The organism is Nocardia uniformis NBRC 13702 (assembly GCF_001613345.1).
Taxonomy (GTDB): Bacteria; Actinomycetota; Actinomycetes; order Mycobacteriales; family Mycobacteriaceae; genus Nocardia; species Nocardia uniformis.
This window is the reverse complement of record NZ_BDCE01000047.1, coordinates 1-55782: the sequence shown is the minus strand read 5'-3', so window position 1 is coordinate 55782 and position 55782 is coordinate 1. Positions and strand designations below refer to the sequence as shown.

51 protein-coding genes and 2 tRNA genes are annotated in these 55782 nt (G+C 65.2%); 31 read left to right on the top strand and 22 right to left on the bottom strand.

Annotated elements, in window-relative coordinates; all coding sequences use genetic code 11:
- A partial coding sequence (locus NU1_RS16115) for an oxygenase MpaB family protein (RefSeq protein ID WP_157552374.1) occupies nucleotides 1-413 on the top strand: 413 nt, incomplete at its 5' end.
- Nucleotides 414-941: 528 nt separating this feature from the next.
- On the opposite strand, the gene ectB is transcribed toward NU1_RS16115, so the two are convergent.
- Nucleotides 942-2204, bottom strand: coding sequence for a diaminobutyrate--2-oxoglutarate transaminase (gene ectB, locus NU1_RS16110; protein WP_067522243.1), 1263 nt, complete (start codon nucleotides 2202-2204; stop codon nucleotides 942-944).
- Between the two features lie 168 nt (nucleotides 2205-2372).
- On the opposite strand from ectB, the gene NU1_RS16105 reads away from it, so the two are divergent.
- The 7 genes from NU1_RS16105 (at nucleotide 2373) to NU1_RS16075 (ending at nucleotide 9387) form a co-directional block, all read left to right on the top strand.
- Complete coding sequence (locus NU1_RS16105) at nucleotides 2373-3176, top strand: ABC transporter permease (protein ID WP_067522241.1); 804 nt, start codon at nucleotides 2373-2375, stop codon at nucleotides 3174-3176.
- On the top strand, nucleotides 3169-3981 hold the full coding sequence (locus NU1_RS16100; protein ID WP_067522238.1) for an ABC transporter permease: 813 nt from the start codon (nucleotides 3169-3171) through the stop codon (nucleotides 3979-3981). Before NU1_RS16105 ends, NU1_RS16100 begins: the two co-directional genes overlap by 8 nt.
- A 104-nt stretch (nucleotides 3982-4085) precedes the next feature.
- A complete protein-coding gene (locus NU1_RS16095) occupies nucleotides 4086-4961 on the top strand; it encodes an ABC transporter ATP-binding protein (RefSeq protein WP_245720144.1) in 876 nt (291 codons plus the stop codon).
- A 374-nt stretch (nucleotides 4962-5335) separates the two neighbouring features.
- The gene (locus NU1_RS16090; protein WP_067522234.1) at nucleotides 5336-7936 is read left to right on the top strand and encodes a sensor histidine kinase; all 2601 of its coding nucleotides are present in this window, start codon (nucleotides 5336-5338) and stop codon (nucleotides 7934-7936) included.
- The gene (locus NU1_RS16085; protein WP_067522232.1) at nucleotides 7933-8361 is read left to right on the top strand and encodes a roadblock/LC7 domain-containing protein; all 429 of its coding nucleotides are present in this window, start codon (nucleotides 7933-7935) and stop codon (nucleotides 8359-8361) included. Before NU1_RS16090 ends, NU1_RS16085 begins: the two co-directional genes overlap by 4 nt.
- Before the next feature lie 29 nt (nucleotides 8362-8390).
- Nucleotides 8391-8789, top strand: coding sequence for a DUF742 domain-containing protein (locus NU1_RS16080; RefSeq protein ID WP_212761959.1), 399 nt, complete (start codon nucleotides 8391-8393; stop codon nucleotides 8787-8789).
- Nucleotides 8773-9387, top strand: coding sequence for a GTP-binding protein (locus NU1_RS16075; protein WP_212761960.1), 615 nt, complete (start codon nucleotides 8773-8775; stop codon nucleotides 9385-9387). Before NU1_RS16080 ends, NU1_RS16075 begins: the two co-directional genes overlap by 17 nt.
- 379 nt (nucleotides 9388-9766) lie before the next feature.
- On the opposite strand, the gene NU1_RS16070 is transcribed toward NU1_RS16075, so the two are convergent.
- Nucleotides 9767-10087: a hypothetical protein gene (locus tag NU1_RS16070; protein WP_067522251.1), complete on the bottom strand. Its 321-nt coding sequence runs from the start codon at nucleotides 10085-10087 to the stop codon at nucleotides 9767-9769.
- A gap of 464 nt (nucleotides 10088-10551) precedes the next feature.
- On the opposite strand from NU1_RS16070, the gene NU1_RS43250 reads away from it, so the two are divergent.
- Nucleotides 10552-11265 (top strand): DUF4254 domain-containing protein, encoded by a 714-nt coding sequence (locus tag NU1_RS43250; protein ID WP_067522228.1) that lies wholly within the window; start codon nucleotides 10552-10554, stop codon nucleotides 11263-11265.
- 145 nt (nucleotides 11266-11410) lie between these two features.
- On the opposite strand, the gene NU1_RS16060 is transcribed toward NU1_RS43250, so the two are convergent.
- From NU1_RS16060 to NU1_RS16050, 3 genes are read right to left on the bottom strand one after another with little or no spacing between them, the layout of a single operon-like run.
- Entirely contained in the window at nucleotides 11411-11749 is a 339-nt protein-coding gene (locus NU1_RS16060; protein ID WP_067522226.1) for a hypothetical protein, read from the bottom strand.
- A complete protein-coding gene (locus tag NU1_RS16055) occupies nucleotides 11750-12898 on the bottom strand; it encodes a fatty acid desaturase family protein (protein ID WP_067522224.1) in 1149 nt (382 codons plus the stop codon).
- A 15-nt stretch (nucleotides 12899-12913) separates the two neighbouring features.
- Nucleotides 12914-13990 (bottom strand): ferredoxin reductase, encoded by a 1077-nt coding sequence (locus tag NU1_RS16050; protein ID WP_084521476.1) that lies wholly within the window; start codon nucleotides 13988-13990, stop codon nucleotides 12914-12916.
- A 211-nt stretch (nucleotides 13991-14201) separates the two neighbouring features.
- On the opposite strand from NU1_RS16050, the gene NU1_RS16045 reads away from it, so the two are divergent.
- A complete protein-coding gene (locus NU1_RS16045; RefSeq protein ID WP_307644022.1) occupies nucleotides 14202-14810 on the top strand; it encodes a TetR family transcriptional regulator in 609 nt (202 codons plus the stop codon).
- A 10-nt stretch (nucleotides 14811-14820) separates the two neighbouring features.
- On the opposite strand, the gene NU1_RS16040 is transcribed toward NU1_RS16045, so the two are convergent.
- A complete protein-coding gene (locus tag NU1_RS16040) occupies nucleotides 14821-16194 on the bottom strand; it encodes an MFS transporter (protein WP_067522219.1) in 1374 nt (457 codons plus the stop codon).
- A 309-nt stretch (nucleotides 16195-16503) separates the two neighbouring features.
- Here NU1_RS16040 and NU1_RS16035 point away from each other — a divergent pair, with 309 nt between their 5' ends.
- The 4 genes from NU1_RS16035 to NU1_RS42555 are packed head-to-tail and all read left to right on the top strand — an operon-like array spanning nucleotide 16504 to nucleotide 20046.
- Nucleotides 16504-17115, top strand: a complete 612-nt coding sequence (locus NU1_RS16035) for a PadR family transcriptional regulator (RefSeq protein ID WP_084521475.1) — start codon at nucleotides 16504-16506, stop codon at nucleotides 17113-17115.
- Complete coding sequence (locus NU1_RS16030; RefSeq protein ID WP_067522217.1) at nucleotides 17112-19139, top strand: NADPH-dependent 2,4-dienoyl-CoA reductase; 2028 nt, start codon at nucleotides 17112-17114, stop codon at nucleotides 19137-19139. The genes NU1_RS16035 and NU1_RS16030 overlap by 4 nt, the downstream gene beginning before the upstream one ends.
- Nucleotides 19139-19723: a VOC family protein gene (locus NU1_RS16025; RefSeq protein WP_067522216.1), complete on the top strand. Its 585-nt coding sequence runs from the start codon at nucleotides 19139-19141 to the stop codon at nucleotides 19721-19723. The genes NU1_RS16030 and NU1_RS16025 overlap by 1 nt, the downstream gene beginning before the upstream one ends.
- Nucleotides 19687-20046, top strand: coding sequence for a hypothetical protein (locus tag NU1_RS42555; RefSeq protein WP_067522214.1), 360 nt, complete (start codon nucleotides 19687-19689; stop codon nucleotides 20044-20046). Before NU1_RS16025 ends, NU1_RS42555 begins: the two co-directional genes overlap by 37 nt.
- Nucleotides 20047-20134: 88 nt before the next feature.
- On the opposite strand, the gene NU1_RS16015 is transcribed toward NU1_RS42555, so the two are convergent.
- From NU1_RS16015 to NU1_RS16005, 3 genes are all read right to left on the bottom strand, one after another.
- Nucleotides 20135-20686, bottom strand: coding sequence for a dihydrofolate reductase family protein (locus NU1_RS16015; protein ID WP_067522212.1), 552 nt, complete (start codon nucleotides 20684-20686; stop codon nucleotides 20135-20137).
- Between the two features lie 125 nt (nucleotides 20687-20811).
- Nucleotides 20812-21993 carry an acyl-CoA dehydrogenase family protein gene (locus tag NU1_RS16010; RefSeq protein WP_067522210.1) on the bottom strand — a complete coding sequence of 394 codons (1182 nt, stop codon included), beginning with the start codon at nucleotides 21991-21993 and terminating at the stop codon, nucleotides 20812-20814.
- A 191-nt stretch (nucleotides 21994-22184) separates the two neighbouring features.
- Nucleotides 22185-22799, bottom strand: a complete 615-nt coding sequence (locus NU1_RS16005; RefSeq protein WP_067522208.1) for a TetR/AcrR family transcriptional regulator — start codon at nucleotides 22797-22799, stop codon at nucleotides 22185-22187.
- 279 nt (nucleotides 22800-23078) lie between these two features.
- Here NU1_RS16005 and NU1_RS16000 point away from each other — a divergent pair, with 279 nt between their 5' ends.
- Both NU1_RS16000 and cmrA read left to right on the top strand, forming a co-directional pair.
- A complete protein-coding gene (locus tag NU1_RS16000) occupies nucleotides 23079-23564 on the top strand; it encodes a nuclear transport factor 2 family protein (protein WP_067522206.1) in 486 nt (161 codons plus the stop codon).
- 25 nt (nucleotides 23565-23589) lie between these two features.
- Entirely contained in the window at nucleotides 23590-24387 is a 798-nt protein-coding gene (gene cmrA / locus NU1_RS15995; protein ID WP_067522204.1) for a mycolate reductase, read from the top strand.
- 82 nt (nucleotides 24388-24469) lie between these two features.
- On the opposite strand, the gene NU1_RS15990 is transcribed toward cmrA, so the two are convergent.
- A complete protein-coding gene (locus NU1_RS15990) occupies nucleotides 24470-26263 on the bottom strand; it encodes a helicase HerA-like domain-containing protein (RefSeq protein ID WP_371859794.1) in 1794 nt (597 codons plus the stop codon).
- A gap of 289 nt (nucleotides 26264-26552) precedes the next feature.
- Here NU1_RS15990 and orn point away from each other — a divergent pair, with 289 nt between their 5' ends.
- Nucleotides 26553-27161, top strand: a complete 609-nt coding sequence (gene orn, locus NU1_RS15985) for an oligoribonuclease (RefSeq protein WP_212761977.1) — start codon at nucleotides 26553-26555, stop codon at nucleotides 27159-27161.
- Between the two features lie 67 nt (nucleotides 27162-27228).
- A tRNA-His gene (locus NU1_RS15980) sits at nucleotides 27229-27301 on the top strand.
- 56 nt (nucleotides 27302-27357) lie between these two features.
- Here the strand turns inward: NU1_RS15980 and fdxA are convergent.
- Nucleotides 27358-27687 (bottom strand): ferredoxin, encoded by a 330-nt coding sequence (gene fdxA / locus NU1_RS15975; RefSeq protein WP_067522200.1) that lies wholly within the window; start codon nucleotides 27685-27687, stop codon nucleotides 27358-27360.
- A 176-nt stretch (nucleotides 27688-27863) separates the two neighbouring features.
- On the opposite strand from fdxA, the gene NU1_RS15970 reads away from it, so the two are divergent.
- Together NU1_RS15970 and NU1_RS15965 are read left to right on the top strand one after the other, a co-directional pair.
- Complete coding sequence (locus NU1_RS15970) at nucleotides 27864-28787, top strand: LysR family transcriptional regulator (RefSeq protein WP_067522198.1); 924 nt, start codon at nucleotides 27864-27866, stop codon at nucleotides 28785-28787.
- 33 nt (nucleotides 28788-28820) lie between these two features.
- Nucleotides 28821-29300, top strand: coding sequence for an Lrp/AsnC family transcriptional regulator (locus NU1_RS15965; protein WP_067522196.1), 480 nt, complete (start codon nucleotides 28821-28823; stop codon nucleotides 29298-29300).
- On the opposite strand, the gene NU1_RS15960 is transcribed toward NU1_RS15965, so the two are convergent.
- On the bottom strand, nucleotides 29297-30931 hold the full coding sequence (locus tag NU1_RS15960; protein WP_157552372.1) for a hypothetical protein: 1635 nt from the start codon (nucleotides 30929-30931) through the stop codon (nucleotides 29297-29299). The two genes, NU1_RS15965 and NU1_RS15960, sit on opposite strands and share 4 nt — an antisense overlap.
- A 401-nt stretch (nucleotides 30932-31332) precedes the next feature.
- On the opposite strand from NU1_RS15960, the gene NU1_RS15955 reads away from it, so the two are divergent.
- The 3 genes from NU1_RS15955 (at nucleotide 31333) to NU1_RS15945 (ending at nucleotide 37533) form a co-directional block, all read left to right on the top strand.
- Complete coding sequence (locus NU1_RS15955; protein WP_067522192.1) at nucleotides 31333-34809, top strand: indolepyruvate ferredoxin oxidoreductase family protein; 3477 nt, start codon at nucleotides 31333-31335, stop codon at nucleotides 34807-34809.
- A gap of 128 nt (nucleotides 34810-34937) precedes the next feature.
- A complete protein-coding gene (locus NU1_RS15950) occupies nucleotides 34938-36008 on the top strand; it encodes a Glu/Leu/Phe/Val dehydrogenase dimerization domain-containing protein (protein ID WP_157552378.1) in 1071 nt (356 codons plus the stop codon).
- 34 nt (nucleotides 36009-36042) lie between these two features.
- Nucleotides 36043-37533, top strand: coding sequence for an APC family permease (locus tag NU1_RS15945; RefSeq protein WP_067522189.1), 1491 nt, complete (start codon nucleotides 36043-36045; stop codon nucleotides 37531-37533).
- Nucleotides 37534-37613: 80 nt separating this feature from the next.
- On the opposite strand, the gene NU1_RS15940 is transcribed toward NU1_RS15945, so the two are convergent.
- Entirely contained in the window at nucleotides 37614-38615 is a 1002-nt protein-coding gene (locus tag NU1_RS15940; RefSeq protein ID WP_067522187.1) for an alpha/beta hydrolase, read from the bottom strand.
- Nucleotides 38616-38705: 90 nt separating this feature from the next.
- Nucleotides 38706-39407, bottom strand: coding sequence for a hypothetical protein (locus NU1_RS15935; RefSeq protein ID WP_067522185.1), 702 nt, complete (start codon nucleotides 39405-39407; stop codon nucleotides 38706-38708).
- Between the two features lie 187 nt (nucleotides 39408-39594).
- On the opposite strand from NU1_RS15935, the gene NU1_RS15930 reads away from it, so the two are divergent.
- Complete coding sequence (locus NU1_RS15930; RefSeq protein ID WP_067522183.1) at nucleotides 39595-41130, top strand: glycoside hydrolase family 5 protein; 1536 nt, start codon at nucleotides 39595-39597, stop codon at nucleotides 41128-41130.
- A 119-nt stretch (nucleotides 41131-41249) separates the two neighbouring features.
- Nucleotides 41250-41639: a hypothetical protein gene (locus NU1_RS15925; RefSeq protein WP_067522181.1), complete on the top strand. Its 390-nt coding sequence runs from the start codon at nucleotides 41250-41252 to the stop codon at nucleotides 41637-41639.
- Between the two features lie 78 nt (nucleotides 41640-41717).
- On the opposite strand, the gene NU1_RS15920 is transcribed toward NU1_RS15925, so the two are convergent.
- Nucleotides 41718-42932, bottom strand: coding sequence for a L,D-transpeptidase (locus NU1_RS15920; RefSeq protein WP_067522179.1), 1215 nt, complete (start codon nucleotides 42930-42932; stop codon nucleotides 41718-41720).
- A 331-nt stretch (nucleotides 42933-43263) separates the two neighbouring features.
- Here NU1_RS15920 and NU1_RS15915 point away from each other — a divergent pair.
- Nucleotides 43264-43336: transfer RNA gene (locus tag NU1_RS15915), tRNA-Lys, on the top strand.
- Nucleotides 43337-43459: 123 nt separating this feature from the next.
- On the opposite strand, the gene NU1_RS15910 is transcribed toward NU1_RS15915, so the two are convergent.
- From NU1_RS15910 to NU1_RS15905, 3 genes are all read right to left on the bottom strand, one after another.
- Entirely contained in the window at nucleotides 43460-44581 is a 1122-nt protein-coding gene (locus tag NU1_RS15910) for a tyrosine-type recombinase/integrase (protein WP_157552370.1), read from the bottom strand.
- A gap of 255 nt (nucleotides 44582-44836) precedes the next feature.
- Nucleotides 44837-45067 (bottom strand): helix-turn-helix transcriptional regulator, encoded by a 231-nt coding sequence (locus NU1_RS40350; protein ID WP_084521474.1) that lies wholly within the window; start codon nucleotides 45065-45067, stop codon nucleotides 44837-44839.
- Nucleotides 45068-45314: 247 nt separating this feature from the next.
- Nucleotides 45315-45548, bottom strand: coding sequence for a helix-turn-helix domain-containing protein (locus NU1_RS15905; protein ID WP_067522175.1), 234 nt, complete (start codon nucleotides 45546-45548; stop codon nucleotides 45315-45317).
- A gap of 290 nt (nucleotides 45549-45838) precedes the next feature.
- On the opposite strand from NU1_RS15905, the gene NU1_RS15900 reads away from it, so the two are divergent.
- Entirely contained in the window at nucleotides 45839-46507 is a 669-nt protein-coding gene (locus NU1_RS15900; protein WP_067522173.1) for a helix-turn-helix domain-containing protein, read from the top strand.
- Nucleotides 46504-46902, top strand: a complete 399-nt coding sequence (locus NU1_RS15895) for a hypothetical protein (RefSeq protein WP_067522171.1) — start codon at nucleotides 46504-46506, stop codon at nucleotides 46900-46902. The genes NU1_RS15900 and NU1_RS15895 overlap by 4 nt, the downstream gene beginning before the upstream one ends.
- Nucleotides 46903-46928: 26 nt before the next feature.
- Here the strand turns inward: NU1_RS15895 and NU1_RS15890 are convergent, their stop codons facing one another.
- From NU1_RS15890 to NU1_RS15880, 3 genes are read right to left on the bottom strand one after another with little or no spacing between them, the layout of a single operon-like run.
- Nucleotides 46929-48299, bottom strand: coding sequence for a cytochrome P450 (locus NU1_RS15890; RefSeq protein ID WP_067522169.1), 1371 nt, complete (start codon nucleotides 48297-48299; stop codon nucleotides 46929-46931).
- Entirely contained in the window at nucleotides 48296-49456 is a 1161-nt protein-coding gene (locus NU1_RS15885; RefSeq protein ID WP_157552368.1) for a DUF6545 domain-containing protein, read from the bottom strand. The genes NU1_RS15890 and NU1_RS15885 overlap by 4 nt, the downstream gene beginning before the upstream one ends.
- Entirely contained in the window at nucleotides 49453-49965 is a 513-nt protein-coding gene (locus NU1_RS15880) for a hypothetical protein (RefSeq protein ID WP_067522165.1), read from the bottom strand. The genes NU1_RS15885 and NU1_RS15880 overlap by 4 nt, the downstream gene beginning before the upstream one ends.
- 381 nt (nucleotides 49966-50346) lie before the next feature.
- Between NU1_RS15880 and NU1_RS15875 the strand changes: the two genes are divergently transcribed.
- Entirely contained in the window at nucleotides 50347-51285 is a 939-nt protein-coding gene (locus NU1_RS15875) for a phosphotransferase (protein WP_157552366.1), read from the top strand.
- Between the two features lie 808 nt (nucleotides 51286-52093).
- On the opposite strand, the gene NU1_RS15870 is transcribed toward NU1_RS15875, so the two are convergent.
- Entirely contained in the window at nucleotides 52094-52792 is a 699-nt protein-coding gene (locus tag NU1_RS15870) for a hypothetical protein (protein ID WP_067522164.1), read from the bottom strand.
- A 499-nt stretch (nucleotides 52793-53291) separates the two neighbouring features.
- Here NU1_RS15870 and NU1_RS15865 point away from each other — a divergent pair, with 499 nt between their 5' ends.
- A complete protein-coding gene (locus tag NU1_RS15865; protein WP_084521471.1) occupies nucleotides 53292-54953 on the top strand; it encodes a cutinase family protein in 1662 nt (553 codons plus the stop codon).
- Between the two features lie 68 nt (nucleotides 54954-55021).
- A partial coding sequence (locus NU1_RS15860; RefSeq protein WP_157552364.1) for a hypothetical protein occupies nucleotides 55022-55782 on the top strand: 761 nt, incomplete at its 3' end.

Sequence of the window (55782 nt, the reverse complement as noted above, 5' to 3'; positions counted from 1 at the left end):
ACGAAAGCTACCAGCGATATTGGGCACATACACTGCGGGAGGCGCTGGGCTCCAACAGCACCACGGACTTCGCGGCGAATATCCACCGCAAGCAGGTACCCCCGCCGTCCGGAATCCCGGAGCCGGTGTGGCGGTTGGTGCGCTACCCCGTCATGGGTATCGGCGTCTGGATCTCCAATGCCACCATGCCCCCGGAGGCCCGAGAGATCCTGGGCTGGAAGTGGACCCGCCTCGACCAAGCAGCCTTCGAAATCTTCCGCCGCACCGTCCGCACCGCCTGGAACATCGCCCCCCGACGCCTCCGCTACCTCCCCGACTCCTGGGCAGGAATGCAGCGCTACCACACCAACCCATCAGCCTACGAAGTCCCGACACCAACACCCGATAAAGCCACCACCCAACACACCAGCTGATCCCACAACGTCCGGAGCAACACAACGGGTACACCAAAAGACCCAACCCCACACCCAACACTGACACCGATCGAGAACCCACGCGCCCCCAAACCACCCACTCGAGCCCCGGGGAGGTTCGAAATCGTCACCCAACGTGACAACCGATCTCGCAACGTCCGGAGTAACGCAACGGGTACACCAAAAGACCCAACCCCACACCCAACACTGACACCGATCGAGAACCCACGCGCCCCCAAACCACCCGCTCGAGCCCCGGGGAGGTTCGAAATCGTCACCCAACGTGACAACTGATCTCGCAACGTTCGGGGTAACTCACCGGGTACGCCCAAAACTCAGCCCCGCACCCAACGCAGGCACGGATCGAGAACCCACGGCGGCACCCAAGCCGCCCGCTAAAGATCCGGGGAGGCGGAACAGAGCCGGGCTCCCTCCGCAGCGGGGAGCCCGGCTCCCGACGACGCACCGGTGTGGGCGGTGCGCCGACGGCTACACCTCGGGGCGAGTTACTCAGTCCCCGAGGCAGTCTCAGTGAGCGTGGCGGACGATATCCACGGCTCGAACCAGGATGTCGAGTCCCAGGGTGAGTTCGTCATCGGTAATGGTCAGGGGCGGAAGCAATTTCACCACCTCGTCTTCGGATCCTGAGGTTTCCACCAGTAAACCGTTCTCGAAGGCGATCCGACACACTTTGGCCGCCTGTGAGGAGTCGGCGAAGACGAGGCCGTGTACGAGACCGCGCCCGCGCGTGGTTATTCCGCCGAAGTGCTCGACCATTGCCGTCAAGCTGGTCCGGAGGCGCTCCCCCTTGGCCAGGGTGGCGGCTTCCAGGCGGCCGTCGGCCCAGTAGTGGCGCAGGGCCTTGTCCGCTGTGACGAAGGCTGCGTTATTGCCGCGGAAGGTGCCATTGTGCTCACCGGGGGCCCACTGGTCGAGCTCCCGCTTCATGAGCACCAGGGCCATCGGAAGTCCGTAACCGCCAATGGATTTCGACAATGTGACGATATCGGGGGTGATTCCGGCGAACTCGAAGGAGAAGAACGATCCGGTGCGCCCACAGCCCATCTGGACATCGTCGACAATCAGCAGGATTCCGCGATCGGCGCACAGCTCGGCGAGTTGGCGCAGCCATGCGGCGCGCGCGATATTCACGCCGCCCTCACCCTGTACGGTTTCGACAATGACGGCGGCGGGCCTGTCCAGCCCCGAGGACGAGTCGTCGAGTGCGCGTCGCATCCACGAAAGATCGTCGGCCACACCCAGGTACCCGTCGTACGGCATAGGGGTGGCGTGGATCAGCGGTACCCCCGCGCCCGCGCGCTTCGCGGCATTGCCGGTGACCGAGAGCGCGCCCAGGGTCATTCCGTGGAAGGCGTTGGTGAAGTTCAGGACGGCGGTTCGTCCGGTCACCTTGCGCGCCAGCTTCAGGGCGGCTTCGACGGCATTGGCTCCGGTCGGCCCGGGGAATTGCACCTTGTAGTCGAGCCCTCGCGGCTCGAACACCAGCTCCCGCAACGTTTCCAGCAGCGTGCGCTTGGCGACGGTGGACATATCCAGGCCGTGCGTAATTCCGTCACCGACGAGGTAGTCGATGAGCGCCCGCTTGAGTACGGGGTTGTTGTGCCCGTAATTGAGCGCCCCCGCCCCGGCGAAGAAGTCGAGGTAGTCCGTGCCGTTCTCATCGGTCAGCCAGGTACCCCGAGCGGTTTCGAAGACCGTCGGCCAGGACCGACAGTAACCGCGCACATTGGATTCGAGCGTCTCGAAAACGGTCGTCTCGGCGGTGGTCATCGGCGGTCCTAGCGTCGCAGCAAAGTGAAACACTGCCGTTTCTAGCATTGAAGCCGGGCCGCCGGGAAGGTTTTCGACGAATCAGCCGACCGTCACCGGGTGGGTACCGCGCGCACCCGGCAATATTCCTTTGCCGCACCCACCTGCCCCACGTAGTGTCAATCTCTTGTGCGCGCCGACGTGGGGGTCTATTGGCAGCTGGTCCGGGCGGGTTTCCGCCGACAGTCCTACTACCGATTGGCCATGGTCGCGGGCCTGGTCACCAATGTCGTGTTCGGCTTCGTCCGCGCCGCGGTACTGATGACGGCGGTCGAGAGCACCGACGATTTCGGCGGCTACGACCAGGGCACCATCGGTGCCTATATCTGGCTGTCGCAGGGGCTGCTCGGGGCCATCGCCTTCTGGGGCATGCCGGACATCGTGGCGCGTATTCGCAGCGGCGATGTGGCCATCGACTTTCTGCGGCCCATCGATATGCAACTGGCCCATCTGTCGGAGTATCTCGGCCGCGCGGTCTTCACGCTGCTCCCGCGCGGACTACCCAGCGTGCTCGTCGGCGTCCTCACCTTCGGGCTCGCCATGCCGAATACACCGGGGCCCTATGTCCTGGGCGTGATCAGTCTGCTGCTGGCCATCGCCGTGTCGTTCCTATCCATGTTCACGGTGTGCCTGGCCGGATTCTGGATGGTGGAGACGCGCGGGCTGCGATCGCTGCACATGATCTGCGGAACCTTCCTGGCCGGGCTGTTCGCGCCGGTATCGCTGTTCCCGGATTGGTTGCGCACCCTCGCCTACTGCACACCCTTCCCCTCGATGATGCAGTGGCCGATCGACGTGCTGTCCGGCCGCACCGTCGGCTGGCATGCGGTCGGTCTCGTTGCGGCCCAGATATTCTGGTTCTTCGCCCTGTTGGCCGCCGGGCAGCTGGTGCTGCGCGCCGGGCGGCGCAAACTGGAGGTGCAGGGTGGCTGAGGCACGATCGGGGCTCGCACCCTATCGGGCGGTGCTCGGCTCCCGACTGCGCGCGCAGCGGGCCTATCCGCTGTCGTTCGCCACGGATCTGTTCAGCGCCTTCCTGATCGGGCTGGTGGAATTCGGCGAGATGTATGTGATCTTCCACAATGTGCCGCAACTCGGTGGGCTCGACCTGACCGCCATGCTTTTGCTGTTCGGACTGAGCAATACCTCGTTCGCGATCGCCGATATGCTTGTGGGACACGTCGATACGCTGCCCACCTACATTCGAATGGGTCAGCTCGACGCCTTCTATCTGCGACCGCAACCGCTACTGCTGCAATTGGCCATCAGTGATATCCAGTTGCGCCGGGTGGCGCGGATTACGGTGGCTGCCGTAGTGCTCGGCTTCGGTATAGCCCGCAATGACATCGATTGGACACCAACGCATGTCGCGCTGTTCATTTTTACGCTGCTCTCGGGTATCGCGATATTCGCCGGGTTGTTCATCTGTGCGGCGGGGGTGCAGTTCTTCCTCATCGACGGATCGGAGCTGACCAATGCCTTCACCTACGGCGGGTCCTATGCCTCGATGCAACCGACCTCGGTGTTCCCGACACCGATGAAACTGATATTCGGATTCCTGATACCCGTGGCCTTCACCTCCTATCTGCCCACCATCGCCCTGCTGGACCTGCCCGGTCCGGCGCTACTGCCGTCCTGGCTGGCCTGGGCGTCGCCGTTGGCGGCCTTGTGGGTGTGGGCGGCGGCGCTGGGGATGTGGCGCGTGGGTACCAGGCACTACCAGGGAGGCGGCGGGTGAACGGGCCCATTATCGACACCGTGGATCTGACCCGCACGTTCGTGGTGCGCCGCAAGGAGGGGCGCTGGCGACGACGGCGTGGGGTATCGACCGCGGTGGACGCCATGAGCTTTCGAGTGGAACCCGGTGCCGCGGTCGGCTATATCGGCGCGAACGGGGCCGGAAAGTCCACCACCATAAAGATGCTCACCGGAATTCTGGTACCCACCTCCGGGACGGTGCGGACCTGTGGACTCGATCCGGTCCGGCAGCGCCGGGAACTCGCGAGCCGGATCGGGGTGGTGTTCGGGCAGCGGTCGCAGCTGTGGTGGGATCTGCCGCTGCGTGAATCGTTCTCGATTCTGGCGGCCATCCACCGACTCGACGAGTCCAAGGCCGATAAACGCCTGCGTGAGCTGGTCGAACAGCTGGAAATGGGCAGCACCCTCGACACCCCGGTGCGACAGCTGTCGCTGGGTCAGCGCATGCGCGCGGAAGTGGCGGCGGCGCTGCTGCATTCACCCGAACTGGTCATTCTCGACGAGCCGACCATCGGGCTGGATGTGCTGTCCAAACAGCGGCTGCGGGAGTTTCTGCGATACGAGCGCACCCAGCGCGGCACCACCCTGCTGCTCACCACCCATGACATGGGCGATATCGAGCGGCTGTGCGACCGGGTGCTGGTGGTGGATCGCGGCAGCCTGGTCTACGACGGATCCCTGACCGGGTTGGCCGCCACCGTCGGCGCGCAACGCGTACTGACGGTCGACCTGGTCGAGCCGACACCCGAGCTCACCGATCTACCCGGTGCGAAACTCCTCGACAGCGCGGGTTCGGGCATGCGGCAACGCCTGGCGTTCGATTCCGAGAACACTACGGCCGCACAACTGCTCGCCGCGATCTCGGCGCGCGCGGAGGTGCGCGACCTCTCGCTCGAGGAACCCGATATCGAGGATGTGGTGCGCCGCATCTACGAATCCGCAACCGGACCGCAGCGATAATTCGAACGGCGGATACACCTCGGCCATCACAGCAGTCGAGCAGAACGCGATTCGCCGAGCCCACCGCCGACCTCTCCTGCGCCGAAGACACGACGGTGAGCCGATAGTCATCACATTGTTTCGCAGCGGACCCGGCGATCACATCCATCCGACGAAGATTGGGAGTGGATGTGTAATAGCAGGCCCGGCAATGAGTTCCGCACGCCACACTGTTCGGTCTCGGTTTGCGGGTGCACTGCCCCTATGACACGTTGCTGATGATTCTCACTGTGCGCGGCGCAAGTCGGCACGATGGCCGATATTGCAGGAGCTATGTAGTGAAATTCCGTCCGGCGTCATTGTTGCCGCGAGGTAACGTAAGACTCACGCCGCCAGTGGGATTCGCGCGGCCGCGCACAATTCGTGCCCGACTGACCCGAATTCTGCTGGTCTCGGTGACGCTGGTACTCGCACTATTGGCGATTATTATCGGCGGTGAGTTCGGACGGTATCGCGATACCGGGGCGACCGCGCGCGCGGTCTCGCTGGCCTTGGCGGTACAGGATCTGGTCCACGAGGTCCAACGTGAGCGCGGTCTCACCAATGGCCTACTGGGTGGGGATGATTCGCTACGGCAGACCGTCGCGAATCAACGCGACGCCACCGATACGGCACTGCACGCGCTCAACTTCGCACTGAGCGGAAACCCGACCGGTGCCGACCAGGTGCGTTCGGCGGTCGCCCAATTGTCGGGTATGAGCGCCAATCGTGCCGATGTGGACGCGCGGCGCATCGACCGGGCAGCGACCTTCCAGTTCTACAGCGGCGGCATCGCGGCGCTCAATCGGGCGCGTCCGGATCTCGACCGCGCCCGGGACACCGACCTGTGGCGGGGATTGCAGGCGCTCTACGCGCTCGGCGAGGCCAAGGAGTACACCGCGCAGGAACGCGGATTCCTCAATGGCGTCTTCACCTCGGGCGGTTTCGGACCCGGCGAGTACGTGCGATTCCTCGATATTCGTGCCGCGAAACTGGCCGCCATCACCGCCTTCGAACGCGATGCCACCGCCGAGCAAAGCATCCTGCTCACCACCGCCATGCGTTCGGAGGATTCGACGCGCGCCGCTGCCGCCGAAGCCATTGCCATCGGCTCGACAGCGGGTCCGCTGCTGGAGCCGGTGAGTGCGGCCGAGTGGTGGCGGCAGATGACCTCGGTCATCGACTCCGAACACGGCGTACAGCGCGCGGTGGGCGATGAGATTCGGGCCCGCGCCGACGAAATGCGCGACCGCGCCACCCTGGTGCTCGGTGCGTACCTGCTGGCCGCGCTACTGGCCATCGCCGCACAGGTGACCCTGGTGGTGGCGGCCGTGCGCGCGATCGTTGGACCGCTGGCGCGGCTGGCCGCCGAGGCCGACGAGGTGGCGACCCGACGACTGCCCGACCTCATTACCGCCTGGCGGCGCAATGACGGGACCGACCCCGAACCACCGGAGCCGGTCCGGCTCGGCATCCGGGCGGGCGACGAAATCATCTCGGTGGCGAAGGCTTTCGACCGTGTGCAAACCACCGCCTTCGATCTGGCGTCCGATCAGGCCCTGCTGCGCCGCAACACCACCGAATCGCTCGCCAACCTGGCCCGCCGCAATCAGAATCTGGTGCGCCGCCAACTCGGTCTGATCAGTGAATTCGAGCGCGAGGAACTCGACCCCAACGCACTGTCGAACCTGTTCGAACTCGACCACCTCGCCACTCGTATGCGCCGCAATGCCGAAAGCCTGCTGGTCCTGGTCGGCGAATCCAGCCCGCGCCGCTGGTCCGAGCCCATCCCGCTCAGCGATGTCGTTCGCGCCGGCCTGTCCGAAGTCGACGACTATCGCCGGGTCATCCTGCGCCGCGTGGACGATATCGATATCGTCGGCTCGGCGGTCAGTGAGCTCGCGCATATGCTGGCTGAACTCATCGAGAACGGATTGTCCTTCTCCCCACCGGATCTCGAGGTCGAGATCTACGGTCGCCGCCTGGGTCCCCGCTACCTCATTGCCGTGGTCGACCACGGCGTCGGTATGTCCCCGGATCAACTCGCCATCGCCAATGCCCGCCTGCGCGGCGAAGCCGACTTCCTGGTCGCCCCCACCCGCTACCTGGGTCACTATGTCGTCGGCCGACTGGCGCGACGCCTCGGCGTCGAAGTGGAACTCACCGTCTCCCCCGTCAGCGGAATCGTCGCCCGCCTACTGCTGCCCGAGACCCTCGTCGGCGCGCCAAACAGTCCGGCACTGGAGTCGAAACACGGAGCAGCGCAACCACTCGCACTCACCCAGGGCGCACCCGTCGGGCCCAACACCGGGCGACACCGGCAGGTGTGGCCGGGCGGTGCACCCCCCACTGCGGCCGCCGACACCGATCCGGCAGTGGTCGGCATCGCAAGTATCACCGAGATCGACCCAGCCGCAAAGGCATTCACCGGCGCGAGCCTGGATCCAACCAGCAGCGCCAACCTCACCGCCGTCAACGGTTTCCCGACTGCGCAATCCGGGGTCGGCAGCATCGAAACAGACGGCACGCACAGCTCCGCGACGAACGGCGCGGCGACCGGCACCGTGACGACGCATCCGCTCAACGGAACCTCGATTCCGTTGGCGGAAAAGCTCTTCCAGGTGAATCATGCGCCAGCCACTACCCCCGCAAACGAGGTGGCGGCCGTGGGAACATCTGCGGTTACCTTGGCGCCGAATGAATCTCACAGCGACGACACGGCGACCGACGCAGGGGTGCAACGCACACGAAACGGGCTTGTCAAGCGCAGCAGGAAGACTCGTGAGCACGCCGGTACGACACCCGAGAAATCGCGGTTCGCGCCGACCCGACAGCCCCCCGCACTCGTCGCCGGACGCTCCCCCGAGGAAGTGCGCGGCATGTTGGCAGGATTCCGCGCCGGACATCAGCGCGGCGAACGCGGGGACCAGCCCCATCCACAGGAGGACCGCAGGTGACGACCCACTACACCGAAACCGACCCGCATACCTTCAACTGGTTGCTGTCCGACTTCGTGCGCACCACCGACGGGGTGCGCGATACCGTCGCGGTGTCCGCCGACGGACTGCTCATGGCCATGTCGGCCGGCCTGGACCGCACCGGCGCGGACCGCCTCGCCGCCATTGTGTCCGGACTCAGCAGCCTGAGCCGAAGCGCTTCCCGCAGTTACGACTTCGATGGCCTGCGGCTCATCATGATCGAGATGGGACGTGGCTTCCTACTCGTCTCCGCGGTGACCGACGGCAGCTGTATCGGCGTTATCGCCGACAGCGCCGCCGATGTGGGCCTGGTGGGCTATCAGATGGCGATCCTGGCCGAGCGTGCCGGAAATCTGCTCACCCCGACCCTCATTACCGAGTTACGCGAATCCCTGTCGCGATGAACCATCGACATCGGCTCCCGGACCCCCGGATGATCGCGCTCGAACGGCCCGAAGAATGGGCCGGACCCGCTACGCCGCCGCGGGCCGCGACGATGCGCTCGCAGACCGAGGACCCCGTGGTGCGGCCCTTCATGATGACCGCTGGCCGCACCACCCCACTGATCGACGGTCTGCGCCTGGAAACCCTGGTACGCGCCGCCCCCGCCGCACTGTCCGCACCGCTGCGCTTCGAAACCGAGCGCGTGGTGCGGCTGTGCCAGCAACCACACTCACTCGCCGAAATCGGTGCCGCCCTGCGGGTTCCGGTCGGCGTGGCTCGTGTCCTGGTCAGCGATCTGGCGAGCGCGGGCCACGTGTCGGTGAGCGAGGCCGACGAACTATCCACCGCCGCCATCGAAAGGATCCGGGACCTTGTTCGGGCACTCTGACCACAGCGCGTCTCCCGCCACCACTGCCTCCGGCCCGCTCGCCTCCTCGGTGAAAATCGTGGTCAGCGGTGGTTTCGGTGTCGGCAAGACCACCCTCATCGGCGCCATCTCCGAAATCGAACCACTCGCCACCGAGGCGGCGATGACGGAAGTATCGGTGGGGATCGACAATCCGGGCCGCGATACCGGCAAGACCACCACGACGGTGGCCTTGGATTTCGGCCGCATCACCCTCGACTCGGCACTGGTGCTGTATCTGTTCGGCACGCCCGGTCAGGAGCGTTTCGAATTCCTTTGGGACGATCTGCTCGACGGCGCGCTGGGCGCGGTGGTGCTGGTGGATACCGATCGGGTCGAGGACTGCTATCCGGTACTCGACTACTTCGAACAGCGCGGCGTCCCATTCGTCGTGGCGGTCAACCGCTTCGACGCGGGCGCGCGCTTCGACCTCGACGAGGTGCGCGAGGCCCTGGATATCGATCCGGCGATTCATATGATGGATTGCGATGCGCGTGACCGGGAATCGGCGAAGCGAGTATTGGTCGCGCTGCTGGAGCAGGTGCTACTGCGTCGCCGGACCCCGGCGCTGGTGAGCTGAGATCGAGGTCGCCATAAAGGACGCCAAAACTGTTCCGCGACACAAAAACCGCCCCGGACGAATATGTCCGGGGCGGTGAGTCGAAATCTCTTCGGTGTCGGCGGTCAGCCGCCGAAAGAACCCGTGAACAGGGTGTTGAAGATGCCGCTCAGAGCAGCCGAACCGGTGCTGAACAGGCCGTTGAGGGCGGCGGAACCAGTGTCGATGATAACCGGAATCATGTATCAACCTCTCTGTTGTGTGACGTCTCCGGCGGGGATCTCCCGCCGACGACGTGACCCACACTGCCGATGCTCCCTGACAGACTCCTGGTCAGTAGCTGAGAGATTGCTTAGACCCGATATGTCAAGTGTCACCGTAACGAAAGTCGGCTGAACGCCTATCGCGGAGGCTGGGCGCCCGCGGAATAAAGACTCACTTCACCGTCCTCGCCGAGGAACGCGTTGACCAGCATCGTTCCGCTGGAATGCAACTCGTCCCGCTCCGGCGCCGCGGTGGTGATGGAAATCTGCGGAATGGCCGACCAATTCACGACATACCGCTCCGGCGGACCGTTGTCGTCGGACAGATGCGCCAATCGGAACACCGAGATTGTTCGGCGGACCATGAGGGTGCGCACTACTTCCGCGATTCGCTCCGGATCTTCCAGCGCGAACATGAAACCGAAGGTCAGCTCCGGTGAGGATACGTATGCGGGCACGAATATCGAGGCTATCGGACCCGTGACCGCGCCGACGCCGCCACGCCCGACCGATTGCCACCGATACGCCACTACGGACGGAGACGGCACGCGCGAGGACCGCGACACTCCGACCACGATCGTCGAGCCCACCCCGGGCGACCGATCCGCAGGTGTCGATTCGCCACGAAACGCGCCCCGCACGTGACCGTACTGTAATGGTGTATAACGATTTTCCGGCAGCTTCGCCGAATCGCGCGCCCGCCGGTTGCGCGCCACCCGGTATCGCGCCAACCTGAATATGTCCCGTATTTCGGACAGTCTCCCCATCGCATCGTCGCGGATATCCCGGTTTCTTTACCGTGTCAATGATTGGTGGGCTGTGCGTACCGACGTACGGGGCTGCGCCGGAGCCGAGGGGAGCCCCTCCCCGAAACCCCCTCGGCCCTGGCGCACCCAAATCAGCACAGTCGAGGGTAGGAAACATGGCAACCGACTACAGCGCAATGGGTTTCGGGGCCGACCTACCGATGTCCGGGGCCGAGCTACCCGCACCGGCCACTCTCCTGCGCGCCTTCCGGGAACCGGTCACCGCCGACCGTCTCGACCGCGAAGTCCTCCAGGCCGCCCATGAGCTGGCGCAATGCCATGAAGAACGGCTCTACGCCCAGCAGAACGCGCACGCTCCCGAGGCCACGCCGGGGCGCGTGGCGCAGTGCAGCCAGGTACTGGAGACCATCGACGCTCGGCGGGCGCAACTGGTGGACCGCATAGACGATTGGGTGGCCGCCCATATCGCTCACCGCAACGGCGCCTCGCTGCATACCGAGACCCTGGGCTCGGTCATCGATCGCATGGCAGCGAAATGGGTTGCGGCACAACAGGCTCTGGGTATGCCGCCGCGTACGGCACGGGCGGGCAAGAATGGCGACGGACGAGCGCGCCGACATAGCGGGACCCCGAACGGCGACGGTCCGCCCACTCGCAATGACGAGGAGGCGGCCAGACGAGGTGCGGATGTGACCGGATACGACGTCAGCGGACCCAATGGCGAGGGCCGCAATGGCGACGGGAACGCTCGTCACGGCGTGGACCGCGAGGCGCATCTGCAGTGGTATCGATTGGCCGAACTGACCGATGGCTACCGAGATCTGATCACCGAGGTAGCCCAGCACCGACGTCGACTGCCGGTGTGGTGAGCCGGTGGCACCTCTCGGAGGAGAAGTACCACCTGGCTCCTGAAACCCGAACTCGTCATCCCGGCGTGTCCCGAGCTGGGATCCAGCACTCTCATACGAGGTGCGGATTCCGGCCAAGAGCATGCCGGAATGACGGATGGAGCTCTCAGTACTGTCGCGGCTCGACGACAACCTCGGCGTCGATGAACTCCGCCGTCTGCTCGTCGACCGCATCCGACACCGGAACATCCTGCGGTACAACGGCTTCCGGCTCATCGTCGGATTCCGCCGCTACGGCGTCCGCCTCACGCTGTGCGGCGGCGTCGGCCGCCGCGGCCGCGGCGGCCTCCCGCATCTCGATGGCGTCGGTGACCCAATCCCCGATTTCGCGCGTCACCTCGGCGACAGTGCCGGTAATGATGTTCGCGATATTGCCGACGTGTCGCGCCCCGGAGGCCGTCAGCTCCTGGATCAGATCCTTATTGCTTTCGAATTTTCCGATCATCTACACGCCCACTTCGCTCGGCTTCCCCCGCCGCATGACGATAACACCTGGCTGTGGGGTTTTGCCGGCGAGGAAGGGCGGCAGGGCGAGCTTGAAGAGCTTGCCCCAGACCGAACCGATCTGCTTGCTGAAGCGACCGGTGTTGTAGGGCAGGCCGTACTTCTCACACAGCGCACGGACCTGCGGCGCGATCTCCGGGTACCGGTTGGCGGGCAGATCCGGGAACAGGTGGTGTTCGATCTGGTGCGACAGATTGCCGGACATGATGTGGAAGAGCTCACTACCGGTGATATTGGCCGAACCCAGCATCTGGCGCACGTACCACTCACCGCGGGTTTCCTCGGCGGTCTCCTCTTCGGTGAACGTCTGTACGCCGGTCGGGAAGTGTCCACAGAAGATGATCGAGAAGGTCCAGATATTGCGCACGATATTCGCGGTGAAGTTCCCCGCGAGGGTGGACACGAACAGCGGCCCGGTCAGCGCGGGGAACACCACGTAGTCCTTGAGCACCTGCCGACCGGCCTTACGCGCCTGGCCGGTGACCAGCGTCTTGATATCGGACCACGAGCGCTTACCCCGGACAATGTTCTCCACCTCCAGGTCATGGCCCATGACGCCCCATTCGAAGGCGAGCATGAGTGCGGCGGCGTAGAGCGGGTTGCCCAGTCGCAGCGGGTTCCAGGCCTGGGCCTCGTCCACGCGCAGAATGCCGTAGCCGATATCGCGGTCCTTGCCGTGGATATTGGTGAAGGTGTGGTGCATGTAGTTGTGCGAGTGCCGCCACTGATCGGACGGACAGACCGTATCCCATTCGAAGACACGGGAATTCAGGCCGGGTTCACGCATCCAGTCGTACTGGCCGTGCATGACGTTGTGGCCGATCTCCATATTGTCGAGGATCTTGGAGGCGCTCAGCGCGGCCACACCCGCCAGCCAGAATGGCGGTAGGAAGCCGAGGTAGAACAGACCACGGCCGGTGACCTCCAGGGCACGCTGGGCCCTGATGATCTTGTAGATGTATTCGCGGTCGCGGTCGCCGAGATCGGCGGTGACGCGGGCGCGCAGCTCGTCGAGTTCGCGGCCGAGTTCCTCGATCTGGTCGGCGCTGAGAACCAGCGGGCCGTCTTTGGTTTCGGTGAGTATCGCCATGATGATCGCTCCTTGTCAGATAGCGATATCGACGTCCCCGACGGGGGCGTTGATACAGAGCTGGATGGGCTGATCCGGGTCGTTGTCGAGCTCCCCGGTGCGCAGGTTGCGGGTGCAGCCACTGCGCTTGACCGCCGTGCAGGTGAAGCAGATCCCCATGCGGCAGCCGTACTCCGGCGTGAGACCGGCGGTTTCGGCCTGCTCTAGCAGAGTTTCGCCGGAGTTGGCGGCGGTGATGCCGCTACCGGAGAAGGTGATGTCGCCCTCGGCGGTCTCGGTCTCGGCCGGTGCGAGGCTGAGGGTGAATTCCTCGCTGTGCAGCCGGTCGGCCAACTGCTCGGCCTCGAAAATGGTCCGCACGGCACTCATGAGCCCGGGAGGCCCGCACATATACGTCTGCGCGGTGGCGAACCAGGGTGCGATCCGCTCCAGCTGGTCGTAGCTGAAACGCTGCTCCGGATCGAGCTCCGGGTAACACATCTCGATCCGGAAATTGGTGTGCTGCATCGCGATCGCGTCGAGCTCCGCACGGTGCGGAGTCATTTCCGGCGAACGGTTGTAGTGCAGGAACACTACTTTCCCCGCGTACCCCTCGGCGGCGAGAGTACGCAGCATGGACAGCACCGGGGTGATACCGCTGCCGCCACTAATGAGCACGATCTTGTCCGGCCGCTGGCCGGGCAGGTGGAACACACCCGCCGCCGGGGCCAGGTCCACCACCATGCCGGGCACGGCGTGGGCATTGAGGTACTGGGAGACAAGGCCGTTCGGATGGGCCTTGATGGTCAGTTCGATATGGCGATCGCGCCGACCCTGGGTATTCACCGGTGAATAGCAGCGGGTGTGGCGCACACCGTCGATAACCACGCCGATCTGCACATACTGCCCGGCGAGGTGTCCGTCCCACTGCCGGGTCGGTCGCAGGGTCAAGGTCACCGACCCCTCGGCACTGCCGGGGGCGGGATGGCGGCGGACGTGGGTGATCTCGGCGCGCATATCGCGCACGGTCAACGTCGGACGCACCAGTTCCAGATAGCGGTCCAGCGGGTGCGGGCTGGTGAGTGTCTGCACGAGGCTGAGTAGTCCAACCATGCGGGCCTCCTGTCGCGTCACCGAATATCTCGGCGCGCCCCGTCGTTGTCGGGTGCACCGTCCACGGTACCGATACCGGGGAGCTTTCAGTGCACATCTGTACACTGAGTTAGTCTGCCGGGTAGACGCCCCCAAGTTCAACCTGCAGTTCGTGTGACCCACACGACATCTTGCGAAGGGACAGAATGTGAACGCATGTATGCTCATCGACGTGAGCGAGCAGGCAGCTACCCGAGGTGAGCGCAAGGAACGCACCCGCGCCGCAGTACTGGAAGGCACCCTCGCCCTGGCCGCCGAACGCGGCTTCGCGGCCCTGAGCCTGCGGGAGATCGCGCGATCGGCGGGGATCGTCCCCACCGCCTTCTACCGGCATTTTTCCTCACTGGAGGAGCTCGGCGCGACGCTGGTCGCCCAGGGCGTACGCGAATTGCGTTTGGCGCTACGAGAATTGCGCCGCACCCCCGATGCCCGCCTGGCCGAAACCGTCCGATTCGTCTTCGAGCAGGTGGAGGGCAAACGTGACCTCTACGGCTTTCTGGTGCGCGAACGCCACGGTGGCTCGGCCGCGCTGCGCAGCGCCATCTCCGTCGAAATGCACCTGATAGTCCGAGAATTGGTCGTCGACCTCTCCCGGGTCCGCGCCCTGGACACCTGGTCGCCTGACGATCTCGAACTCGCCGCCGACCTCATTGTCTCGACGGTCGCCGAACGCATTGCCGACTACATCGCCAGCGAACCCCGCGACCGCCCGCGGGTCGTGGCCACAGCGGTGCGCCAGGTCCGCCTCGTCGGCCTGGGCATGGCCGCCTGGAAGCCCTGAAATACCTCGATCAGCGCGCCCGGCGTGCGGGCGAACGCACCGGTATCAGCGCGGCGAGGCCCAGCGCCAGCACGATCAGAATGCCGACTATGCCGAAGCGGTCATCGTCGAAGACGAAGACGAAGAGGCCGAAAAGGCTTGGGGCCAGGAATGATACGGCGCGGCCGGTGGTTGTGTAGAGACCGAACAGCTGACCTTCGCGGCCGGGCGGGGCCAGACGGGCGAGGAAAGACCGGGCCGAAGACTGTGCGGGGCCCACGAATACGGTGAGCGCGAGACCGAAGATCCAGAACATGAGCGGGCCGGAAACGGTCAGCAGGATCAAGCCACAGACAATCATGGCGATCAGCGCTCCGACAATAACGGTCTTCGGGCCGACACGGTCGTCGAAACGGCCCGCGATCAGCGCGCCCAGTGCCGCGGCCACATTCGCGGCGACACCGAACAGCAGTACGTCGGCAGCGGCGATGTCGTAGACCCGGACGGCCAGAATCGCACCGAAGGTGAAGACACCGGCCAGACCGTCCCGAAATACCGCGCTGGCCAACAGGAAATAGACGGTGTGGCGATCGGAGTGCCACAGTTCACGCAGGTCGCGCCACAACACCCGATAGGAGGTGACGAGGGCGCGGAACCAGCCGACCACCACACCGCCGCGCGGTGCCGGCACGACGGCGACCGCCGCGCCCGGATCGGCGTCGGTGCGCGGCAATTCGGGCACCGTGAACAGCACGGGCAGCGCGAAGGCCGCGAACCAGACGGCCGCCAGGACCGCCACCAGACGGATATTGAGGCCCTCGTCGGTCGGCAGTCCGAACACGCCGCGGAAATCCCCATCACCGCTGATGAATCCGAAATAGCAGATGAGCAGCAGCACGATGCCGCCGAAGTAGCCCATGGCCCAACCGAACCCGGAGACCCGCCCGACGGTCGCGGGTGTCGACACCTGGCGCAGCATCGCGTTGTAGGGCACATTCGCCAGTTCGAAGAACGCGGAGCCGAAGGCCAGCAGCACCAGGCCCAGCCAGAAGTAGTGGTAGCTGTCGTTGACGAAGAACATCCCCGCCATCGTCAGCACCGTCAGGCCGGTCAGCACGGCCAGCGACAGTTTGCGACGAGCGGCGGCGTCGAACCACTGACCGCTCACCGGCGCGGTCACCGCCACCACCAACCCCGCCGCGCCGAGGGCCCAGCCCAGCCACGCACTCGACGAAATACCGCCCGGTAGATCCTCGCCCACCTTGTCGGTGAGATACACCGAGAAGACGAAGGTCAAGATCACGGCATTGAAGGCCGCGGATCCCCAATCCCAGAAACCCCATGCGACCACCTGCCCGCGCCCGCTGGCCTGCCCGATTGTCGCCTGCCCGGATACCTCCGCCATCAGCGCAGAGTATGCGACGCGAGGGACTCGCACCCGGCGAACACACCCGTCATCCGGTTGCCCTGCGGCGATGCTTCTCGGCGTGCCGCAGTCAGGGGCAGTCACGGTCCTCGTCGGTCATGGCCAACGGCCCGTGCGGCGCCGCCCACTCCCGGGCACCGGCCGGAGTCAGCATCTACAACCACGCATCCGGGGCGGTTCATCCGAGGCGGAGTAGCGGGCGCTGAACACGTACAGGAACTGCTCTACATTCCGGACTCGCTATGCACCAAGTTGCATAGTACATCGAGTCGCAGTTATTCTCGGCGTATGGCCCTCGAACACGCGCTGCTGGTATCGCTGACCGAACGCGCCAGTTCGGGGTACGAACTGGCGCGGCGCTTCGACAAATCCATCGGCTTCTTCTGGAACGCCACCCACCAGCAGATCTATCGCGTACTCAAGCGCATGGAGGAGCAGGGCTGGCTGACCGTCGAGACAGTGGCCCAGGACGGGCGGCCGGATAAGAAGGTCTACACCGTCTCCGATGCCGGACGTGATGAACTGTCGCGCTGGATTGCCGAACCGACCGACATCACGCCCATGCGCAATGAGCTGGGCGTCAAACTGCGGGCCGCCTCGCACGGTGATATCCCGGCCCTGTGCGCGGATGTCGAACGCCACCGCGACCAGCACGCCCAACGACTCGAGATCTTTCGGGCCTTCGAGAAAAAAGACTTCTCCGCACCGGAACAGCTCTCCGGCACGGCACTGCACCAGTACCTCGTCCTGCGCGCGGGTGTCCGCGTCGAGGAGGGGTTCGTCGACTGGTGCGACGAGGTCCTGACCGCGCTGCGCCAGGACACCACCCGTCAGGACACCACCCGGCCCGGCGACACAGCCCCGTCGCCCGCGTCCCCGAAAGGCAGTGCTCAGCAATGAGTTCCTACCCGCACCTGTTCGAGCCCCTCGACCTCGGATTCACCACTTTGCGCAATCGCGTGGTGATGGGTTCCATCCATACCGGCCTGGAGGATCGGGCCTGGAACACCAACAAGCTGGCCGCCTACTTCGCCGAGCGCGCGAAAGGTGGTGTGGCCCTGATTATTACCGGCGGCTACGCGCCGAACCGCACCGGCTGGCTGCTGCCCTTCGGTGCGAAGATGACCAATAAGACCGAGGCGTACCGACACCGCGCCATCACCAAGGCGGTCCATGCCGAGGGCGGCAAGATCGCCTTGCAGATCCTGCACGCGGGTCGCTACTCGTATATGCCCGGCAGTGTGTCGGCGTCGTCGATCAAGGCACCCATCAACCCTTTCCGGCCACGCGCGCTGTCGTCCAAGGGTGTCGAGCAGACCATCGACGACTACGCCCGCTGCGCCTACCTCGCCAAGTTCGCCGGCTACGACGGGGTCGAGATCATGGGTGGTGAAGGCTATTTCATCAACCAGTTCCTGGCGCCGCGCACCAATAAGCGCAAGGACAAGTGGGGCGGTAGCGCCGAGAACCGCCGCCGCATCGCCGTCGAGATCGTGCGCCGGGTGCGCGAGGCCGTCGGCCCGGAATTCATTATCGTGTTCCGGCTCTCCATGGCCGACTATGTGGAGAACGGCCAGACGTGGGACGAAATCGCCGCCCTCGCAAAGGATGTCGAGGCCGCCGGGGCCACCATTATCAATACCGATATCGGCTGGCACGAGGCCCGCGTCCCCACCATTGTCACCTCGGTGCCGCGCGCGGCCTTCGTGGAGTGGACCGCGAAGGTCAAGGCCCTGGTGAATATTCCGGTGTGCGCGTCCAACCGCATCAATATGCCGGAGACGGCCGAGGAGATCCTCACCCGCGGCGACGCCGAGCTCATTTCCATGGCCCGCCCGCTGCTGGCCGACCCGGATTGGGTGAATAAGGCGAAGGAAGCCCGCGCCGACGAGATCAATACCTGCATCGCCTGCAACCAGGCCTGCCTGGATCACGCCTTCCAGGCGAAACACGTGTCCTGCCTGCTGAATCCGCGTGCGGGCAATGAGACCGAGCTGAAGCTGCTCCCCACCCGGCGCACCCGCCGGTTCGCGGTGGTCGGCGCGGGTCCGGCCGGACTCTCGGCGGCGGTCAGCCTCGCCCAGCGCGGGCACCGGGTGGATCTGTTCGAATCCGATGACAAGATCGGCGGCCAATTCGATATCGCCCGCCGCATCCCGGGCAAGGAAGAGTTCAGCGAAACCATTCGCTACTACACCAGGCAGATCGAAATCTCGGGCGTGACATTGCATCTCAATACCCGCGCCTCCGCGCAGCAGCTCATCGACGGCCGCTACGACGAGGTTATTCTGGCCACCGGCGTGAAGCCGCGCGTACCGAATATCCCGGGTATCGACCACCCGAAGGTACTGACCTACGCCGAACTGGTGCGTGAGGGTAAGCCGGTCGGCAAGAAGGTAGCCGTTATCGGCGCGGGCGGTATCGGCTTCGATGTCAGCGAATTCCTCACCGTCGAAGGACATCCCAGCCTGAAGCTCGACGAGTGGAAGGAAGAGTGGGGTGTCACCGACGACGAGAACGTGCGCGGCTTCGTCACCGCCCCCAAGCCCTCCCCCGCCGCACGAGAGGTCGTACTGCTGCAACGCAAGGCCTCCTCCTTCGGCAAGGATCTGGGCAAGACCAGCGGCTGGGTACACCGCGCCGCGGTCAAGGCCAAGGGCGTGGAACAGATCGGCGGCGTGAACTACGAGCGCATCGACGACAAGGGGCTGCACATCAGCTTCGGTGAAAAGCGTCAACGCTCGCGCGTCATCGAGTGCGACAACGTGATCCTTTGCGCCGGACAGGAGTCCGTCCGCGAACTTCAGGAGCCGCTGATCGCGGCGGGCGTCAAGGTACACCTCATCGGCGGCGCCGACCTGGCCTCCGAGCTCGACGCCAAACGTGCCATCGATCAGGGCACCCGCCTGGCGGCGGCCCTGTAATGCCGCTGCTCACCCGCCTCGGCCTGCCCGGTGACGAGCAGGCGTGGGCGGCACTGGGTTTCACCGTCATCGACGGGACCATTCGCATCGGTCAGGTGACGTGCACCTTCGGCCAGCCCGCCTGGGGCTTCGACGAGGTGCACGCCGACCCGGACGTGCTGGGTGTGCCCACCCTGGTGGATTCCACTGCCGGACCGGATGGTTCATCACATCCGAACGGCGTCACCATCGTCGACCACGTCGTCTACTGGGCACCCGAATTGGACGACACCGTCACCAATCTCACTGCGGTACTCGGTGATCCACCACGCCGCAGGTTCCATCCACGTGGTCCGGACGGCCCGGAAATGGCCTTCTACCGGGTGGGCGAGCCATTCATCGAGGCGGTGACCTCCGGTCAGCCGCCCGCACTGGTCGGAGTCGCCTTCAAGACCCCCGATCTGGACGGTGCCGTGAAAGCCATTCGCGCGGCCGGTGGCCCGATCGGCGACCCCAAACCGGCTGTGCAGGGCGGACGCATCGCCAGCGTCTGGCACGGCCACGTGGGGTGGGGCATCGCCTTCATGGAACCGCCCGCGCGCTGAGCCCCGTTCAGCCGACCACGACGCCGCGCCGCAACTCCGGGCGGCAACTGCCCGCCGCCAACGCCCATGCCGAGGGCACCGCAGTCGGTTGGGCGGCTCGCCGCGCGGCATACGCGTTGCGCACCGAGCTATCGCCTGAATACGTGTTCTCAGCGATCACCGGCCGCAGCGTCACGCACTTCCACCAGCATGTGTTCGTCCGCCCCGCAGGCACGCCCGACACAGTGGACTGGTTCACCTCATGGAGCGATGGGCCGCGTGTCGACGAATCCGAGTTGGCCGTGTTGTGCGGACGACTCGGCGCACATTTCACGCAGAACTGAGTGATGCTTGGTAAACACGCACCACCACTCGGAATTCGCACTCGACTCGGCATGATGGCGTGTTGCCGAAGCTGAGATGACCTCAGCCTCAGTCGGCGAGGAAGCGCAGCATCACCGCGGTGTTGAAGTGCCTCGTCTCGGCCAGTCGGAGCGGGATGCGCTTGTCCAGTGGCGGGAACAGCGGTGTGCCGCCGCCGAGCACCATGGGTGAGAGGAACAACTGGTACTCGTCGATGAGCCCGTGGGGCAGCAGCGAGGCCGCGAGGCCCGCGCCACCGACCTCCATGACACCATCGCCTCCGGCCTTGAGCCTGCGGACCTCGTCGACCGCGTTCGCACTGACCAAAGTGCTGTTCCACTGGACCTCGGTGAGCGTCCGGGAGAAGACGACCTTGGGTTTCTCCGTCCAGAGGGCGGCGAACTCGCGCTCGATGGGTGACGCGGTCTCGGGCACGTGCGGCCAGTATTCGGCCATCAGCTCGTACAGTCGGCGGCCGTGCAGCGAGACCTCGATCTCGCGGTACCTGTCGTTGTGGAACTGGTGCAGCTCATCGTCCGGGTCGGTCCAGTCGATGCTGCCGTCACGGTCGTTGATGTAACCGTCCAGCGATACGCCGATCGAGTAGATCAGTTTCCTCATAAACGGGTAGACCTCCTACGCGCTCGAAACTCATCGGTGCCCATCGAATTTCACCAGGGGTTGAGCCGTATTCGTCGTTTCTCGGCGTTCTCGCCAGTCGGCGAGCCCGTTTCCGGGTGTGCGGCTCAGATCATGATCCGCTGTCGCGGTTGCGGTTCGATGCCCATGGTGGTGAGCGCGGTGGCGTGGTAGACGAGTCCGGGGGTATGGATGGCGTGTTGCAGACCGGTGTGGGCGTCGCGCCAGAACCGCTGTACGGGATTGCTGCGGCGGACCGCGTTTCCTCCGGAGCGGGCGAAGATGTCGTCGACGGCGGCCACGGCGCGCCAGGCGCACCGGATCTGATTGCGTCGGGTCACGGCGCGATCGGCGAAGGTGATGGTGGTGCCCGCGTCGGCGAGGTCGTAGAGGCGCTCGATACCGTCGAGGAGCTGGGTGCGGGATGCGGCGATCTCGGCGGCGGCCTCGGAGATCGCGGACAGGGTGTAGGGGTCCTCGGTGATGCGGACGCCGGTCATGGTGGTGCGGTCACGCTGGTACGCGAGATGCACGGCGAGTGCGCCTTCGGCAATGCCGATGACCGCGGCGGTGATACCGAGCGGGAACATGGCCCAGAACGGCAGCCGATAGAGGGTTTCGTCGCGGCCGGCCACCGCAGCCTGCGAGCCCTCCGACATCGCCTGCGCGTCGACGGTCCGGTAGACGGGGACGAAGGCGTCCTCGACGAGGATGTCCTTGCTGCCGGTGCCGCACAGACCGATGACGTCCCAGGTGTCCTCGACGATCTCGTAGTCGGCGCGGGGCAGCACCACGTGCAGAGTGGTGCGCGGTTCGGCGGGACGACCGTCGGCGTCGCCAAGGGTGGCACCGAGAAAGATCCAGTCGCAGTGGTCGGTGCCGGAGGAGAAGCCCCAGCGTCCGCGCAGCCGGTAGCCGCCGTCGACCGGCGTGGCGACGCCTTGGGCGGCATACGGCGAGGCGATCCAGGTGTCGGGGTCCTCGCCCCACACCTCCTGTTGCAGGCGTCGGTCCATCAGCGCCATCTCCCACGGGTGCACGCCGCCGACGCCGCAGACCCATCCGGTCGAACCGCATCGCTGAGCCACCGCCATGACGGTTTCGGCGAAGACGCGCGGGTGGGCGGCGTACCCGCCGAAGTCGGCGGGTTGCAGTAGTCGCATCACCCCGGCTTCGCGGATGAGGGCGACGCTGTCGTCGGACAATCGCCCGAGTGCTTCGCTGTCGGCGGCGGTGGCGGCCAACCGCTCACCGAGTGCTTCGACCTGCTCCAACACCTTGTCCGTCATGTCCCTCACCTCTCCAGGCAGTCGCCATGGCGCGAGCCACCTAGAAACTAGAATTAATTCTAGTTTCTGTGATGTCAAGGCTCATGCGGATATACGGCTCGATTACCTGGGGGGCGCGGCGAGGCTCGCGGGAGATACCGACGTCAGAAGCGCGCTTCGACCCGGCCGTGCGCGGCAGCCGACAGTGACTCTCAGTGGATGTGGTCGGCCAGGATCAACGAGGCAGCCCGGCACAGTTCATGTTCGGCACGTTCGGGGGACATGCGTCGGCTCAGACTCGAGGTGAGCACACCCCACCAGCTGTAGATCAGCAACAGGGCGGCGCTGTGATCGTCCGGACCGGGCTGCTCGATTCCGAGAGTGTCCAGAATCGCCTGCGTCAGTGCGGATTCCGATTCCAGCCACAACTGTTCCGGCGGCGGCTGGCTCATATAGGCGGCGGCGGTGGCGCGCAGCATCGCCGAGCACAGCCGCGGGCTGCGCAGCAGTGTCGCGTTCAGCGCGGCCAGATTGCGCCCGACGCGCTCCACGGCGCCATCCCCCTCGGGCGGCTGCCACCGATCGGCGACGAAAGTGGCGATCTGTTCCTGGAACAGGGTCGCGAACACTTCGGTCTTGGTGGGGAAGTATCGGTAGAGCGTGCCCAGCGCCACGCCCGCCCGCGTGGCGAGATCGGCCATCTGCACCCGGTCGAACTCCGCTTCGGCACCGAGTTCGGCAGCCGCCCGCAGAATGGCTCCCCGCCGCGCCACCTGACCAGCCGATGCCGGGGTGGCGGCGGGGCGCTGCTGTGCGATTCGCCCCATCGACCCGCCCCTTCTCGTCGCTTCCAGAACTCGACAATAGCGGGCTCATCTGCCGCTCCGGGGACGAGAAGCCCCGCCTTGCGGAGCCAGGTCGATCTGCACCACGCGGTGCCATTGATGTCAGGGAACAGGTCGGGGATGAGAACGAGCAGGTCCACGACCATTGCGGTGACGGCTAGCGCGAAAGCGGTTGCGCGGCTTTCGAGGAGTGCCGCATTGCGGCGATTCCCCGACATGACTAAGCGGAAGCGCTTAATGTGCGTCGGGAGAGGAGTCACCATGGGTAAGTTCAGTCGGGCCGAGCTGGAAGACGCGCTGCGCCACTACGGTTCGGTGGTCGACCGCTGTTCGCAGACCGAGGACTGGTCACCGTTCGCGGATCTCTTCACCGAGGACGTGACCTATATCGAGCACGCGTACGGCACCTTCGACAATCGCGAGGATGCGCGGCGGTGGATCGTCAATGTCATGAAGCCGTTTCCGCATATGCGTTTTCCACACGAGTGGATCGCTTTCGACGAGGCCAACGACGCGATGGTGGTCGGTATCCGGAATGTGCTCGACCACCCGACCGAACCCGGCGTCGAATTCTGGTTCCCCAACACCACCCGCCTCGTATACGCGGGCGACGGGCTGTTCTCCTGTGAGGAGGACATCTACAACCCGGCCCGTGACGCTCCGCGCGTTGTCGGCGAATGGATCAATGCGGGCGGCGTCATGCGCTGCGCGCCGCAGGAACAGATGAAGTACGTCGTCATGGGATAAGTGGGCCCCGGTAGGCTCGCTTGTCGTGAGCCTGCCTGCACCCACAGCCGATAACCGTGCCGTCATTACCGGAAGCTCGTCCGGGATCGGACAAGCCCTGGCCGAAGAGCTCGCTTCGCGCGGGTACTCCGTCATTCTCGTCGCCCGGCGCGAGGATCTGCTGAACCAGCTGGCGCAGCGGCTGACCGAGAAATACGGCGTCACCGCCGAGGTGCGCGCGGTGGACCTGTCCGACCGGGAACAGCGGGCGCCGCTGGCCAAGGAGCTGGCCTCGCGCGATATCGCCGTCCTGTGCAATAACGCCGGTGTGGCCACCTTCGGCGCGCTGGCCGATCTGGACCTGGACTACGAGCGCGACATCATGGAACTCAATGCGGTCGCCGTCCACGACCTCAGCCTCGCGGTGCTGCCGGGGATGCTGGCCCGGCGGGCGGGCGGCATCCTGATCACCGGCTCGGCCGCGGGCAATATGCCCATCCCGCACAACACCACCTACGCCGCTAGTAAGGCGTTCACCAATACCTTCGCCGAATCGCTGCGCGGTGAGCTCAAGGACACCGGCGTGAATGTCACGCTGCTGGCCCCGGGCCCGGTCCGCACCGATAACCCGGATCAGGACGAGGTCGGTAATAAGATCCCCGAATTCATCTGGGTCACCGCCGCGTACACCGCCAAGATCTCCATCGACGGCTTGGCGCGCAACAAGATGCGCGTGGTGCCGGGCCTGATCTCCAAGGGTATGAGCCTGGCGGGCCAGTTCGGCCCGCGCGCGATCACCTCCGTGGTGGCGGGGGCGGCATACAAGAAGCTCGCCAGCGAATAGAGCTGGGACGAAATGTGCCCCTTGCCCTGACGGGCAAGGGGCACAGTACTTTTGAGGGGCCGAAGTGGCCCCGAGAGTGCGGTCAGCGCTTGCGGGTGCCGAAGATCGAGCGGCCGATTTCCCGCCCCGCCACCGTGGCCGCCGACCGCAGGAAGCTCTTGAACGCGGTGTTGTTCACAATCTTCTCCGCCATGGACTCGTCTACCGGCTCGGCCTTTCGCGACCGCGATTTCGACGCGGGGGCCTCCGCCTCCGCCGCCTGCGCGGCAGCCGCCAATTTCTCGGCCATGATCTCGTAGGCCGATTCCCGATCGACGGACGGCCCGTACTTGCCGTACAGCGAACTCGACTGCGCCGCAGACCGAATGGCGTCCTCGCCGATGGTGTCCATGAGCGAGCGCGGCGGCTGGATCCGCGTCCACGCCACCGGTGTCGGCGCACCCTTCTCCGACAGCACCGTCACGACCGCCTCACCGATACCCAGCGACGTGAGCGCCTTCTCCAGGTCATAGGTGGCGGTTTTCGGATAGGTGCGCACCGTCTTCGACAGCGCCGCCTGGTCCTCCGGGGTGAACGCGCGCAGGGCGTGCTGAATCCGCGCGCCCAATTGCGACAGCACCGCATTCGGAATATCGGTCGGCAGCTGCGTACAGAAGAACACGCCGACGCCCTTGGAACGAATCAACTTCACCGTCTGTTCGACCTGCGACAGGAATGCCTTGGATGCCCCGTTGAACAGCAGATGCGCCTCGTCGAAGATGAACACCAGCTTGGGTTTATCGAGATCGCCCACCTCGGGCAGCGACTGGAACAGGTCCGCCAGCACCCACATGAGGAAGGTGGAGAACATCTGCGGTCGCGCCGCCTGCGCACCCAATTCGAAGAGCGTGATCACACCGCGTCCGCCCTCGACGCGCGCCAGATCGCGCGGATCCAGTTCCGGTTCACCGAAGAAGGTATTGCCGCCATCGGCTTCGAGGTTCACCAGCGCGCGCAGAATAACACCGGCGGTCTGCGCCGATACCCCGCCGATACCCTTCAGATCCTCCTTGCCCTCCGCACTGGTGAGGAACTGGATGACCGCGCGCAGATCCTTCAAATCCAGCAGCGGCAGCCCGGCCCCGTCCGCCCAGTGGAAGATCAGACCGAGGGTGGATTCCTGAGTCTCGTTGAGCCCCAATGCCTTACTGAGCAGAATGGGACCGAACGAGGTGATGGTGGCGCGAATCGGCACACCGATCCCATCCGTGCCGAGCGAGACGAATTCGACCGGGAACGCGGTGGGAGCCCAGTCCGGAGCGCCGGTTTCCTGGGCGCGGCCCAGAATCTTGTCATTGGACTGGCCCTGCCGCGACAGCCCCGAGAGGTCGCCCTTCACATCGGCAACTACCACCGGCACACCCGCCGCCGACAGCTGTTCGGCGATCCCCTGCACGGTCTTCGTCTTACCGGTGCCGGTGGCACCGGCGATAAGGCCGTGCCGGTTAATGGTTTTCATCGGAATCCGCACACGTGCGGTGGGGTCCACCTGGTCCCCTACTATCACGGTGCCGAGTTCCAGGGCCAACCCGTCGAAGGCATACCCGGCGGCAATAGCCTGCGCCTCGGGCGAATCCTGCTTTTCCGCAACCGGTTCCGTCACAGTCTGCGATTCTTCGGACGAATCCGCCTTGGCCGCATCGACTTTCACGGTCCCGGTGCCAGAACTGGGTGCCAGCTTGTCTGCCGCTTCCTGTTCGGCCGCTTCCCTCTCCGCGGCTTCCGCGGCGGCTACCGCCTCCGCGGCGACCCGTGCCGCTTCCTCTGCGGCCTTCCGTGCCGCCGCTGCCTTTTCCTGCGGGCTGGTCATCGCGCCGTCCTCCGTTAGGTCTGCCAACTGCACTGCCTGCTCTGCCGAACACACCGCTGAACAACAAACCGACCGCCCGACCATGCGCGGATCTGCTGGCAACGATAACGCGCGGTCGGTCCGCTTTCGGGGCCCGACGCGGCCGGGCGAGCGAGCCGACCTCGACGAAGCGAAGAGCCGCAGCCGCGTATCAGGCAACGCCGTGGTATCGAACGCGGTAGTTCCGAGGCCCGGAACACGCAGCGTGAACGCGATCGGGTGAATCCGGGCAGGCAACAGCCGTACGGCTACTGTGTTTCCAGTGACCGACAAGTACATGGTGTGGATGGATTGCGAGATGACCGGGCTACGCCTGGACAGCGACAAGCTGATCGAGGTAGCGGCGCTCGTCACCGACAGTGACCTCAATATTCTCGGCGACGGCGTGGATATCGTCATCCACGCCGACGATGCCGCGCTGGCGGCCATGCCACCGGTGGTCACCACAATGCACGAGCGCTCCGGCCTGACCGAAGAGGTCCGGCGCTCCACCGTCACAATGGCCGAGGCCGAGCAGCAGATCCTCGACTACATCAAGCAGTACATTCCCTCCCCCGGCACCGCGCCGCTGGCGGGCAATTCCATTGCCACCGACCGCGGTTTCATCGCGCGCGATATGCCCGCTCTCGACTCGCACCTGCACTACCGGATGATCGATGTCAGCTCCATCAAGGAACTGGCCCGCCGCTGGTACCCGCGCATCTACTTCGGTCAGCCGGAAAAGGGCCTGGCCCACCGCGCGCTGGCCGATATCCAGGAGTCCATCCGCGAACTCCAGTACTACCGGCGCACCGCCTTCGTGCCCGCCCCCGGCCCGTCGACGACCGAAATCGCGGCCGTGGCCGCCGAACTCACCACCGAAAAACCGACCGGAAATACCGCGTAACCAGTCGATTAGGTACTCGGCGGCGGATCGCGATACGATCTACCGCGCCGGATACGCACCGGCAATGGTGACCGTAGTTCAGCTGGTAGAGCACCAGGTTGTGATCCTGGATGTCGCGGGTTCGAGCCCCGTCGGTCACCCGAAGAAGGCCCCGGTCCATTGGACCGGGGCCTTTCGCTTTCACTACCCATCGGCGCTATGGCTGATAGGCCGCCACGAAGGCGGTATCCACCCCCAACTCGGTCACCGCACCGCCGGGCGCGCCGAGTGGCGCGTCCCGACCGGGCAGCGGCTCCTCGAAGAATCGCGCGTTCTCGGCGATGAAGACCTCCTGCCCGGCGGGCACATCGTCCTCGAAGTAAATAGCCTCCACCGGGCAGGCCGGTTCGCACGCGTTGCAGTCCACGCATTCGTCGGGCTGGATATAGGCCATCCGGTCACCGATGTAGATGCAGTTGACCGGGCATTCATCCACGCATGCGCGGTCCAGGACGTCTACACAGTCCGCGCCTACGACGTAAGCCATGATGCCTCCTCGCGATTGTGTGCCCAGCGACGCGGCCGAGCGGCCGCGAGTAAGGGCACAGGTCAACAATCGCCGCCGCGGCCGAGGTGCGGTAGACGTCGAACACCGACCACCCCATCAGCGCGGCTTATGCCCCGCCCGGCGCGCACGGGTGACGGCCCGCATAATCGATCCTTATGACCCTGCCCCCGGGAACACCCGACCTGGAGGTACTGGACCTGCTCGTCTCGGTCGCCGAACTGGGCAGTCTCGGTGCCGCCGCCCGACGGCACGGCATCACCCAACCGGCGGCGAGTATGCGGATCACCGCACTCGAGCGGCGGCTGCATGTGCGGTTGCTCGAGCGCGGGCCCACCGGCTCCATCCTCACCGAGCCGGGGCGGACCGTGGTCGAACATGCCCGCCCGATGCTGGCGGCGGCGCACACCTTCGCCGCCGGCGTCGCCGCCCTGCGCACCGCCGACCGGCCCAAACTCCGCATCGCGGCCTCGAAAACCATTGCCGACCATCGCATGTCGCAGTGGCTCGCCGCCCTGCGCGAGGCTCGCCCGGAGGTGACGGTGGCCCTGGACGTCGGGAACTCTCGTCAGGTGGAAGCGTGGGTTGGCCACGGGCAGGCCGATCTGGGATTCGTGGAGGGCCCCCATCCCCCGGCCGAACTCGGCAGCCGGGTGCTCGGGGCCGACGATCTGGTGGTCGTGGTCGGTCGCGAACATTCGTGGGCCCGCCACCGCACACCGGTGACCGTGCGCGAACTGGCGGGTACGGCCCTGCTGTGGCGGGAACCGGGGTCGGGCACCAGGGATACCGTGTGGGAGATCCTCGCCGCCGAAACCGAACCGGCCCGGCCCGCCGCCGAATTGGGTTCGGCGGCGGCGATTCTGGCCACGGCTCGCACCGGCCTCGCGCCCGCGATACTCAGCAGGCTGATTGCCGAGCCCGATCTGCGGACCGGCGCCCTGGTCGAAATTCCACTCGCCGACGCGGTCCTGACCCGCAAATTTCGCGCCATCTGGCGACGACAGGCACCGCCCGCGGACCCCGCGGACCTGCTCGTCCGCTATGCCGAACAATTCGAGCGCCACCGCGCCGCGCACTGATTTCGCACCGGATGCGCTGTGCCAGAATGCGGCATGGCCATCAAGCTCGACGCCCTGGACTCCGCGCTATTGGCGGAGCTGGCGCGTGATCCGCGTACGCCGATTCTGGAGCTGGCGGCGCGGTTGGGGATCGCGCGAAATACGGTGCAGGCGCGCATGAAGCGACTCGAGTCGTCCGGGGCGGTGCGCGGGTACCCGCCGAATGTCGATCTGCAGGCGATCGGATTCGCCGTACACGCCTATGTCGGTATCGAACTCGATCAGAACAAGATGGATGCCATTGTGGAGGCGCTGCGGGCGTTCCCGAATGTGCTCGAGGTCCACGCCACGACCGGGCGGGCCGATCTGCTCGTCCGCATCGCGGCGCGATCGCAACAGGATCTGCTCGCGATCATGCAGCGGGTACACGCCATCCCCGGGGTGAAACACACCGAGACAATGCTGGCGCTGGCGACTCCGATCGAATACCGCTGCCTCCCGCTCGTCGACCAGCTGACGAACAACCGTTCCTAGTCAGTGAGCGATAGTGAGCATCGCTCGGTCGCGGCCCGAACGGTCCTGGCCGCTAGCGTGGGCTGCTTGCCGCCGGACCCGTCCGGCCGCCCGTGGGGGCCGAGGGTGAGACGGCGCTTCGCACACGCCACGCGCATCCGGGGCGCGGGTGTCGCCGAGCTCGCTGGTTGGCCCGGCACGCTCCGCTGTGCGTGCCGGGGACCAGACGAGTGACGCGACAACCGCAACCCGAGTCCGCGCCGACCGATCGCGACCGCCGCCCCATGATGGACGGTCACCGCACGACCGGAAGTCTTGGATTGTTGCTGTAAAAGCTGGCGCCAGTGTTTGCCACCGGCCTTGCTGGTGTAGGCCGGGTCGACCGCCACCACCGCGATACCGCGCCGAGCCGCCATGCCGCGCAGCCGTTCCCGGAACTTCGCGGTGGGGATGCCCGCGACACTACGACGGAATCGTTTGCCGCGCTTGCCTCGTCCGAGGGTTTCGCGGCCGGTGGCGCGGGCGTCGGCGAAGTCGAGGTTCTCGATCACGATCGCCGCGCAGCCGGTGTGTTCGGCCTGGTCGAGCAGTGTGGTTAGTGCGGCCCGCAGGTGTCCGTCGCGCTGCGATGCCGGTAGCCCCTCGGTCGCGATCGCGATCGTGTCCGGCTGTCCGACCGGGTTGCCGGAGGCGTCGAGGACACACATGGCGAGGTGGCCGTCGTTGAGGTCCACTGCCAGCACCTGCCCGGCCCGAAGCGTGCTGAGCGGTACCGGCGCGGCGGGCGCGATGCTCCAGGACGCGTCCAGATACCAACGGCGGCGGGTCGGGTCGTAGGAGATGTCGTAGCGCACAGCACGATTGGTGTGGACGCGGTCACGCCACTCCTCGTGTCGATGACGGAAATCGACCGGCGCGGCGATCGTGATGTGCGTGCCGAACCGCTGCGCCAGCGCGGCGGGCACTTTGATCCGCACCTGCCCGGTCCCCGAGGTGACGCGCAGTGTTTCGTTGCCACCGGCCTTGCCGGTTTCGCCGTCGGCGGTCAGGAACATCCGTGCCGCGTCCCACTGCTGCCGCCACCGGTCTTCGGTGAGGTCGGCGGCGGCGAGGTGGTTGCGGGTGTGCCACAACCGTTTCCCACCCACCACAATCGACGGACTCCCCGCCGCCCACCGCTCCTGCGCCCGGGCGGCGCGGTCGCGCAACACTGTCAGCCGCCGGTTTTTCTGGAACCGTTCGCCGCCATCGCGGTAGCCGGTGACCTTCCCGTCCCGCTTGCCCGGCGCGAGGGCGCACCGTGCGGACAGGGTCGCGATGGCCGCGTCCAGACTGGTGGTGTGCGCCGTCAGCGCGCGCATCCCCGACTGGTATTGGTCCTCCACCGATCGGGTGATCGCTCCGGCCCACCGCGACGAGGTCTGCGTGGTCAGTGCGCGTTTGCGCTGAGCGCGATAGTCGGCCTGCCGCTTGCGATCCAGGGCGCCGTGCGCGACGCGGGCGGCCAACTCGCGGCGATAAACGCCGCCGACGAACGCGCCGATCTCGGTCAGCGTCGCGGCCTCACTGGGCGTGGGATGCAGGCGGGTGCGGACCCGCACACCCGCCGCAGCGGCAACAACGAACGGCGCCCCGCGCCGAGACCTACCCACGCGCCTCACTCTCGCACACCACACCGACAACAACCGGCGAACCATGACGCCCGCTCCGTTCCGAGACGACACCCCCGATCCCGATGCCTGTACGTCCGTTCCCCGCGAGCCGCCTCCGCGTCCCGACGTCTCCAGGCCAGCTCACCCGAACGCGGTATCGCGCGTTATCGCACACTATTCGGAGAACAGTTCACACCCCCTGATGTGACCCGGATCTCCGTAGCTCGAGCAAAATGATGTACGCACCACAGTGCTCTAGATCACTTTTGAGCAGTCTGATTAGTTTTCAGCCCGACTGTTGACACCATCACCCCTTCACGGCAAGTTTCGCTGCACCGATTGCTTTACGTACCTTCGTTCGCGGCTCACGATCTGAGCTGTGGGAAGTGTGGTGACTGTTCATGACCAGCGTTGCCTGCCCGTCCTCACTACCGCAGGTTGAGACGACCGCGCCGTACGACCTCGCCGACCGCTATCGCTCCGGTGCGGGTCCAGTCCTCCTCACCGGCGTGCAGGCTATCGCCCGCTTACTGGTCGAGCAGCACGTGCGCGATATTCGCGCCGGACGCCGGGTCGCGACCTTCGTATCCGGTTACCAGGGCAGCCCGCTCGGCGGGGTGGACAAAATGCTGCTCGGCATGCCGAATGTGCTCGCCGAACACGACATCGCCTTCGTTCCCGGCTTCAATGAGGAACTCGCCGCCACCTCGGTATGGGGCAGCCAGGCCGATCTGCCCGCCGGCCGGGCGACCCACGACGGTGTCGTCGGCGTCTGGTACGGCAAGGGTCCCGGTGTGGATCGCGCGACCGACGCCATTCGGCACGCCAATATGTACGGGGTCAATCCGCGCGGCGGGGTGCTGCTGCTGGTCGGCGACGATCCGGCCTCGAAGTCGTCGACCGTGCCCGCCGTGAGCGAGCGTTCGCTGGCCGCCATGGGGGTGCCGGTGCTATTCCCGCGCAATGCCGCGGAGATCATCACCATGGGGATGCAGGGTGTCGCGCTCTCGCGCGCCTCGGGCTGCGTGGTGGCCATGAAGATTGTCGCCGATGTCGCCGACGGAGCATGGACCGTCGACGGCTCCGTCGTCGACTTCCCGATTACGGTGCCCGAAGTGCAGTGGGACGGAAAGCCTTTCGTCTACCGGCAGCGGCCGATGGCCGCCCCGACCGATAGCGTCCTCGCCGAGGCGGATCTGTACGGTCCGCGCTGGGACATCGTCCGCGCCTACGGTGCGGCAAACGAACTCGATGTCATCGAGGTGAATCCGGCCGACGCGAAGGTCGGCATCGCCGCCACCGGCACCACCTTCGACGCGGTCCGCCAAGCCCTCCTCGACCTCGGCGTCGACGAACCGGCCATGCACCGCGCCGGGATTCGACTGCTGCGGATCGGTATGCCGTACCCCGTTGGGGCACAGCAGGTTACCGAGTTCGCACAGGGTCTCGAACAGGTCATCGTGGTGGAGGACAAGACCGCGTTCATCGAAACCCAGATTCGCGAGATCCTCTACGGCACCACCGATGCGCCACGGATCGTCGGCAAACTGGACGGGCGCGGCGCGCCGCTCATGCCCGCCGACGGCGAACTGACCGCCGGTCGACTACTCGGGCCGCTACGCCGGGTGCTACGAGACCGCGTCGAGCTGAAAAAGGCCGCACCGCCACCACTTTCACTGGAGGTGCTCTCCGCCAAGCGGACGCCCTACTTCTGTAGCGGATGCCCGCACAATCGCTCGACGGCGCTGCCCGAGGGATCGATCGGTGGCGGCGGTATCGGCTGCCACACCCTGGTGACCATGTCCGGTCGCAGCGACAGCGCGGTGACCGGCCTGACCCAGATGGGCGGTGAGGGCAGTCAGTGGATCGGCCAGGCACCGTTCACCGATGTACCGCACCTGTTCCAGAACATTGGCGACGGAACGTTCTTCCACTCCGGCCAGCTGGCGGTGCAGGCCTGCGTCGCGGCCGGAGTGAATATCACCTACAAGCTGCTCTGGAACGAAGTCGTCGCCATGACCGGCGCGCAGGATGTGGAGGGCGGTCTCACCGTCGCGGGGTTGACCCACAAACTGTCCACCGAGGGTGTCAAGCAGATCATCATCTGTGCCGATGAACCCAAGCGGCACAAGAAGCGGGCCCTCGCGAAGGGCACCCTGCTGTGGCATCGCGACCGGCTCGATGAGGCGCAGCAGGTTTTGCGCGAGATCAAGGGCGTCACGGTGCTGATCTACGACCAGCACTGCGCGGCAGATGCCCGGCGGCAGCGCAAGCGCGGCACGCTGCCCACCCGCAATACCCGAGTGGTGATCAACCAGGCCGTCTGCGAGGGCTGCGGCGATTGCGGCACCAAGTCCAATTGTCTTTCCGTACAACCGGTCGAGACCGAATTCGGCCGAAAGACCCGCATCGATCAGACCTCCTGCAATACCGATTACAGCTGCCTCGACGGCGACTGCCCCTCCTTCGTCACAGTGGAACTGACACCGGATAAGAAGGGCCGCAAGGACTCCAAGCCCAAGACCGCGGAGCCGCCGGTGGTGGCCGATCCGGGTCTCGGCGCACCGGCGGGCACCCAGAATGTGCTCATCGCCGGCATCGGCGGCACCGGCATCGTCACGGTCAATCAGGTACTGGCCACCGCGGCGCTGCGAGCGGGATACGAGGTGGAGAGCCTCGACCAGATCGGTTTGAGCCAGAAGGCCGGACCCGTGCTGTCCCATCTGCGGTTCTCGACCACCGAACTCGAGCCGTCCAACCGGCTCACCCCGGGTAGCGCCTCCTGCATTCTGGCCATCGACCTGCTGACCGCCACCGACCCCAAGAACCTCCGGTACGGCACCCCGGCCGCCACCGTCGCGATCGCCTCGACGAGCCAGACGCCGACCGGCGATATGGTGTACGACAAGTCGGTTCCGTATCCGGACACCGGATCGCTACTGGATCGCCTTGCGTCCGTGTCGACTTCGCTGAACCACTTCGACGCACTGGACGCGGCCGAGAAGCTGTTCGGCAATACCGCCGCGGCGAACTTCCTGATGGTCGGCGCGGCCTTCCAGAGCGGCGGACTGCGCCTGCCCGCGGCGTCGATCGAAGAGGCCATCGGTATCAATGGGGTCGCGGTCGCCGCCAATATCGCCGCCTTCCGCTGGGGACGTGTCGCGATCGCCGACCCGGTCGCCTTCGCGGCTGCCGTCGAACCCGCACAGCCGCACCGTGTTCCGGCCGTACCCGAAGAACTTTTGGCCGACACCACTTTCGACGGCGAGGTTCGGCGGTTGGTGGAGTTGCGCGCCGCCGAACTGATCGAGTACCAGAACGCGAAAGTCGCACGGCGGTACATCGATACGGTGCAGTTCGTATGGGCGGCGGAGCGGACCGTCACCGAACGGACCGACTTCAGCGCGGCGGTCGCACGCGGGCTGCACAAGTTCACCGCCTACAAGGACGAGTACGAGGTCGCGCGCCTGCTGGTGGATCCGGCATTCCTGGCCGAGGTACGGTCGCAGGTTCCCGGCGGGGAGAAGCTCACCTACAAACTGCACCCACCGGTGCTGCGCGCACTCGGCCGTAAAAAGAAGATCGGCCTCGGCCCGAAATCGCACGTGGCACTGAAGGTTCTCGCCAAGGGCAAGCTGCTGCGCGGCACCAAGCTCGACCCGTTCGGCTACGCCCACGTCCGAAAGGTGGAGCGGGAGTTGCTGTCCCACTACACCGAGATGGTGCGGCGGTTCGCGGTCGGTCTGAGCGCCGACGACTACGAGACAGCGCTCGAGGCCGCCGGACTGCCGGATCTGGTTCGCGGCTACGAGGACGTCAAGCTCGGCAATGTCGAGCTGTACTGGGCCGGTCTCCGCGATCTCGGCATCGAGCACTGACCGGATACCACCGGAAAATCCCACATAATCGTCCGCCACAAGCGACGAAATACCGCCGCCACCCGTGCGGCGACTCAACGCTGCCGTAATCCGGTGGCATCGCAGGAAAGGAAGCAATCGTGACCGCAATGCACACCGAGGCCGGAGTTTTCGGCCGCTCGCACGAACTGAGCGCCCGAGCCCACGAGCAGGTGGTGTTCTGTGAGGACGACAAGACCGGCCTGAAGGCCATTATCGCGATTCACTCGACCACGCTCGGTCCCGCACTCGGCGGCACCCGCTTCTACCCGTACGCGGATGAGTCCGCCGCGCTCCAGGACGTCCTGCGGCTCTCGTGGGGAATGACCTACAAGGCCGCGGCGGCCGGGGTCGACCTCGGCGGCGGCAAGGCCGTCATCATCGGCGATCCGGCGGTCACCAAGACCGAGGCGCTGCTGGCCGCCTACGCCCGGTTCGTCGATACGCTCGGCGGGCGCTACATCACGGCGGGCGATGTCGGCACCAATACCGACGACCTCGACATTATCGGTCGGCACACCCCGTACGTGACCGGTCGCAGCACCGCGGCGGGCGGCTCCGGTGACAGTGCTCGGCTGACCGCGCTCGGCGTCTTCCACTCCATGCGCGCCGGTGCCGAATCGGTCTGGGGCACCGCCTCACTGGCGAATCGCACGGTGGGCGTCGAGGGTGTCGGCAAGGTCGGCCGCGAACTCATCGCACTGCTGCTGGCCGACGGCGCGGACGTATGCATCACCGATGTGAACGAGGCCGCGTTGCAGCGGATTTCGCAGGAGCACCCGGCCGTACGACTACTGAGCACGGTGGCCACCGCACCGGTGGACGTCTACGCGCCCTGCGCACTGGGCGGCACCCTCACCGCCTCGAGCGCCGAAGCCATCGAGGCGAAACTCATTTGCGGCGCGGCCAATAACCAGCTCGCGAATCCCGCTGTGGAGCAAGCGCTCAACGAGCGCGGCATTACCTGGGTACCCGATTTCGTCGCCAATGCGGGCGGCCTCATTCAGGTGGAGGGCGAGCTGCGCGCCGCCGCCACGGCCGACATCGAATCCGATGTGACACAGATTTTCGACCGGTGCCGCGACATCATCGCCGCCGCCAAGGCCGAAGGAATCGGGACCGGCGCGGCCGCGAACCGGTTCGCCGAGCGTCGACTCGACGCCATCCCGCGATCGATCTGACGCGGCGCTAGAAGTTTCAAAGAGGAGACCACCAGTGGCGATAACCAGCGGATTGTTCCGCACCAAATCAGTTGAACAGTCGATCCGGGATACCGATGACCCGGATTCCAAGCTACGCAAGGATCTGACCGCGCGAGACCTCACCATCTTCGGTGTCGCGGTGGTCATCGGCGCGGGCATCTTCACCCTCACCGCCCGGACGGCGGGCTCGGTGGCCGGGCCGTCAGTCTCGCTGGCCTTCGTCTTCGCCGCGATCGCGTGCGGCCTGACGGCGCTGTGCTACGCCGAATTCGCCTCGACCGTTCCGGTGGCGGGCAGCGCGTACACCTACGCCTACGCCACCTTCGGTGAGATTGTCGCCTGGATTATCGGCTGGGATCTGATTCTGGAATTCGCCCTGGCGGTCTCGGTGGTGGCCAAGGGGTGGTCGCAGTACCTAGGCGAGCTGCTCGGCACCAATGCGACGGTCATCGAACTGGGTCCGCTCACCTTCGATTGGGGTGCGGTGGCGATCATCGCGGTCGTCGGAACACTGCTGGCCACCGGCACCAAACTCTCGTCTCGGGTATCGGCCATCGCGGTCGCCATCAAGCTGGGCGTCATCGCCCTGGTGCTGGTCGTGGGTGCCACCTACTTCAAGCCGTCGAATCTGACGCCTTACATCCCGCCGTCGCAGCCGTCCGAGCACGCCGAAGGGGTTCGCCAGTCGCTGTTCGCGTGGCTCACCGGTTCCGGTGGCACCGCCTTCGGCTGGTTCGGACTGCTGTCCGCCGCCAGCCTGGTGTTCTTCGCCTTCGTCGGATTCGATGTCGTCGCCACCACCGCCGAGGAGACCCGCAATCCGCAGCGCGACGTCCCGCGCGGGCTGTTCGGCTCGCTGGCCATCGTGACAGTGCTCTATGTCTCGGTCTCGCTGGTGCTCACCGGAATGGTGTCCTACACCCAGCTCGCCGACGGAAATGCCACCCTTGCAACGGCTTTCGCCATACACGGCGATACCTGGGTGAAGAACATCATCTCCATCGGCGCGATCGCGGGCCTGTCCACCGTCGTCATGGTCATGTACCTGGGCCAGACCAGAGTCCTGTTCGCCATGGCCCGGGACGGCCTGCTCCCCCGCAGCCTCGCGCATACCGGCTCCAATGGCACCCCGGTCCGCCTGACCGTGATCGTCGGCGTCGTCTGCGCCCTGCTGGCCGGTTTCGTGGACTTCGGCACGCTCGAGGAAATGGTCAATATCGGCACCCTGGTCGCCTTCGTCCTGGTGTCCGTCGGCGTCCTCATCCTCCGCCGGACCCGCCCGGATCTGCCCCGCGGTTTCCGAGTCCCGTTCGTCCCCCTGATCCCCATCCTCGGTGCGGTGGCCTGCCTGTGGCTCATGCTCAATCTCTCCATCGAGACCTGGCTGCGCTTCGTCATCTGGATGGCGATCGGCACCGCCGTCTACTTCGCCTATGGCCGTAGACATTCGGTACTGCGACAGCAGCACAAGTCCGACGATCAGACCATAACGCCGGTCCGCTAGCGGTCCGACGCGAAGGTGCGAACCATCTCCAATGAGGGGAAGATGGTTCGCACCTTCGCGTTTCGGAACTCAGGTCGGGGTCATTCCCGCACGGCGGCTTCGATAACCGGCCATGAACGGTGCAGTGCGTCTTCCCAGTAGCGCCAGGAATGCGTTCCAGTGGAACGGAATTCGACGGTCGCCGGGATATCGAGCTGCTGCAGTCGGTCCGACAGGCGCTGGGTGCACTGGTTGGTGGCCGCCTCGATCACGCCGCCGATAATGATCTGATTGGCCAGGGTCAGCGGTTGGCCCGCGACCGCGGGATTCGCGAGGGTTTCACCATAGCCAGGTAGGCCGCTGGACGAAGAAATGTAGAGAGCCTTTCCGCGGAGACCCTCGGCATTTCGGACGACATCATGGCGTTGCCAGGCGGGATCGCTGTCATCGCCCCACATATTCGTGGGATCGGCGTCCGCGCGAGCCAGGACCAGTTTGACGTATTCGCGGCCGAGCTGGTCGGTGGTGGAGGCGCAACCGCTGTAGGCCGCGACCGCGCGGTAGCGGTCGGGGGCGGCAATGGCCAGGTTGAGGGCCGCGGAGGCCGACATGGATACGCCCGCGATGGCATTGATGCCCGACGTGCCCAGCGCCGTGTCGATAATGGGTGGGAGTTCGGCGGTCAGGAAGGTGGCCCACCGGTGGCGGCCGATTTCCGGATCGTCATTGCGCCAATCGGTGTAGTAGGAGAAGGCTCCACCGATCGGGGTGACGACATTGATGTTCTTATCGGCGAAGAATTGCACGATATCGGTTTGGCGGTACCAGTTGGCGATATCCTCACCGCCGCCCGCACCATTGAGCAGGTAGAGCGTCGGCCGTGGCTCGCTGGTATCGAACGGGGTAATCACCTGAAGCGCGATCACCCGGTCCATAGCGGCCGAGTACACGTGCAGTATCTGTTGCCGTTGCCCGGCCCGGTCGATATATACGAGCTGCGATTCGGCGGGTTGCGCGGCTGCTTTTCCGCATCCGCCGAACAGTGCCAGCGACAGTGCGAGGCAGGAAATTGTCAGCAGGGCCGATAGTTTTCGATTGATCAACAGTTCGATCCTCTGGGATATCGCCGACAGCTACGAGGGCCAGCGCCCGACCGGATTTCCGGTGAGGCGCTGGCCGTATCGGTCATTCGGTCAGCTGCCGAGGTACTTCCGCAGCACATCGGCCAGCACATCGCTGAACGAACCGGTGGAGCTGAGCTGCCCCTCGGAGGAGCCGAGCCCGTTATCGCCCAGGCTGCCGAGCACCGTCTCACCGGGATTGGCACCACGCGCGGTGAAACAGGCCGTCAGATTCGGCATTTCATTGCTGACGCCGACGGTTCCGGCAACGCCGACGCCCCCGGTGGTGACCTGCTGACCGGCGCGCAGATTATCCGGCACCGGATAGGTGATGTTCAGTGTCACCGGGTTACCGGAGTTGACGAACCAACCGGTGCTGGTGACCTTCCAGCCACCCGCGTTCGGAGTAGCGGTCACCGCCTCGGTGCGCTGTCCGGCGCCCGCGTGGTAGGCGGTGACCGTCGTCTTGATCGGCGCACCGAATCCGGTGGGCGGGAAATCGGTAATGGTGTTCACATACGGATTGCCGATACCCGTGGTGCCGACCACGATCTTGTAGGTCACCGCGGTTCCCACACCGATAGAATCGCTGCTGGCGATCTTTTCGTAGGTGTGGGTGATACCGACCGTGCTGATATCTTTCTTCGTCTGGTAACTCCGCACCGAACATGCCTCGTCGGCAGCGGCGGTGCCCGCGCTGAAGCCGACACTCAATCCCGCAGAAACCAATGCGGTCGACGCCACCAGGGCAGTCATCCGAAGAGTTCGGAACATATTTTCTCCTCGACGTATCCCGTTGTTCCGGGACCGAACATTGCCTACCGAGTCCTGCGGAAACTCGGGGGTGAGGGCCCACCCGGGCTCCAAGTAAACAGCCGTAACTGGTCGCCTGTCCAGAGATTCGGGAAACTTTCTGAAACACGTTATAGTCAGTTTTTTCGCCGGACCCGGACGGATAGATATGACCTGCCGACGATCGCGGTGGCGACGCACACTGACCGGTCTCGTGGCCATTGTCGCGGCGGTAGCGACGTCGACCGCGCATGCCACACCCACGGACCCCGCCGACCGCCAGGTCGACCATCCACTGCGCGCGCTCAGCGGGCCGGACGCCCGCATCGTCGACGACCGTGGGCGAACGGCAATCCTGCGCGGCATCAATGTGAATGGGCTCGGCGAGTACTACCGGGAGTGGCCCGACCTCCCCGCCACCGAAACGCTCACCGAGGACGACTTCGCCGGCATCGCGGCGCTGGGCGCCAATGTCGTGCGGCTCATCATCAGCTGGTCGTCGCTCGAACCCACTCGCGGTGTCATCGACGAGGCCTACCTCGATCGCATCGAGCAGGCCGTCACCTGGGCCCGCGCGCACGATATCTACGTACTCCTCGATATGCATCAGGACGCGTGGGGACCGGCCGTGCACACTCCGGACGACATCACCTGCCCGCCGCTCACCGAGCCCGCGGTCGGCTGGGATGGCGCACCGGCCTGGGCCACCGCCCTCGTCGGTACCGCCGCGACATGCCGGATCGGCAAACGCGAACTCTCGGTGGCCGTCCAAACCTCGTTCCAGAACTTCTATCTCGACATCGATGGCATCCAGACCGAACTGGTGCGGACCTGGGCGGCCGTCGCGGCCCGCTTCGCCGACGATCCGACGGTTGTCGGCTATGACCTGCTCAATGAACCCAATCCGGGTCTACTCCCCGGCATCAATGACTACCTGCTGCTCGGCGACTACTACCGGCGCGCGATTCGCGCGATTCGCGACGCGGAACAGACCACTCCGGGTGGCTTCGGGCACATTGTCTTCTTCGAACCGTCCGTGATCACCGGCCCACTGCCGCTACCCGGGCCGCAGCCGCTGTTCGCGGGCGATTCGGGTTCGGCGGAGGACGACAATATGGTCTACGCCCCGCATCAGTACAACGAATCGATCAGCCCGCTACCCGGTTCGCTCGCACAGGGTTTCGCCGATACGGCCACAGCCGCCGACCACTACGGGACGACCTTCTTCAATGGCGAGTGGGGCTTCTGGGATAGCGATCCGGCCATGGCGGCGGAGAAGGCCCGACGCTTCGCCGCGCTGGAGGATGCCCATCTGGTCGGCGGGACCTATTGGCAGTGGCGGCAGGCCTGCGGCGATCCGCACAATATCGGCACCCGCGGCACTCGCCCCGACTGCGCCGCGCAGGACACCGGGATCGGCGACGATCCGGCCACCACGGCTGTCCTCGACCGTTCCTATCCGCGAGCCAGTCCGGGTCGGCTGACCGCCATCGACTCCGAGATCGCGACGGGTGCCCTGTCCGTCACCGGTACGGCCGATCGGGCGGACGCGACCGCGGAGCTGTGGATTCCGGCCCGGTGCGCTGATCCGAGGGTTACCGGGCGCAATATCGCCGATGCCCACCGCCGTGCGGTCCCGGGCGGTTGGCGGATCGCGGTCGACACCGTCGCGGCCGGTGACTATCGGATTCGGGTCGACTGCTGAGTGGTTGAAATGACATTGCTTCGAATTCGTGGCGCAGCCCACTCGATCTTCGTAGACTTCATCGGAACGCGGGGGAATGTCGGGGCCCTCGACCGAGCTCTATCAGAAAGACCTCACTTGTGAAGCGTTGCGCCGTAACCACTTTCCTGGCCACCGCGGCCATCCTGACCGCGGCGCCAGCCACCGCCTCGGCCGTTCCGCTGGAGCCGATGGCCCCGGCCACGGAGGTCGCCGACGATCCGATGGAGTCCGAGGTGACCGGTTCGGCATCGGAGTCGGCACAAACCGGTTCCGCACTCGGCCTCGGCACCACCGGGTCCACCGGCACCGGCTCGTTCGGCCTGCCGAATCTCGACAAGCTCCTGCTCGGGCCGTTCGACACCCTGTGCGCGGTCACCGGCAGCGCGATGACACCGCTGGGCAAGGTCGGACTCGGCTGCGACGGCATCAAGGACAACAAGCCGCCGGCCACCGTCGGCAGCATTCCGAGCACCATCGCTCTGATCTGATCGCATCGACCCGGCGCATAAGAGCAGAAGAAGGGCTCCAGCTCGGTAGCTGGAGCCCTTCTCGTCGTCGGTAACCGGTCAGCGGTTGTCGTCCGCGTTGCCCGCCTTCCAGACATGCCACGGAACGTTCCAGTCACCCAGGCCATCCACGCCCGAGAGCGTGCCGCCCACCGTGTTCTTGATGATGGTGATGTCACCGCGCTTGGCGTTCTCGAACACCCAGCGCGCGTTATCCGGGCTCAGGTTCAAGCAGCCGTGGCTGGTGTTGTACGAACCCTGCGCGCCCACCGACCACGGGGCCGAGTGGAAGAAGATGCCGGAGTACGAGATTCGCGTCGCCCAGTCGACCGGGGTCTTGTAGCCGTCGGGCGAGTTCACCGCGACACCGTAGGTCGAGGAGTCCATCACCATCTTCGCGTGCTTGTCGGCCACGATGTAGACGCCGTTGTCGGTGGGCGTGCCGTTCTTGCCCATCGAGGTCGGCATGGTGCGAATCACCTCGCCGTTCTTCTCGGCCACCACCTGATGGGTGTTGTCATCGGCGGTGAAGACCATCGCATCACCGATGGTGAACGACGAGTTGATATTGGCATCGCCGACCAGGCCGTTGCCGAGATCCTTGCCGTAGGTGTTGACAGCGATTTCGACCTTGGTGCCCGATACCCAGAAATGCTCCGGCCGCCACCGCACTTCGCGATTGTTCACCCAGTAGAAGGCACCCTCGACCGCGGGCGTGGTCGTGATTTTGATCGCGTCCTGGGCGGCCTTGCGGTCCGGGATGTTCTCGTCGAACTGGATGGCCACCGGCTGACCGATACCGACCACTTCGTTCTCACCCGGGATCAGGTACGGGTGCGTGCGGTTGTTCGGCGAGATGGTGGTGAAGCTCATGGCGGTCGTGCTCTTACCGCCGAGACCCATGGCCTCCACGCTCACCGTGTAGGTGCGACCGAATCCCAACGGCTCGGTCAGCGTCCATGACCGGCTGTCCGGAGCCAGCTCGCCCGACACCACGCGGCCTTCCGGATTGACCAGGCTCACATTGGTGAGCTGGCCGTCCTCGACCTTCAGCACCAAGGGATCACCGGGCGATACGCCCTTCTGACCATCCTTGATGGGTGCGACGAGCTTCGGCTTGATGAGCTCGCTGATTGGATTGGAATCTATTGCCACCGAGGAGGAATCGCTCGACGATCCGGACGAGCAAGCCCCCAACGCCAGCACTAACGCCGACAGCACAGCCACGGATCCCAGCAGGTTCCTCGACCGCCGTCGGCTCTGACCTTCGCTCATTACTTCTCAACCCCACTTCAACGTCTCGGTGCGCGTCCGGGCCCGCTGCCGCCGCCCCGATTACGCCTGCTCGACCCACCACGCCTGCGGGGAACGGTCGAGACACCATCATTCTGCCAGGTCGAACAGCCCTGACCGACGAACGCGACCGCCCTCCGCAGGGCTCCATCGATTCATCGCTACGTGGATCGATCCGTTAACACCAATGATCACTTTGATCCATACGGGCAAAACACCAGGTAGACATGGCGATTTCACTTTTGCGGGGCTGGCCTGTTAATGTTTCTTCCGCACCGAGGAGCTCCGGCAGAGCCGGAACGGACCGGGACATGCGCCATTAGCTCAATTGGCAGAGCAGCTGACTCTTAATCAGCGGGTTCGGGGTTCAAGTCCCTGATGGCGCACTCAGGAAATGCCCCTGACCAGCGGAAATAACTCCGCAAGGTCGGGGGCATTTTCCGTTTGCTGGGCCAAAAGGTCCATCATGGGTCCAGCATGAACGCAAAACAACAGGTCGCAACGGGTAGCTACGCGCTCTTCCGCTTCAGCGCGTCCCTGTTATCCACCTCACGATCACGCGCCGCGTAGTGCTTGTTCGCCACGACTTCCGAGTTGCCGAGCTGAGCGGCTGCGGCACCGATGCCAGCCTCCTTGCGAACGTCGGTGCCGACACGGTGCCTGATCTGAGTCGGAGTGATGTCGGTGAAGCTCGTTCCTCGGACGTCGCGCCATGTCCCACGGAAGTTGCTCGGGTTCCACCCCTTGCCGCGCGGCGAGGGAATGATCAGGTTGTCGTCGGAGTCGATGCCGTAGGCGAGGAGTTTCCGGATGGCCTCTACCCCTTTATCGGACACAGCCAGGCGTCGTACACCCTTCGGGCCGGTCTTCGTACCCGCTTGCCAGCGCCACCCGACTCCCTTGCCCATATCTTCGAGCTTCCCGCGCACCCAGATTCCGGGCACGTCGGCCTCCAACTCGGCATCCTGCTTCCGGAAGCCCAACAGCTCACCCGGACGGACGCCGGTGTCCATGAAGAGCTGCACGATCCAGTAGATCCGTTCGTCACGCTTCGGACCCGAACTCCACCCGGGCGTGCCTGGAATGTCCTTGCCAGCACACCAGTCGCGGACTTGAGCCATGAATGCATCGAACACCTCGTGTTCGATCGCCTTGGGCTCGTCGGTGTTGCGGTCGGGCTTCAAGGTGCCGTCCATCGGGTTGTGGTCGATCACGCTGTGGCGACGGGCCACGTTGAACATGCCCGACAGGATCGCCCAGTGCCGTGCCGCCTTCGAGGTGTGCCCGGCCTCCATCAGCTTGACCATGTACTCGTTCATGCGGGCGGTATCCGCTTCCCGGATGGTGAGTTTGCCGATGGTCGGCTTGATCTTGATTGCGTCCGATCGGTATCGCTTGTCCTCGGAGACATTGAGCTCGGTTTCGTACAGATCGAGGCTGCTCTTGGCGAGCTTGCCCCGTAGCCTTTCCTCCGCCAGCCAAATATCGGCGAGCTTGGATAGTCGAGTGGTCGGTTTGACGGTGGCGCTGCCGCGCTTCGTGCCCATCCAGTCGGATGCGGCCTTGCGTACGAGCCTCTCGGCCTCGCGTTCGGTCTTAGCCTTCCGTTTGGGCTTGTAGTAATTACCCAAGGTATTACGGCACCACAGACGAGCTTGGTAACTCCCATCGGCCAACTGTGTGATCTGGAGTCGGCCGGTTGCTCCCGGTTCCAGAGAGGGATTCGACAAAGATGGTCCTATCTATGTTGGCCGAACGGCCGATTCGACAATATCAGTTCGAGTGGGTCCATGATCAATAGATTCCGGTGACGCCGATCACGTCCAAATAGATGTCGACCCCCACAAGTCCGGCAGACGTGAGAGGGTCGATTTATCCAGATGAAATTACGCAGCATCCTCCTCATCGGCATAGTTTTCATCCAGCCATGCGTCCAGGTCCGCCAATCGATACCGAGCATGTTTTCCGACCTTCAAATACCGTGGCCCGACCCTCTCGGTTGCCCACCGTGCAAGCGTCTTACCAGGCACCTGTAGGTAATTGGCAGCCTGCTCTCGCGTCAGTAGGCCATTGATATTCACTAGCCGAACCACCCCCTCGTTGTCCGGCGTTACCATTTACTGGCCTGGAATTGGTTGGCCTGAGCGGTCCAACAATCAGCCGGTTCGGCTTCGATCTCCGACTGGGATGTTTCGTCTCTCACTGCTGCTGCATAGTGTTGCATCTACTGTTTCCTGGATTCGTGGCCGAATGAAATTTGTTCGGACCGGGATCATGTTTGTTCGACTGGACGATGGATTGAAATGGAACGAACCGCGAAGCTCGTTGCTCAACCTCCACGCGACAGGGAACGTTATGCGCGGATCACGCGGCCTGGTGCTGAATAGCTATGGCGATTTGCCGCCGGAGCATTCCTTGTTTGAGGAGTTCTTGTTCCCACTCGACGATGTGGCTGAGGGGGTAGCGGCGGCATCGTCCGGCCTTGATGAAATTAGGGCCGGTGCCGGTGTAGGCCCATTTGTCGAGCGTGCAGACCTTGACCTTGAGGCGATCCGCCAGCTCCTGGCTGGTCAGCCACTCTTCGTCGATACGTTGCATGACGTCTTCCTTGTGCGTTGCGCATATTTCTGGTTGATCGAGCAGGACAATTGCAGCCCGGGGAGGGTCGTCGCATAGCAACCAAGAGCAAGCCCGCCACGTCTTCATGAGGTGGTCGTCACCTGCGGGTGTAACGGTTTGGTAGCTACAGCCGCCGACTGTACCTAGTTACGCGCTAATTTTCAACAGTTACTATGCTTAGTATCGTTAGTAACACTCGTTAGTTGCTGAGGAAGACAGCGGGTATATAGTGTTGGCAAGTGAGGAGGGCTCTACTTAGAGTTGAGGCGATGACTACACAGCACCCTGAGTACTTAGGTCAGGTGACGCATGCGCGTCGCGAAGAGCTGAAGCTGTCCAAGCAGGCAGTTCACGCGTCTGTCGGGCTGAACCCGCTTACGCTCAGCAAGATCGAAAATGGCCAGGCCGGACAGATCCGCAAGGACACTCTGTCCAGGCTGGACAGAGCTATGCAATGGAAAGAGGGATCTGCCGAGGCCGCATTTGTATGGCGTCGGCCTCCGGTGGAGGCAAGCAAGTCCCCGGCCACAGCACCGAGTGTGCTGTATATCCCGTTTCCGCCTGAGCTGATCCAGAGCACTGTCAAGTTGGCTGAGACGGTCGCCGATGCAGTCGGCGGTGACGAGCGGTTGGCCGGGATCGTGTCCAACATGGACACCGTTGCGGATCGAATTCTGCGGGCGTGGACGATCGCCGATATCGAGCGGCAGAAGTTCGAGGGCACGCTGAGTTCGGCGACGATCGAGATGTTGCTTGGTCATTACATGCGCAGGACTCCCCAGGCACCCACGGTCCAGGATGCGGACGAGTTGCTGTATCTGCGCTGGCTGTTGGGTCGACTCCCGGAGTCGGTGCCCGCTGACCAGGAAGAACGATTCGTGCAGCGGTGGGCGCGTGTACAGCAGATGTTCTCCGTGCCGGGCAGGATCACCGAATGAGGAACCGTATGCCGTTGGCCGAGAAGATCGAGCGCATGATCGCGTTCGCGCACCGCTGGGACGAACCGGCGCTCGATGACACACAGATCGCCGCCGAACTCACCCGCCGACTCGGCCGCCCGGTCGAGCCCGCGGACATCGCGGGCCTGCGCGATGGGTCGGTGACCCTGATTCCTCGCGATGTGGCTGCCGAACTGTGCGCGCTGTGCGGGGTCACAGATAAGGGCTACCTGCTGCCCGAGGGCGATGAGGATGTCGATATCGACCTGCGCCTACAGCTGTGGACGCTGGCACGTGATCGCGGGGTTCAGCACGTCGCGGCACGCGCGATGACCCGGGACAAACTGAGGGAGCTGATCGCCGACCTGCGCGCGCTCCCTGTCCGCACCCGGTAAATCAGCCCCTTACCAGCCAAGGGTCCTCACCCGATGCGTCGGAAGGTGACTTCGAGGTTGGACGGCCGCAACGTCAGATTCTCCTCGACATCGAGCTCGCCTGTGCTGTCGAGCTCGTAGTCGCGCACCAGCGAGGCGATGATCAGCTTGGCCTCGTGCAGTGCGAACGCCTGACCGATGCACGAGCGTGGGCCGGTACCGAATGGCCGGAACTGCCACGGCTTGGGCCGGAACCCGTCGGTGAGCCATCGGTCCGGCCGGAACTCCTCGGCGTCAGGCCCCCACACTGCGGGGTCGCGCTGGACCGCCAGCAGCAGTATGAACACCCATTCTCCGGCTGCGATGGGGTAGCCGCCGAGCGTGGTGTCTTCTCGGGCCGCACGGAAAAATCCTGGCGCGGTGGGCCATAGTCGCAGAGTTTCGGAGATGACCGCATCGGTGATCTCGAGTTTGGCGACATCCTCGTAGGCGATCCGCCCATCGGTGCTCACGGCGGCGGCCTCAGCGCGTACCCGCGCGGCCAGCTCCGGATTTCGAGCCAGGAAGTGTGTAGCGAACGCGAGCAGATTGCCCGTGGTCTCGTGGCCGGCGACGAACAGTGTAAGCACCTGATCCACTAGATCGTCGTCCGGCAGCGCCGGCCCGTCCGCCGGATGCATCATCCGGTCCAGCAGATCCGGGTACCGCTGTCCGGTGCGCCGCCGGGTTTCGATCACTTCGAACACCGTCGACTTCATGATTTCGATGTCCGCGGCGTGCTGGCGGGCCCGCTTGCCGCCGACCAGCTTGCCCACCACTGGAATCGCGGACTCCTGCGCGTAGGCGAACACTCTGGTCAGCGCGGCGGCGAACGCAGCCCGGTCCGTCGCTTCGGTGTCGAACGCCCCGACGCTGTATCCGAATCCGGCCCGGCCGATCACCTCGAGGGCGGTATCTCCCATCATGGCGGTGGTGTCGGTGACGGTCCGGACGTCCCCGAGCCACTGCGAGGTCAGTTCGACCACGTTCAGCATCGTGTCGTGGTAGTCCGCCATCGCTGCGGGCACGAACCCCTGAATCAGGACCTCGTGCCCGCGCTTCCACTCCTCTGAATCGTTGGCAGCGGTGAACAGGCCATTTCTGCCGATGGGGACCAACTTCTCGTACGGCCTCGCGAAATGACGTTGCCAGGTCTTCTCGTCGATGACCTCGCGCATCAGCTCCGCCGAACCCGCGAACGTCAGATGCACCCCGCCGAGAAACGTCCGGCGGTACAGCGGCCCCAACTGCGAAAACTGCCACAAAGTCTTCTGATTCGGGCGTTTGCGGTCCATGCCCAATACATCTCCCAACACCGGAACCCGGTTCGGGGGATGAGGAATACTCTGTGTCACAGCGGTTTTCGTCGGTGTCGTCATGCGGCGGCTACCTTTCGGAAGGTCGAATCGGCTTCTTCGGTCACCTGAGCTGGATCGAAACGGCTGCGAGTCCACTCACGGGCGATTTCCAGCACAAACCCCTCATCTCCTATCCACGGGGGTGCGGCTGCGGCGTGGTCGCCTCGCTCGGTGACGGCAGGTGTGAGCGCCGCGCGTAAGGCGCGGCACACCTGCGGCGGGGTGGGGGACGGATCGAGATCGGTCAGATGCGGTGCGGCGGAGATCATCGTGTCCTCGATCTCCACTCGCATCCGATGCTCGGTGACCTGCGGCAACGTGGTCCGGGCTCGGACATTCAGGCGCATCTCCGGGCGAGCGGCCATCATGTCCTCCCACATCGGCCCGAGCACCCGAATGTTGCGCGACGCAGAGTCTCTGCGCATCCGAATAGCCAGCGAGGTGACGACGGACGGCACCGCCAGCAGCATCAACAACGCCACCGGCACTAGTAAAAGCAGATCATTGCCGCCAGCACGGGCAGTCAGCTGATCCATATCGAAGGTGATCAGCCACCCCGAGACGATCCGGGTCCAGGCGTCGAACTGGGACATCGTGATGACGACCGTGACCAGCGCACCGAACACCGCGCGAGTCCAGCTCTGCTGCCAATGCCACACCAGGCCCAGCGCTGTGATGAGTACCAGCATCTCGGCCAGCGCGGTCGGCAGCGAGTAGACCGTCAGGTAGACCCCTGGCCGCCAGCCCGGCAATTCCTCGATCGCCACGTTCGCTGCCCGCGCTGGGGCGGAAATCCACGCCAGAGCACCGACCAGGACCGCTACACCCACCCAGATCAGCGCTACGACGCGGCCCCGTACCGGCCGACGCGCACGCCACAGCAAACCGATCCACAAAATCGCGCCCGCACCGACCAGCGCCGCCGCGTGAGTGGCCAGCCGCACATCGGCCAGCACTACCCACCGGGTCAGCACCTGCTGCACCGCGCGGTCGCGAAGCAGAGCGGTGAACCACAGGGACGCGACAAGCAGCGCGACAGCCCAATCCAGGCGGACCCGTTGAACCAGCACGCTCGTCCGGAGAACCAACACGAACCCGATCCACGCCAGCAGAGCCGCAACCAGCTGTTCATTGAGGGCCGAGGTAGCCTCGGCCACGAGCATCGGACTGGGGCTCATCGCCACATGAGTTCGATCAGCGACGCCGCCCGGTGTCCTGCACCGTGGAGATCGTCGGGTCGGCCTCGACTCAGGCCCGCCAAGTGCGTGCCTAGCCATTCGGCTTCCTGCTCCGCAATGGAGTCGAAATGGCGGCGGTGCATGATTTCACGCACTCGTCGCACGTCCAGCCCTTCAGCCAGCAGCGAATCAGTCACTTCGAAGTGGTCGTCCCCGCGATGCTCGAGAAGAACGTGACCCATCTCATGCATGATCTCCTGGCGCTGCCCGCGAATCGAGCGCGCCGGGTCGTATTTCACCACGAGTTCCTGCTCTGTGACCCACAGCGCACCGCATCGCGACGCCGAGGGCACATGCACCCGCCACGGGTCCAGCACGATCTGCTTGCCGAGCCGTCCGGACATATACGTCGTGAACTCACCCACAGTCCATGGCGGCGTCAGAGCAATCCCGTCCAGGATGGCCTGTAACCGGCTCTCATCCACCGCCGCCCTGACCTGCCTGTTCATACATGATCTCCAGTACTAAGTCAGTTTCCACATGCCGACGGTGCACGAGCTCCGCAGAGCAGCAATGTAGAACCGACCGGTTTCATTGATGTCGACTCCACCATACCTTGAGGATATAACCCCTGATTAAGGCCGTTTCAGTGCTAACGAGGCTTGCTCGATCGTGGGCCACATCACCCGCACGCACGCCAGCGGGCAGTCCGTCCGTCACTGAGGGCGCGCCACTTCAGCATCGCGTACACGTCTACGAGCGGCCACGCGGCCAGCTGCTGGCCGGGCTCGCCGCACTGTGATCGGAAACGTAGGGAACAGCGTCGGCGACAGGAGCGATCTGTTCATTATTGGTTTGCTGTGTGTAGGGCGGAGTCGCAGACTGTGCAGGTGATCGTCTTCGAGGGCGTTGCTCAACGTGATGAATGGCGGGAACTCCCGGAGTCGGTGCGGGAGGCAGTAGTCGACGGTCTGGGCGGGCCGGTGGTATCGGCGGTCAACCAGCGTGGTGGGTTCAGCCACGGGATGGCCGCTGTACTGGTGCTCGCCGACGGCAGTCGCGCATTCGCGAAGGCGATACGCGCCGATGACGCTCTCGCAGGGCCATATCACGCGGAAGCTGCTGCCGCGCAGGGGCTTTCGGAACTTGTGCCGACACCGGCGGTGTTGTTCACCGTGGAGCGTGACAGCTGGTTCGTTGTCGTGTTCGAGTTCGTCGCGGGCCGCCATCCCCAACTGGATCGGCCGGAGGATCTGCATGCGGTGCTGGGGCTGTTGGATCGGATGGCCGAGGCGCTGACGCCGAGCCCGCTGCCGGAAACTCCCTGGGTGGCCGAGGTGTACGGGCCACAGCTGCGGCGCTGGAGCGTGTTCGCCGAGCAGGGGGCACCGCAGGACCTCGACCCGTGGGCAATGCGGAATCTGGATCGGCTGGCGGCACTGGAGGAGCGATGGCTGGAGTGGGCGGACGGGGAGACGTTGCTGCACACCGACCTTCGCCCGGACAACCTGATGGTCACTGCCGACGGGTCGGCGATGGTGGTGGATTGGGCGTGGCCGTGTCGTGGGGCAGCGTGGATAGACCTGGCTTTTCTGGCCCCCGCTATCGCGGCGGCCGGGATCGACCCCGATCCGATCTTGGCCGAGCAGCCGGTGACACGGGACCTCGACCCGATGGCGCTGGATTCGTCTCTGTGTGCGCTGGCCGGGCATTGGGCCGCACAATCTCGCCTGCCGGTGCCGCCGCGCTCGCCGGGATTGCGGGCCTATCAGGCGCGGGCGGCACAGACGTCGCTGGCCTGGTTCAAGTCTCGGATCGACTGGTCATAGCAGCGAGTTCGCGCGCCCCGCGGGCCACGAACTTCCGGGCAGCGCCCCCTGCCGGGGAGGGCCCTTCCCGAGGGACGCGGGGCAACACGAGCGCCTGCACCCCTAGACAAGTAAGTCCGAAGTCCTAGTGATGCCGGGATGGACGGCCGCGTCAGACACCTGGTACCGCCCTGCCGCGCATGTGACCGCTACGAACTTCGCGGACCGGGCGGTAGATCTCGAAAGAGACTATTGGCGACTGCGGGATTTGTCAGCATCTTGACAACTTCGCGAGGGTCCTGGCCTTCTAGCTGGAAGGCCCGAAGTTGAGGAATGAGCTGCTCAAGGGGAACTCCATGTCGTTTGGCAGTCTTAGCGTGGGCCTCGAACTCGCTGGCGGAGAACCCCAGCTTTGGAGCCCAACGAGTGACCGTGCCACGCTCAGAATCGGTCAGCTCCCGGCCTAGCAGGCGGTCGAACAATCCCATGAAAAGACGATACGCCCGAGCCCACGAGAGTGGTTGGCAATCTGCGGGTCACCACTAAGGAGATCCAGCCTGATCTCCCTGGGCATGTCATCGAACCGCTGTGCGACAAACGATCTGGACGCGCTCCTGACCGCACCATACGTGCCGATCGCTACAAAACGTAGTGGGTCGGAAGTCCTTGGCGCGCAGCCGAAAAGGCCAAGGCTCCGTGCGATCCGGGACCGTTGACCTTCTCCCACATAGGGTTTCGCTCCCAACAACCGAAAAGCCGCCCGGGGCACTATGAGTCCAAAGACTCGTACTGCCCCGGGCGGCTTCGCTGGAGTGATGCGGACGTGAGGTCAGGCCAGAGGCGGCAGCTGGTCGGCGATGATTCCGCCGACCACAGCGCCCGCAGCGGCGGCGGAGACGCCGACGACCGCAGCACCGACAGCGGCACCGGCGAGTCCACCGGCCACGGAACCGACACTCAGACCGACCATGGCGGTCGCGAGCGGAACCGGCAGACCCATCACCGGTGCGGCGGGGCCACCGGCAGCGGTAATCGCGAAGCCGACCCCGGCGCCGACAGCAGCACCGGCCACCATGCCTGGGACCATACCGACGAGGTAGCCGCCGTAGAAGCCCACGATCGCGCCCGCAGTGCCGGCGACGGCACCGCCGATGAGTGCACCGGTCGCGATGCGCTTGGACCGTTCCGGGTCGAATCCGGCCTGCGCGCCGAGTTCTATGACCTGAGCATCAACCTGTTCAGTGGCGTGGTTGATCTGGTCGTAGGCCGGATCGGGCAGCCAGTCCGGGGCCGGGGCCCGGAGGTTGACGACGTGGAGGTCACGAGGTGCCGAAGTGACGTCTTGGGTGGCGGGAACTCGCAGGGCTGTGAGCGCGGAGACGACGGGTTCCGGGATGGCCTGGGTGAGATTCGGCAGCTCCGCGACGGTCGGCACCGGGGCGGCAGATGCGGTGCCTGCGGTCGCGACGACGGCGGCGAGGGGAGCCGCGATGATCGCGGCATAGAACGAGTTACGGGTGAGCGACATGGCTGATTTCGATTTCCTCATCTGAAAGGCATGGCCTGGAGCAGGCCGATGATTTGACGACTCGAATGATAGACACGCGCTCAAATTGGAAATAACTAGGGGTTTGCGAAAACATTATTTGCGAGGTCACATATATCCTTCACGGTGATCCGGTAGTCCACGCTCGCACATCCAGTGCTACCCAGGCGGGGAGCTCTACGCAATCCCAGGGAGCGATGGTTTGCGCCGGTCAACCCAGGAAAGCCGACCCTGTTGGGCTAATTTTGTTGGCCGCCGGGCCTGCGTCGGCGTATCGACGATCCGACATCGAATATGACCTAATTCACTCAATCCAGCTTGGTCGTAGTTGGTCGTAGTTGGTCCTAGTTTCTCTTGCCCGATATTTGCTATTAATTCGATTCAGCCTCAATAACTGCACATTGTGAGTTTGCTTCGGCCTCTTTACCGTTCGATCCGTGGCCGGAATTGGTCGCCGGATTGCAGTGAGGAGGAGTCGCCGATGAGGGAGCGATGGAGTCGAACCAGCTACCGCGTGTGCAGCAGTGCGGTAGCTGTCGCGTCGGTCGTGGCGTTCGGTAGTAGTGCCGCGGTGGCGTCAGCGGAGGAGGGGTTCGGGAATCTGACGGCGCAGGGATGCCCGGCGGTCTACGCGCTGGGGGTGCAGGGCACCGGGCAGTCCTCGCCGGATGCTCCGGTGTCGACCGATACCGGGATGTTGTCACAGGTGTTCGTGCCGTTCGCGGCCGACGCCGAGGCCGCGCAGGTGGATGTGGCTCGCGCCTACGTGCCCTACGACGCGTCGTTCGGCGGCTTGGACGGGAAGGCCAGTCCGGACACCGCGTCCTATGCGCGGTCGGTGCGGGGTGGGCTCGAGTCGCTGAACAAGATGGCGACCCAGATCGTGTCGGCGTGCCCTGGCACGCGGATCGCGGTCGCGGGATACAGCCAGGGCGCGCACGTAGTGAGCATGTGGGCCAAGCAGGTCGGTGCGGGCTCAGGAGCGATCGCGCCGTCACAGGTGGCGGCGGTCGCGTTGTTCGGAGATCCGGTGCGTGCGCCGGGGTCGCCGACGTTCCCGGGCCGCGCCGGCCAGCAAAGCCCCGACCCCGCTCCGGAAACCTCCGGAGCAGCGGTCCATGAGCTGAGTGAGGTGCCCCAAGCGCCGACCTCGGGCGGCGGGATCGGTCCCGACCGTGATCAAGCGGGAAATTTCGGCGCGTTGGACGGCCGGGTGATGAGCGTGTGCGCCTCCGGAGACTTGGCGTGCGACGCTCCTTCTCACGCGCCGATCCTCGAAGCGGTCGCCAATATCGCGGGTCAAGCCGACAGCGGCGGCGATCCCCTGCGGGCGCTGTGGAGCGTGACCCAGGCCCTGGCGTTCACGACGATCAAGACGGCGACCTCGGCGGTGAACGAGGACGTGGCCGGTGATTCGCTGGCGAACCTGTCGATCAATCCAGGGGTAAGCCTGTCGCAGCGGATCGCAGACGCCTCGGACCCCCGAACCGCACTGGCCCCCGGCGAGGTGGTGCAGGCCGTTCTGAAGATTGCCACGATCGGGTTCAATTCCGTTGCTGCCGTGGCGGAGACGCTGCTGACCCCGGACACGATCGCAGCTGTGGCGACGGCCGGTCTTGCCAATCCCGTTGCGGGACTTGCCGTTTTCGGTGTCAAGCTGCTGGGCGCGCTGCCGCAGTTGATGCCTCCACGAACGGCTATCGGGTTGGTGAAAAGTGCATTTCAGGTCGTGACCAGCAATATCAGCGACAACCGCGACTTGGTCGATACGGCGGTGTGGACGAAGTACTCCGATGCGATCACCAAGCACAACTCCTACGGGCAGAACCCGATCAGCTCCGACGGTCGATCAGCAACCCGCTATGTAGCGGACTGGTTCGCCGCCATCGCACGCGATGCCGCGAGCGCTCCCCCGCCCAGCACATCTGGAAAAGCCCAGCCCAGCCCACAGAGCCGCACCGCCACCACCACCACCACACCTCGGTCGAGCGTGGCGCCGACGAGCAGCGCCCGCCCTAGCGGCGGCGCGCAATACCCCTGGGATTCCTCGGGGAGGAGCGGACTCGAAAACCTGCCGATACCGGGCGGGGCGTCCACCACAGCGTCGCCGCCGCCGACGGCATCGGCGACGCGGACGCGATGAATTCGCACGCAATTGCCACCTCAATCCCCCTGGCATACCAGGGGTTTCGACACAAAGGATTCGAGAACGTGAAGACAACGATCAACACCCGCCGTCGCCGTGCGTGGCTGATGAGTGCGGCAGCGGTGCCGGTCACCGCCGCGATCCTGTGCGGTGCGGTGACACCGGCGGCTGCTGTGCCGAGCGGCCAAGCCGGGGTCACCACCACCGCCCCCGGCGCGGGGCAAGCCGGGGTGACCTCTCCCGCGCCAGTGCCGCCGGTGGATGAGGGTGTGCAGGGGCCGAGCCCGGCACAGCCCTACACGACCCGCGCCGAGCCGACCCCGCAGCGACCCGCTCCGGCGATTGATCCGTCGCAGTTGCACGCGCCAGAGCCGGTGGCTCCGGTGCTGCCGATCCGCCCGGCACCCGACACCGTGCGGATGGGTGACCTCGAGGCCGCCCGCCCGGAGTGGCTGCCGCAGGAGTTCGCCGACCAGATCAACTCTGGTGCGGCACTTGGTGAAGCGCGTATCGCTGAGGTCTGGAATTCGGTCGGCGTCCCTGCGAACCGCTCGGATCGCGTGGCGGCGGGAACGGTGGCCGGAGCAGTGATCGGCGCTGTCGCGGCAGCGGTTCCCGCTGCGGTCGTCGGTGGCGCGGCAGGGGTGGTCGTGGGCGCTGGCGTCGGCGCGGTCGTCGGCGGCGCTGTCGGGGTCGGTGGCGCGATCATCGCGGGCGGTGCGGCCGGTGTCGGCGCGGCGCTGGCCACCGGCGGTGTCGGCGCGATCCCGGCGGTCGCCGCGATCCCGATCGTGGCCGGAGGGACCATCGGCACGGCCATCGGCGC

Coding starts and splice junctions, on each gene's coding strand:
- ectB (WP_067522243.1), bottom strand. CDS start 2,204: ATGACCACCGCCGAGACGACCGTTTTCGAGACGCTCGAATCCAATGTG.
- NU1_RS16095 (WP_245720144.1), top strand. CDS start 4,086: ATGAGCTTTCGAGTGGAACCCGGTGCCGCGGTCGGCTATATCGGCGCG.
- NU1_RS16080 (WP_212761959.1), top strand. CDS start 8,391: ATGATCGCGCTCGAACGGCCCGAAGAATGGGCCGGACCCGCTACGCCG.
- NU1_RS43250 (WP_067522228.1), top strand. CDS start 10,552: ATGGCAACCGACTACAGCGCAATGGGTTTCGGGGCCGACCTACCGATG.
- NU1_RS16060 (WP_067522226.1), bottom strand. CDS start 11,749: ATGATCGGAAAATTCGAAAGCAATAAGGATCTGATCCAGGAGCTGACG.
- NU1_RS16055 (WP_067522224.1), bottom strand. CDS start 12,898: ATGGCGATACTCACCGAAACCAAAGACGGCCCGCTGGTTCTCAGCGCC.
- NU1_RS16050 (WP_084521476.1), bottom strand. CDS start 13,990: ATGGTTGGACTACTCAGCCTCGTGCAGACACTCACCAGCCCGCACCCG.
- NU1_RS16040 (WP_067522219.1), bottom strand. CDS start 16,194: ATGGCGGAGGTATCCGGGCAGGCGACAATCGGGCAGGCCAGCGGGCGC.
- NU1_RS16035 (WP_084521475.1), top strand. CDS start 16,504: ATGGCCCTCGAACACGCGCTGCTGGTATCGCTGACCGAACGCGCCAGT.
- NU1_RS16030 (WP_067522217.1), top strand. CDS start 17,112: ATGAGTTCCTACCCGCACCTGTTCGAGCCCCTCGACCTCGGATTCACC.
- NU1_RS16025 (WP_067522216.1), top strand. CDS start 19,139: ATGCCGCTGCTCACCCGCCTCGGCCTGCCCGGTGACGAGCAGGCGTGG.
- NU1_RS16015 (WP_067522212.1), bottom strand. CDS start 20,686: ATGAGGAAACTGATCTACTCGATCGGCGTATCGCTGGACGGTTACATC.
- NU1_RS16010 (WP_067522210.1), bottom strand. CDS start 21,993: ATGACGGACAAGGTGTTGGAGCAGGTCGAAGCACTCGGTGAGCGGTTG.
- NU1_RS16005 (WP_067522208.1), bottom strand. CDS start 22,799: ATGGGGCGAATCGCACAGCAGCGCCCCGCCGCCACCCCGGCATCGGCT.
- NU1_RS16000 (WP_067522206.1), top strand. CDS start 23,079: ATGGGTAAGTTCAGTCGGGCCGAGCTGGAAGACGCGCTGCGCCACTAC.
- orn (WP_212761977.1), top strand. CDS start 26,553: ATGGTGTGGATGGATTGCGAGATGACCGGGCTACGCCTGGACAGCGAC.
- fdxA (WP_067522200.1), bottom strand. CDS start 27,687: ATGGCTTACGTCGTAGGCGCGGACTGTGTAGACGTCCTGGACCGCGCA.
- NU1_RS15970 (WP_067522198.1), top strand. CDS start 27,864: ATGACCCTGCCCCCGGGAACACCCGACCTGGAGGTACTGGACCTGCTC.
- NU1_RS15965 (WP_067522196.1), top strand. CDS start 28,821: ATGGCCATCAAGCTCGACGCCCTGGACTCCGCGCTATTGGCGGAGCTG.
- NU1_RS15955 (WP_067522192.1), top strand. CDS start 31,333: ATGACCAGCGTTGCCTGCCCGTCCTCACTACCGCAGGTTGAGACGACC.
- NU1_RS15950 (WP_157552378.1), top strand. CDS start 34,938: ATGCACACCGAGGCCGGAGTTTTCGGCCGCTCGCACGAACTGAGCGCC.
- NU1_RS15935 (WP_067522185.1), bottom strand. CDS start 39,407: ATGTTCCGAACTCTTCGGATGACTGCCCTGGTGGCGTCGACCGCATTG.
- NU1_RS15930 (WP_067522183.1), top strand. CDS start 39,595: ATGACCTGCCGACGATCGCGGTGGCGACGCACACTGACCGGTCTCGTG.
- NU1_RS15920 (WP_067522179.1), bottom strand. CDS start 42,932: ATGAGCGAAGGTCAGAGCCGACGGCGGTCGAGGAACCTGCTGGGATCC.
- NU1_RS40350 (WP_084521474.1), bottom strand. CDS start 45,067: ATGGTAACGCCGGACAACGAGGGGGTGGTTCGGCTAGTGAATATCAAT.
- NU1_RS15905 (WP_067522175.1), bottom strand. CDS start 45,548: ATGCAACGTATCGACGAAGAGTGGCTGACCAGCCAGGAGCTGGCGGAT.
- NU1_RS15900 (WP_067522173.1), top strand. CDS start 45,839: ATGACTACACAGCACCCTGAGTACTTAGGTCAGGTGACGCATGCGCGT.
- NU1_RS15895 (WP_067522171.1), top strand. CDS start 46,504: ATGAGGAACCGTATGCCGTTGGCCGAGAAGATCGAGCGCATGATCGCG.
- NU1_RS15890 (WP_067522169.1), bottom strand. CDS start 48,299: ATGACGACACCGACGAAAACCGCTGTGACACAGAGTATTCCTCATCCC.
- NU1_RS15885 (WP_157552368.1), bottom strand. CDS start 49,456: ATGAGCCCCAGTCCGATGCTCGTGGCCGAGGCTACCTCGGCCCTCAAT.
- NU1_RS15880 (WP_067522165.1), bottom strand. CDS start 49,965: ATGAACAGGCAGGTCAGGGCGGCGGTGGATGAGAGCCGGTTACAGGCC.
- NU1_RS15870 (WP_067522164.1), bottom strand. CDS start 52,792: ATGTCGCTCACCCGTAACTCGTTCTATGCCGCGATCATCGCGGCTCCC.
- NU1_RS15865 (WP_084521471.1), top strand. CDS start 53,292: ATGAGGGAGCGATGGAGTCGAACCAGCTACCGCGTGTGCAGCAGTGCG.